The following is a 54979-nucleotide window of genomic DNA, read 5'->3' on the forward strand; positions in this document are numbered from 1 at the left end:
GGTCCCGTCCGACAGGAACAGGATCAGCGACGGGGGCAGATCGATCCCCTCACTGTTGGGGCCGGCGGGCACCCACGCGAGCAGCGCCTTCACCGACGGGTCGGCGCGGTCGAAGGTCACGACCCTGCCTCGAGCGTCCGTGCACTCGATCGCCCGGTCCGAGATCCGGAGGGACGCGGTGGCGAGGAAGCGCCGGTTGCGGAGCGCCAGCACTCCGACGATCACCAGAGCCACCACGGTGGCGAAGCCGAACAACCCGAGGTAGACGGCCAGCGCTGCCCCGCGGTCGTCGGCGATCACGACGCCCCAGACGCTCCCCGCCAGCAGGACCAGCGCGGGAAGGACGGCGACGGGCCTCAGCCGTCGTGACTCGTTCCTCTGCCGGGCCCTCGAGGGCCGGAACTCGCGAACCGGCTCCGAGCCGTCCGTCCGTCGCCGCTCCATCAGACGGACGCGACGGACGGAGAGCCGGTGCGGACGCGGTTCCGAAGAGGGTCGTCGAGGCTGCGGCGCATGGCGTCAGGGTAGCGGTGGCGTTTGGTCGGGCCGCGCAGGACGTCACTTGACGACAGGTCGACCTCTCCCGGGGTGCCGCTGCCGGGCACGATCATCCGAGCGAGGGCGCGTCCGGGTCGACAGACTGGGCTGGTGTCCTCACCGATGACGATCCGAGCAGTGCCGACCTCGGCCCGCCGTGAAGAGACGCGCCTCAGGTTCCGTCGCGCGGAGATCAGGGGAGCGCGAGTCCTGGCGGCCGTCCCCGGCGATCGGCCTCCTCAGGACGTCGCGTGCAGGACAGCGCACTCGACGCACGCGCGACGCCGGGCGCGGCGGCAGCCCGCCGGGGGCCGAGCGCCCTGACGCGACTCCCGCGCCGCCGGCGACACGACGCCCCCACTCGACGCCCCACGTACCCACTCCAGACAGGACCCGCCATGACCTCCTCCCTCTCCCACCCGGCGAGCCGCTGGGCTCTCGACCACATGCCCCTCACCGCGCAGGCGGTCCGGGAGCTCGCTCCGGCGCTCTCCGGGAAGAAGCTGGCGATCTGCCTCCACGTCGAGCCCAAGACCGCCGCCCTCGTCTCGCTACTCGTCGAGGCCGGGATGGACATCGCTCTGACGGGCTCGCCCGGAACCACGAAGGACGACGTCGCCGACGACCTCCGCGCCCTCGGCGTGCACGTGCACACGAAGCAGAGCGACGGCGAAGCGGAGCACCTCCGCAACATCGAGAAGGTGCTCGAGCACGATCCCGATCTCACCCTCGACAACGGCGCCGACCTGACTCTCCGCCTCATCGACTCGGGCGTCCCGGACCACTACCTCGGCGGCACCGAGGAGACCACCACCGGCGGCCTCCGCCTGCGGGAGAACAGCGCGACTCTCCCGCGACCGGTCGTCGTCATCAACGACTCGCCCCTCAAGCTGATCGTCGAGAACGAGTACGGGGTCGGCCAGAGCGTCGTCCAGGGCTTCATGAACGCCACGAACCTCATGATCCCAGGCACCCGCGCCGCGGTCATCGGCTACGGCCCGTGCGGGCGCGGGGTCGCCGACACCCTCTCGCAGCTCGGAGCGCGGGTCTCCGTCGCGGACGTCGACCCGATCCGCTCGCTGCAGGCGATCCTCCGCGGCCACCGCGTCGGACCCGTCGCCGACGTCCTCTCGGACGCGCAGTTCGTCTTCACCGCTACCGGAGCACCCGGCGTCATCGGCGCGGCGGAGATCGACGCGTTCGCCGACGGCGCCGTGATCGCGGGCGTCGGCCACTTCCCGTGGGAGATCGACGAGGACGCCCTCGCGGCCGCCACGGAGTCGACCACCGAGTTCGCCGACGGCCAGCGCCGGCAGGGCATCCGCCTGAAGAACGGCAAGCGGATCATCCGCCTCGAGAACGGCCGGATGATCAACCTCACCGCGGCCGGCGGCAACCCGATCCAGGCGATGGACCTCGGCCTGACCCTGCAGGCCCGGAGCCTCGCCGCCGTCGTCACCGCGGACCTCGACGCCGCCGTGCAGCCCGTCCCGGCCGACGTCGAGCACCGCATCGCGACCGACCTCGTCGCCCTCCTCAGCCGCTGAGCGGCGAGCGGCGGGTCCTCGGCGGCGATCCGCGGGGCGGCGGCGGCGCACCTCAGAAGACGGCGATCGGATTGACCGGAACGCCGGTGAGCCCGAGCAGGCGCGGTGGGGCCACGCTGAGCAGGAACGACCAGCGGGACAGCTCGGCGCAGACCACGGCGAGCTGCTCCACGTCCGCACTGTCGATGAGGGGCATGCCCAGCCGTGCGAGCGCGACCATGTGCATCGGCATCGGCATCTCGGGATCGTGAGGGGGGAAGCTGTCGCCGACGTCCCCCGCGTAGAGCGCTACGCCCCGCTCGTGCATCCAGGTCACGGCGTCGACGGTCATGCCGGGGGCCTGCTCCTCCGAGTCCCAGGAGAAGCCCCACCCGCTGCGGACGACGAGCGCGTCGCCGGACTGCAGGGGGACGCCTCCCCGGCGCTCGGCCGCGTCGAGGTCGGCGGCGAGGATCGCGTGCGCCGCCGGCAGCCTCCCCTGCGGCGCGAGGTCGAGGAGGACTCCGCGCGTGACGATGCCCTCGGCGAACGAGGAGGTGGATCCGTGCATCACTCCGCCGGCGGTGACGGCTTCGGCGAGAGGCCGGCCCGGGTAGACGACTCCGTCATCGACGGGCAGGTGCGCGAACGCGTCCAGGTGGGTCATCGCCGGGTGGTGCGGAGTCACGATCAGCACCTCGGACATGCCCATCGGAGGGGTACCGGTGTAGAGGAGCGCCTGCTGCACCGGGGGCGACGGCGGAGCGGCGGGCGCGAAGGGGCCGCCCAGCATCGACGCGGGAGCCACGGGGAGGGCGAGCGAGACCCAGCGGCCGGTCCTCACCTCCTCCGCGGCACGTCGCCGTGCGGCGTCGTCGATGAGGGTGAGCGTGCCGAGCTCGTCCTCCGCGCCCCATCGGCCTCGGTCGTCGGGGAGCTGCGTGCCGGTCATGGGATGTCCTGTCGGATCGATGTGGTCCGGGGTGTGGTGCACACTCCAGGGAGGGGACTGCAGAAGCAGGACCCTGCAGGCTAGCTCGTGAAGCAGGTTCCTGTTTCTTTGAATCACCCGGGAGGGATGTCGGCGTGGACGACGACGAGGGACTCGAGGCCGTCCTCGGCTGGAACGCGGTCAAGGTCGCGCGGATCATCGGCGCGCGCATCACCGCCGGGCTCGCGGAGCACGACGTGAGCCTGATGCAGTTCGGCGTCCTCTCCTGCCTCACCGGCGGAGCGCAGCTGACCTCGGCCGAGATCGCCCGCGCGGTCTTCGTCCGCCCGCAGACGATGTCCGAGGTCCTCGACGGCATGGAGCGGCGAGGGCTGATCGAGCGTGTCGGAGTCCGCGGGAAGGGCCGACGCACACCCATCCGTACGACCGCCGACGGGGAGCGCGTCCTCACCGCGGCGCGCGCGGTCGCGCTCGCGACCAACGACCTCAGCGACGTCGGCCTGAGCGCCCCCGCCGCCCAGCAGCTGAACGACCTCCTGCTCACCGTCATCCGGAACGCCGAGGAGCCGACGGGAGCCGGGTTCGGGTCCTGACGAGGTCGAAGCCGGGCTTCGGAGCATCGCCGACGCAGGACCTCGTCCAGACGGTGTTCACAACGAAGGATGGATCTGCTCCAGGACCCCGCGATCCGCGCGGAACGGGCGCCGGAGCCTCATCCCTCCTCCGTCGTGAACAGGATCAGCCGAGCGGGGCCGACGAAGGACGTCCGCCCGGGCGCCCTCTTCCGGACATGGCCGGAAGAGGGCGTTGCCCACGGCGCTCGCAGCTGTCACGGTCGCAGGGCGGCCGACGACGGCCGACCCGACCGGAAGACCCCATGCATCTCCGAAGCATTGTCCGCCCGCTCGCGCTCCTCACCGGCGCCCTCCTCCTCGGGACCGGCCTCGCCGCCCTCGACGGGCCGCTCACCGGCACCGCGGCCGCGGCTCACGCGGCCGACGCTCCCGTCGCGGGCGGGCGCGTCGTGGGCTGGGGATACGACGAGGACGGTCGGACGAGCGCCCCCGAGGATCTGACCGACGCCGTCTCCATCGCGGCCGGCCAGTACTACGGCGTCGCGGCGAGGAGCGACGGCACAGTGGCCGTCTGGGGTGACAATCTCGAGGGCGGCCCCATCCCGGCGGACGACCTCCGCGGCGTCGCGGCCGTCTCCCCCGATCTGGCGCTTCTCGAGGACGGCACCGTCGCGCCGCTCTTCCCCCCGGAGGACCGGTACACCGAGCCGCCGGCGGGGCTGAGCGGCGTCACCGCGATCGACTCGAGCGGCACCCACAGCGTCGCGCTCCGCGACGACGGGACAGTGGCGATCTGGGGATACGACCAAGGGCGAGTGCTGGAGGCGCCTCCCGGTCTGGACGACGTCGTGGCGATCTCCGCCGCGTCCTTCCACACCCTCGCCGTCACGAGCGACGGCAGCGTCGTGAGCTGGGGCTACGACGGCCCCGACGACATCTTCGCGGGCTACTCCGACATCGTCGCGGTCGCGGCGGGACGGACCCACGACCTCGCCGTCCGCGCCGACGGCAGCGTCGTCGCCGAGGGGAGCGACAGGGACGGAGAGAGCGACGTCCCCGCCGGGCTGACCGGTGTCGTCGCGGTCGCCGCCGGGTACGGGCACAGCGTGGCGCTCCGCGAGGACGGCACCGTCGCCGCCTGGGGCGACGACGGTGCCGGCCAGTCCACGGTTCCCGCAGGACTGAAGGGGGTCACCTCGATCGACGCCGGCTACGGCTTCACCCTCGCCACCGGGACCCGTCCCGTCCTCACGGCTGCCGCGCCTCCCACGGCGACGGTCGGCACTCCGTTCTCCTTCGCCTTCGGAGGAGATGCGCGCCTCGCGGACCACACCCTCGCCAGCGGGACGCTCCCGCCCGGACTGACCCTGACTCCCGAGGGGTTCGTGACGGGCACGCCCGCAGAACCCGGAACCTCCGACTTCACCGTCACCGCGACCAACTCCTTCGGAACGACCACCACCGCCTCCCGGCGGATCACCGTCGAGGCCGCCCCGCCTGCACCCGTCGCGCCGACGATCAGCGGAACCGTCGCAGCCGGCGTCGTCGGCTCGGCCTACGACTTCACCTACGCGGTCGCGGGAACTCCGGCGCCCGTCGTGACCGTGTCGTCGGGCGCCCTGCCCCCGGGTCTCACCCTCGATCCGACGGGGCGCCTCACCGGCACTCCGACCAGGACCGGCGCCTACGTCTTCACCGTGCAGGCCGCCAGCACCGCCGGAACCGCGACCGCGCAGAGCACTCTCACCGTGTCCCCTGCGTCCGCGACCGCGAAGGCCGACCTTCGCGTCGACGTCTCCGCTCCGACCACCGCGGTGAAGGGGAGGACGTTCACGTACACGCTCATCACGAGGAACGCCGGACCCTCCACGTCGACGTCCGTCTACTCGAAGGTGATCCTCCCGCCGGGGGTGCGGTTCGTCTCCGCGACGGGGAAGTACACCCGTATCGGCAGCGTCGTGGTCTTCCAGCGCTCCAGCCTCGGCAACGGGCGGACATCCACCGAGAAGATCACCGTCACGGCCGTGAGCGCAGGCACGGGCACAGCGCTCGCAACCACCTTCTCCGTGAGGACTCCGGATCCGTCGATCCGCAGCAACGCCGACACCGCTGCCACCACCGTCCGCTGAGGAGGGTCGGGCGGGCGACGAGACCCTCCCGCCCGTCCTCGGGCATCACGCCGGGCGCAGCCAGTCCGTGATCGCGCCGACGACCTGGTCGAGGTGGGACTCGAGCAGGAAGTGCCCGCCGTCGACGAGCTCGATGCGCGCGTGAGGCGCGTCGCGGAGGAACGCCTGGGCGCCGGCGGGGGCGAAGATCTCGTCGTTCCGGCCCCAGACGGCGAGGACGGGGACTCCGGACTCGCGGATCCACGCCTGCACGGCGGGGTAGAGCTCGCGGTTGGTGGCGTAGTCGCGGAAGAGGGCCAGCTGCACGTCGTCCTGGCCGGGGCGGGCGAGGAGCGCGAGGTCGTGCTCCCAGGCGTCCGGGTCGACGGTGCTGGGATCGGGGACACCGTGGGTGTACTGCCACTCGACGGCCTCCCGGCCGAGAGCCGGCCGGAGTGCGTCGCGCGCCTCGTCGGTCCGCTCGGCGGCGTCGGCCCAGATCGGGTCCCAGAAGCCGGGCACGAAGCCCTCCTCGTAGGCGTTGCCGTTCTGCGAGATCACGGCGACGACCGCGGACGGATCGGCGAGGGCGAGGCGCCAGCCGACGGGGGCGCCGTAGTCCTGGACGTAGATCGTGTACCGGGTCACCCCGATGGTCTCGAGGAAGCGGCCGGTCACCGCGGTCAGGGCCGCGAACGTGTAGTCGAAGTCGTCGACGGAGGGCGCGGACGAGCGTCCGAAGCCGATGTGGTCGGGGGCGATGACGCGGTAGTGGCCGGCGAGGGCGGGGAGGAGGTGGCGGAACATGTGCGAGCTGCTCGGGTACCCGTGCAGCAGCAGGAGGACGGGCGCGTCGACGGGACCGGCCTCCCGCCAGAAGACGTCGAGTCCGTCGACGGACACGGTGCGGTGATGGACGACGACCATGGCTAACCCCTACAAGTAGATTTACTGGTTAGTCGGACGCTAGCATGGATCGAACGGGCCGCACGGCGCGGGAGGACGGGGAACGATGGATCGGGACGAGGAGCTGCTCCTGGCGGTGCTGAACAGCGCGCCGGTGGTGGACGGACGGCCGACGGACGACCTCGGCGACGCGGCCGGTCGCGAGCTCGCCCGGCGGTGGGGCGGAGCCGGCACCGAGGACGAGCTCGAGCGGCTGCGCCGCGCCCGCGACGCGCTCCAGGCGGTCGTGCGCGCGCCCGCGCCCGCGGCCGCCGCGGAGCTCGCGGACCTGGTCGCGCACGCCGTGCGCACCCCGCGCGTCACAGGTGAGGGCGTCGTGTGGGAGCTGAGCGCTCCCGAGCCGGATCGCCTCGCGGTGGAGTCGGTCCTCGCCTGGTCCGCCGTGAACGCCCGCTTCCCCGGGCGGCTCCGCGCCTGCGCGAACGACGAGTGCAACCTCTTCCTCCTCGACCGCAGCCGCCCCGGCACCGCCAAGTGGTGCTCGATGGCGACGTGCGGCAACCGGATGAAGGCCCGCGCGCACGCGAGCCGGTCGCGGGGCTGACGGCGGCCGGGAGTCGCAGCGGCGAACGCTAGGCGCCGCGCAGCCGGGCCGTCGATGCGGACGCCTGCGCTCGAGCCCGTTGCAGGGCCTCCTCGCGTCCGGCCGCGTCGAGGCGGGCGGGACCGTAGGTGACCACCGGGGGCAGGACGTCGTACCCGACGAACTCGAGCATCCCGCGATGGATGTGGAAGAGGAACGACTGCAGGTCGCCGTAGCCGTCGGCGGCGCCGGGCGCGAAGGCCGCCTCGCCGCCGCCCGTCGTCAGCAGGAGCATCGCGCTCCTGCCGCGCAGGCCGCCCTCGGCGAAGACGCCGTGCTCGCCTCCGAACGTCGCGCCCATCACGAAGACCCGGTCGATCCAGCCCTTCATGATCGCCGGCATCGAGAACCACCACTGGGGGAACGAGAGCACCAGGAGATCCGCCTGCAGCAGCTCGTCGAGATCGCTCGTGACGGGCTCCCCGAGCGTCTTCTCGAGGACCGCGGTCATCTGCTGCGCCTGCGGCTTGAAGTAGCCGGAGCCGGCCGCGAACTGGTCGCGGTGCAGCACCGGGTCCCGGCCCTCGGCGTACAGGTCGAGCCGGCGCACCTCCATGCCGTCGGCCCTCAGCTGCTCGAGGACCGCGTCCGCCTGCGCCGAGGAGAAGGACCGCTCCTCGGGATGGGCGTGGACGAGCAGAGCGCGGCGAGCGGGAGAGGCCTCGGAAGCATCGGTCATGCCGCCGATCATATCGACGATTCGCGATACGTCGCTAGATCGAGGCTCCGAGCCGCTTCAGGAGCCCGTCGACGTCGGCGTCGCTCCTCCGGTAGTGGGTGTACTTCCCCACGCGCGTCGAGCGGACGAGGCCCGCGCGCTCCAGGGATCCCATGTACGACGAGATGGTCGACTGCGCGAGACCGCTCTTCGCGGCGAGATGGGTGACGCAGACCCCGAACTCGGCGCGGTCGGCGATCGGCTCGAACTCGCTGAACGACGCCTCGGGAGAGCGGAGCCACTCCATGATCTGCAGTCGCGTGGGATTGCCCAGCGCCTTCAGCACCTCGACCAGTCCCGTGTCCACCGCGCCATTCTCCCCTGCTCGCCGCCCGGGCGCCTCCGAGCCGGAATCACCCTCTGCCCCTACGCACCCCGCTCATGGCAGCAGGATCACCTTGCCGTCGAGCGTCCGGGACTCGGCGAGCTCCATCGCCTCGACGATCCCCGTGAGCGGGAAGCGGGCGGCGATGTTGGCCGTCAGCGAGCCGTCGGCGAGGAGTCCGAGCACGCGGCCGAGGTCCTCCTCGAGCCGCGCACGGAAGCGCGCGGGCCGCATCGAGTGGCCCGCCCAGAGGTCGTAGAAGACCGCGCGCCGGCCGTTGGGGGCCAGCTGGTAGGCCTGGATCCGCGCGAGCTGGCGGAGGAACGGGGGCCAGATGCTCCCGGTGCTCGCGCTGACGATCGCGTAGGCGACGAGGGTGCCGCCGGGCGCGAGCAGCGACCACGCCAGCCGGGTCGTCGCTCCGCCGACGTTGTCGAACACGGCCTGCACTCCGCCGGGAGCGAGCTCGCGCACGCGAGCGGCGAGGTCGGGATCGGCGTAGTCGACGGGCTCCACTCCGGCCGCTCGGAGGGCCTCGTGGTGGCGGGGCGAGGCGGCGCCGATCACGCGGATCCCCTCGAGGCGGGCGAGGCGGTGCACGAGGCCGCCGACTCCGCCGTTCGCGCCGAACAGGAGGATCGTGTCGCCGCGGGAGACCCGGGCCGAGCGGTGCAGCATCTGCCACGCCGTCACTCCGTTGACCACGACGGCCTCGGCGTCCTCCGACGCGACCGCGTCGGGGACGAGAACGCAGTCGCGGGCGGCGACACGGGCGTGCCCGGTCCAGCCGCCGGTCTTGCTGAGCGCGGCGACGCGGCGGCCCTCGAGCGACGCGTCGCCGCCGGGGCCGACCGCGAGGACCCGGCCGACGAGGTCGTAGCCGGGCGTGAAGGGGAACGGCGGCTGGGCGAAGTAGCGGCCGCGGCGCATCGACTGCTCGGCGAACGAGATGCCGGTGGCCTCGACGGCGACGAGCAGCTCGCCGGCCGCGGGCGGCTCGACCGGTGCTTGCTCGAGGAGCAGCCCGGACGGCTCGACGATCCCGGGGAGGACGACGCGGCTGGTGGTGCGGGGAATGGTGGTGGACATGAGGGGCTCCTGGAGGTTGTGGTGAGTGACTGGACAGTCACATCGGCGGGCATGAGGAAGAGGGTGGCGAAGAGGAGGAGGGGAGAAAGAAGAGGAGCAGACGGGAGGACCGCGGACTCAGTCGCGGTGCCGGATGCCGTCGGAGACGATGCGGGCCCACTCGGAGTCGACGCCGCCGAGGTCGGTCTGCACGATCAGGTGGCAGAGCTGCCCGTAGGCGACGAAGCGCTGCACGGCCGGGCCGTCGGCTCCGGAGACGACGGTGACCGTCCGGACGACCGCGGAGATCCCGCGGCGCACCGCCTCGCGGATCTCGGGGACGTCGCACGCGCTCTGCGCCTGCGACTGCAGCATGATCAGGTCGCGGTCGGCGATCAGGTCGATGTAGGCGACGGTCATCGCCTCGAGCCGGTCGGCCGGGTCCGAGGAGGGCGAGGCCTCCCCCGCCGCCGCGAGCGTGGACGCCACCTGCTCGTAGCAGCGGTCGACCGCGGCGACGAAGACGCCGAGCTTGCCCGGGAACAGGCGGAAGACGTAGGCGGGCGAGACGCCGGCCTCGGCCGCGACCTCGGTGATCGGAGTCGCGGCGTAGCCGGTGCGCGCGAACACGTGCAGCGCCGCCGCGGTGATCCGCTCGCGCTGCGCCTCGGCGGTGGAGCGGGTGGAGGGAGAAGGCATGTGACTGATCGAACACTTACTTCGTTCGGTTGTCAAGAGCGACTGCCGGACGGATCGACGCGCGGGCCGGATCCGGAGCCCCAACGACTCCTTCAGCAGTACCGCCGCAGGCCTGCCGGCCAGGAGGGGCGCGCGCCGCTCCGGAGCTCGAGCGCGCCTCCTCCGCCCTGCCGAAAATGGTTCGGCTACCGTCCGTGGCGGGCCGAGTTCCTCGGTCCGCCACCCGAGGAGGGATCGCCCATGCACGATTCGACCGAGGCTGCCGTCGTTAAGAGGGTCCTGGAGGACGAGATCCTCGAGAACTACGCCTCCGTGGTGGACGTGGTCCGGACCTGGATCGAGAGCCCGAACAGCGTCTGCATCGTCTACCGGCGCCGTCTCGACGGCGACCATCTGATCGGTCAGCGCTTCCGCTTCCCACCGCACGCCGCGAACGACGATCCCGTCTCGACGGGAGTCGATGCGGCGCTGAACACGGCCGAGCCCCTCGGCGCGCCCTTGGAACGCGCGCGGCTCGCGGACGGGGTCTTCTGGTTCGCGATACCGCCGACCGACGCACTGCCCGCCATCCCCGACGGGCCGTCAGCACCGAGCCGGGACTGAGCGACGGCGGCGAGCTCGACCGGGCACCCCCTACCCCGCACCCCCACCCCGCCCCTAGGTTGGGGGGACCCGCATCGCCGACCGCGCACCACAGAGTTCCGATGGAGGAACGCCATGGCCACGACACCCGTGCTCCGCAGGATCGCGATCGCGCTGGTCGCGGTCGTCGCAGTGGGAGTGGCGGGTGCCGCACCGGCGTCCGCTCTCGACAGGCCCGTCTCCGGATACCTGAAGGACAGCGGGCTCACGCCCGAGAAGATCCGCGACTTCCTCGGCGGACCCCTCATCTCGCCCTCGACGCAGGTGGGCTACGGCGGAGCGGTCTCGAGCGTCGACGCGAACGCGAGCCGCGTGGGCATGGAGGTGCTGAAGCGCGGCGGCAACGCAGCTGACGCCGCTGTCGCCACAGCCGCGGCCCTCGGCGTGAGCGAGCCCTACAGCGCCGGCATCGGCGGAGGCGGGTACTTCGTCTACTTCGACAAGGCGTCCGGCGAGGTCAGCACCATCGACGGACGCGAGACAGCGCCGGCCGGCATCACCTCGGACGCGTTCCTCGACCCCGCGACCGGAGCCCCGTACCCGTTCACCCCGGACCTCGTCTCCTCCGGCGTCGCGGTCGGCGTGCCCGGCACCGTGGCGACCTGGGACACCGCGGTCGACCGCTTCGGCACCCTGCCGCTCCCCGTCGTGCTGGCGCCCTCGATCGCGCTCGCGGCGAAGGGCTTCCGGGTGGACGAGACCTTCCGCAACCAGACGCTCGACAACCTCGAGCGGTTCCAGGCGTTCCCCGACACGGCCGAGCTCTTCCTCCCCGGTGGGGACGCGCCGAAGGTGGGCAGCACCTTCCGCAACCTCGACCTCGCGAAGACGCTGACCTCCATCGCCGTCCACGGGCCGGACGCGTTCTACGAGGGCGCGCTGGCCGCCGAGATCGCCGACACGGTCCAGAACCCGCGGATCGCCGAGGGGTCGGACCTCCCCGCCCCGGCCGGCACGATGACCGCCGCCGACCTCGCGGCCTACTCGGTCGCCGAGCAGGCGCCGACCCGCGTCTCCTACCGCGGACTCGACGTCTACGGGATGGCACCCTCCTCCTCCGGCGGGATCGCGGTCGGCGAGGCCCTCAACATCCTCGAGAACCACGACCTCGCGGCCGAGGACACGGGCAGCGCCCTGCACCTCTACCTCGAGGCGTCCGCCCGCGCCTTCGCCGACCGGGGCGCCTACGTCGGCGACCCGGCCTTCGTCGACGTGCCCACCGAGACGCTCCTCAGCCAGGAGTTCGCGGACTCGCGGGACTGCACGATCGACCCGGCGACCGCCTCCGTCCGCCCGGTCGCGCCCGGCGCTCTCGACGGCTCGGGATGCGCGACCGCCCCCGCCGCGGAGGAGTCGGACACCGAGAACATCTCCACCACCCACCTCTCGGTCGTCGACAAGTGGGGCAACGCCGCCTCCTACACGCTCACGATCGAGCAGACCGGTGGCTCGGCGATGACCGTCCCCGGCCGCGGCTTCCTCCTCAACAACGAGATGACCGACTTCTCCCCCACCTTCGTCGACGGGGACCCGAACCGGATCGAGCCGGGTAAGCGCCCGCGCTCGTCGATGTCGCCGACGATCGTGCTCGACGGCGGGGACGTGCGGTTCGTCGTCGGCTCGCCGGGCGGATCGACGATCATCACGACGGTCCTGCAGACCCTGGTCAACCGCATCGACCTCGGCATGACGCTCCCCGAGGCGGTGGCAGCGCCCCGCGCCTCCCAGCGCAACGGCGCGACGACCTCGGCCGAGCCCGAGTTCATCGAGGCGTACGCCGACGACCTCGCTCCCTTCGGCCAGCAGCTGGTCCCCTCGGGCGACACCTTCACCTCGGCCGCGCAGATCGGCGCGGTGGCCGCCATCGAGGTCGACCCCTCCGGCCGGATGACTGCGGTCGCCGAACCGGTGCGGCGCGGCGGCGGCGTCGGGCTGGTGGTCCGGCCCGAGAAGTGACGCCCCGGAGCCTCCGCGGCGCGCTGAGAGGGACCGCCGGCCGGCCGCTCCTCTCGCCCGGGAGCGGTCCTCCGCGGGAAGGGGGCGTCTGCGACACTGGGGAGATGTCGTCGTCGCGCCCGCTGCGCACCCTCCGGGGTGTCGTCGCGGCGACGGTGGCGACGCTCGTCGCGCTGTTCTCGCACGTGGCCGGCGGCGGCCAGATCCCGGGTCCGCTCGGTGTCGCGATGCCGCTCGTCCTGTCGGTCCTGGTGTGCGTGGCGCTCGCCGGGCGCAGGCTCTCCCTGGTCCGCCTGGCGGTCTCGGTGGGAGTCAGCCAGTTCCTGTTCCACACGCTCTTCACGATCGGGACCTTCACGGGGCCGGTCGATGCGCCGATGGTGCACGCGCACCACGGTGCCGTGATCGACGTCAGCGCGGCGATGATGCACAGCGGGATGACCGGCTCCTCGATGTGGGCGGCGCACCTCGTCGCCGCCGTCGCGACGACCGCGGCGCTCCACCGCGGCGAGTCCCTCCTCGTCCGAGTCGCCGCGACGACGAGCCACCTCGTCACCCGCCTGGTGCGGGTCCTGCCGACTCCGGTGGCCGCTCCTCGACCCGCGCGACGCTCCTCCTTCGAGCTGCGCGACGTGCTCCCCCTCGCCTCGGGCGTCTTCCCCCAGGCGGCGCTGCGGCGCGGCCCCCCTCTGCAGCCCGCCTCCTGATCATCGACGCGAGCCGCGGCGAGGACCTCCCCGGAGGTCCCCGCGGCGTCTGACCGACCCGTCTCCTCCCCCGCAGGGGTCTCCGAGGGACGCCGGCCGGTCGGCGTCTCGGCGACTCCTCCCGGACGGATCGTCCTGGCCCGGCGCTCCTGCGCGCCGGCGGAGGGGTCTGTGGAGCGTCCCCTCGGGGACGCCCGTGAAGGGAGCCACGCCTGTGGCACAACCACCGACACCGGTCGACGACGACCTCCTCCCGCCTCAGCGGCCGCTCGCCGCTCCTCTCCGCGAGGCGGAGGCGTCCCTCCTGCTCGCGATACCGGCGGCGGTCGCCGTCGCCCTGCTGGGCCTGTCGTACACCGGGGCGTTCTCAGTGGCGACGCGGCTGATCGACCCCGGCGACCTGGTGACGCGGGGCCTGCCGATCGCGCGGGTCCTGCACGACTCCGCCGCGTCGCTGACCATCGGCCTGCTCACCGCGGCCACCTTCCTGCTGCCCGGGCAGCGCATCGCGCCGGGCGTCGTCTCGTACTCGCAGAACCGCGCCCTGCGCTGGGCGACCTGGTCGGCCGCGGTCTGGGTGGCGTCCGCGATCGCTGTCCTCGTGTTCACGGCGGCGAACACCATCGGGCAGCCGCTGGACGCGCCGGGCTTCCGGACGCAGCTCGTCTTCTACGCCACGCGGATCGAGCTGGGGCAGACGCTCGTGGCCTCGACGGTGTGCGCGACGGCCGTCCTCCTCCTCACTCTGTTCTCGCGGCGGCTGGCCTGGGTGGCGGCGGCGACCGCGATCGCGGTGCTGGCCCTGCTCCCCCTCTCGCTCTCCGGGCACGCCGCCGGCGCCGACGAGCACGCGAACGCGGTGAACAGCCTGGCCGTGCACCTGATCGGAGTGACAGCCTGGGCCGGCGGGCTCGCCGCGGTGATCCTGCTGCGGCGGACCGTCGGCGCCCAGCTCGGCGTGGTCGTCGCGCGCTACTCCGTGCTGGCCGGCTGGGCGTTCGGGGCCGTCGCCTTCTCGGGTCTGGTGAACGCGTCGCTCCGGATCGAGGACCTCGGCGACCTGGGCGCGCCCTACGGGCAGCTGCTGATCGTCAAGGCCGTCGCGCTGCTCGCCCTCGGCGGCGCGGGCCTCGGGCACCGGCTGCGGCTGATTCCGCGGCTGCGCGCCGACCCGGCCGACCGCCGCGCGTTCGTCGCGGTCGCGGTCGGCGAGGTGGTGGTGATGGCGCTGACCATCGGCGTCTCGGTGGCGCTCTCGAACAGCGCGCCGCCGGTCTCGCAGGACCCGATCAGCGGAGACGTCCGGCGCAGTCTGCTCGGCTTCCGCTACCCGCCCGAGGTCACGCCCGAGCGGATGCTCGACCAGTGGCACCTCGACGCCGTCTGGCTCGGGATCGCGGTCGTCGGCGCCGCCCTCTACGTGTCGGCGGTCCTGAGGCTGCGGCGCCGCGGCGACGCCTGGCCGCTCGGGCGCACCGCCGCCTGGGTGGCCGGCTGCTTGGCCCTCGCCTACACGACCAGCGGCGGCCCGGCCGTGTACGGGCAGGTGCACTTCAGCACCCACATGATCCAGCACATGCTGCTGATGATGGTCGTGCCGCCGCTGCTCGTGCTCGGCGGACCGGTGCTGCTCGCTCTGCGGGTGCTGCCGGTGCGCCGCGACGGCGGGCGCGGGCTGCGCGAGTGGATCCTCGCCGTCGTGCACTCCCGCTACCTCGCCGTGCTGTCGCGGGCGCCCGTCGCCGCCGTGCTCTTCGCCGGCAGCCTGGTCGTCTTCTACTACACCGGCTGGTTCGAGTGGGCGATGTTCAGCCACCAGGGCCACGTCCTGATGACCCTGCACTTCCTCGCCACGGGCTATCTCTTCTTCTGGGTCCTGATCGGCGTCGACCCCGGCCCGAACCGGCCCGGCCACGTGCTGAGGCTGCTGGTGATGCTCGCGACGCTGGCGTTCCACGCCTTCTTCGGCCTGGCGATCATGTCGCAGACCACCGTGCTGGCCGCGTCCTGGTGGACCGCGCTCGGGTACACCGACACGGAGGCGCTGCTCGCCGACCAGGGCGTCGGCGGAGGGATCGCCTGGTCGGCGGGCGAGATCCCGATGGTGCTGATCGCCCTCGTCGTGGTCGCGCAGTGGGTGCGCTCGGAGGAGCGGACCGCGAAGCGCTACGACCGGCGCGCCGACCGCGACGGCGAGGCCGAGCTCACCGCCTACAACGACCGCCTGAACCGGCTCGACAGCCGGAGCACTCCCCGTCCGACCACCACGAAGGAGACCGACCGATGACCTCTCGACCCCTGCGACGGCTTCCCGCCGCGCTGGCAGCCCTCGCCCTGGCGGGCGTCCTGATCGGGACGGCCGGGCCCGTCCAGGCGCACGACCAGCTGATCAGCAGCACTCCCGGCTCCGGTGAGCACTTCACGAACTCGCCCGCGGAGGTGACGCTGACGTACTCCGAGGACGTCCTCACGATCGGCGCGCTGGTCCTCGTCACCGACATGGACGGCATAGACCACGTGTCCGGCCCGGTCGAGCTGACCGACTCGACGGTCACCGCTCCGCTCGAGGCGGCGCTTCCGGGCGGCTCCTACGACCTCAAGTGGCGGGTGGTCTCCGCCGACGGCCACCCGATCGCGGGCGTCGTCCCCTTCACCGTCGGCGACGGCGCCTCGGCGCAGGCCGCGGCCGTGGCGGAATCCACCCCGACCGTCGAGCCGACCGTCGTCGCAGCCGCCTCCTCGCAGGCCCCGCCGGACGTCCTCCGACCGGTCCTCATCGGTCTGACCGGCGCGGTCCTCGCCGTCGCGGCCTTCCTCCTGATCACCCGCCGCCGCGGGCGGCCCTCGACCACCACCGAAGACCGGACGTCGTCGTGACCGCCGACGTCCTCCACCCACCGCACCACTTCACAGGAAGGCGCCACACCATGCGCACTCGACACGTCACCACCCTCTCCGCCCTCTCGGCCGCAGCCCTGCTCGCCCTGACCGGCTGCAGTGCCGGAGCCTCCGGCAGCCCCTCCGCCGAGGTCGCGCCCGCTGCGACCGAGGTGAGCATCACCGACGGCTGGGTGAAGGCCGCCGACTCCGGCATGTCCGCCGCGTTCGGTGAGCTGGAGAACTCCGGCACCCAGGACGTCACCGTCGTGTCCGCCACCTCCGCCGCGTCCTCCGAGCTGGAGCTGCACGAGACCGTGGCGAACGAGTCGGGCGAGATGGTGATGCGCGCCAAGGAGAGCGGCTTCACGATCCCCGCCGGCGGCAGCCTCGAGCTCGCCCCCGGCGGGAACCACATCATGCTGATGGACCTCGCCGCGCCGATCGTCGCCGGAGACGAGGTCACCGTCACCCTCACCTTCTCGGACGACTCCACGACGGAGTTCACCGTCCCGGCGCGCGACTACGCCGGCGCGAACGAGGACTACGAGGGCGGCGACATGGACATGGACATGGGCGGAGAGGGCTGATGAGCGAGGACCGCGACACCGGCCACGGCGCCGACGAGCGCCCGCGCAGCGCCGTCAGCCGGCGACGGCTCCTCCTCGGCGGAGCAGTCGCCGGCATCGGCGCGGCAGGTGCGATCGGAGCGGACCAGCTGCTCGGCCGCGGCGGCGCTGCGCCGGCAGCGGCCGCAGCGCTGAACGGCGACGAGACGATCGCCTTCCACGGTGCGCACCAGGCGGGGATCGCCGCGACGCCGCAGGCGCACGCGACCTTCGTCGCCCTCGATCTGCGCGAGAGCACCGACCGGGACGGGCTGCGGCGGATGCTGCGCATCCTGTCCGACGACGCCGCGCGCCTCACCCAGGGGCAGCCGGCCCTGGCCGACTCCGAGCCCGAGCTCGGCGTGGTCCCCGCCCGCCTCACCGTGACCTTCGGGTTCGGGCCGAGGCTCGTGTCCCTCGCGGCCGGCGAGGCGGCGAAGCCGGCCTGGCTGGCACCGCTGCCCTCGTTCGGGATCGACCGGCTCGAGGAGCAGTGGAACGACGGGGACCTGCTGCTGCAGTTCCACGCCGACGACGCGTTCACGATCGCGCACGCGCTGCGGATGCTGCTGAAGAACACCCGCACCTTCGCGACCGTCCGCTGGGCCCAGACCGGGTTCCGCCGGGCGCACGGCTCCGAGAAGGCCGGCACCACGATGCGGAACCTGTTCGGCCAGGTCGACGGGACCGTCAATCCGCGCCCCGAGGACGTCGACTTCGACGAGCTGGTCTGGGTCCGCGACGGCTGGCTCGCCGGCGGCACCGGGCTGGTGCTGCGCCGGATCCGGATGGACCTCGACAAGTGGGACCGCCTGGACCGCAGCGGCCGCGAGCAGTCCGTCGGGCGGACCCTCGCGAACGGCGCGCCCCTCACCGGGACGGCGGAGGCCGACGAGCCCGACTTCGAGGCGACGACGACCATCGGCTTCCCGGTGATCCCCGAGTTCTCGCATATGAGGCGCGCCCGCTCGGAGAACACCGCCGAGCGCTTCCACCGCCGCGCCTACAACTACGACGACACCCCGACGGGCGAGGACATCTCGAACTCCGGGCTGATCTTCGCGGCGTACCAGGCCGACGTCACCGCGCAGTTCGTGCCGATCCAGAAGCGCCTGGACGAGCTGGACCTGCTCAACGAATGGACGACGCCGATCGGCTCCGCCGTCTTCGCGATCCCGCCGGGCTGCGTCGAGGGCGGCTACATCGGCGACACCCTCCTCTGACCCTCACCGGCACCCGCCACAGCACCGAAGGACCAGAAGCATGACCACCACCGCCACGAGACCCCGCGACTCCGCCGACACCCCGCCCCCGCCGCGCAGAAGCAGCGCAGGCTGGCTCGGACAGCTGCTGCTCCGCCTGCACTTCTCCGCCGCCCTGTTCGTCGGGCCGTTCATCCTCGTCGCCGCGACCAGCGGAGCGCTCTACGCACTCACCCCCCAGCTCGAGCAGGTCGTCTACGCGCAGGAGCTGCACGCCCCGGAAGCGGACACCTACCTGCCCCTGGCCGACCAGATCGACGCCGCCGACGCGTACACCGGAGGCGGGCAGAGCATCGTCGCCGTCCGCCCCGCCCCGAACCCCGGCGACACCACCCGGGTGATGTACGCGGACCCGGCGCTCGGCGCCAGCGAGACCCGCGCGGTCTTCATCGACCCGGCCACCGCCGACGTCCGCGGCGACCTCACCGCCTACGGCACCAGCGGCGGCCTGCCGTTGCGGACCTGGGTCAGCGACCTGCACCGGACGCTGCACCTCGGGGACGTGGGCCGCTCCTACAGCGAGCTCGCCGCCTCCTGGCTGGGGGTCGTCGCCCTCGCCGGCCTGGGCCTCTGGATCATCCGCCTCCGCCGAGCCCGCGTGAAGAGGGACCTGCTGCGCCCCGCGCCGAGGACCACCGGCTACAAGCGCCTGTTCTCCTGGCACGCCTCCACCGGCGTCTGGCTGCTCGTCGGCGCCCTGTTCCTCTCGACCACAGGCATCACCTGGTCGCTCTACGGAGGCGGGAACTTCGAGACCCTCCGCTCCGCAGTCGGCTGGACCACGCCCTCGCTGGGGACGACGCTCGGCGACCGGACCGGTGAGGTGGCCGACGAGCACGCCGGACACGCCGGACACGGCGCGGCCACCGGCGACGCCGTCGAGTCGACGGCGGGCTACTCGCCGGCCGCCTACGACTCGGTGCTCTCGGTCGCCCGCGAGGTCAACGTGAACACGGGACTGGTCGAGATCCGGCCGCCCGCGGCGGAGGGCTCGGCCTGGGTCGTGCAGGAGATCCAGCGCAGCTTCCCGACCGAGGTCGACGGCGTCGCGATCGACGGGAGCACGATGCAGGTCGTCGACCGGGTCGACTTCGCCGACTTCGGCCTCGTCGCCAAGCTCTCCCGCTGGGGCATCGACACGCACATGGGCTCGATGTTCGGGCTGCCCAACCAGCTGCTGCTGTTCGTCACCGCGGCCGGCATCGCCACGATGGTCGTGCTCGGGTACCTGATGTGGTGGAAGCGCCGTCCCACCCGCGGCCCCCGACGGCTCGTCGGCACCCCGCCGGCCCGGGGAGCTCTCCGGCGCGCGCCGTGGTGGGGAGTCGCGTCCGTCCTGGTGGTCGCCGCCGCGCTCGGGCTGTTCCTCCCGCTCCTGGGGGCGAGCCTCGCGGCCTTCGTGATCATCGACACGCTGCTGGGGCTCCGACCCGCGCACCGCTGAGCGCGCGGGCGCCGGCCCGGTGAGGTGCACCGGGCCGGCGTCACAGCCCCTTCGGGAAGCCGAGGGAGCGCAGCGCGGGGTCGAGGCCCTCCCACTGGTGACGCCGCTCCGCGTCCCGGTCGGCGTCGCTCCCCCGGAGCCCGACCGCCTTCGCGGCGTACACGGCGGCGTGCGAGCAGTGATCGACCATGTGCGCGACGGCTGCGGCCTGCCCGGCCGCCCGCGCGGCAGCGGTGGCGGCCCGCTCGCCCGCCTGCGTCGCGGCGCGGGCTGCGGCGTGCGCCGCGAAGGCCGCCGTGCGGCACTCGGTCATCGGAGCCTCGCCCCGCCCCCAGGCGAGGAGGACGTCGAGCGCGCGCCGGGGCCGGGGATCGTCCGGGTCCCACTCCTCGAACGCCGGGAGGGCGCGCTCCGCGCACTCCGCCGCCCACCACGCGAGCGCCCGGTGGACCTCCGGCTCCGGATCCGCCCAGGCCGGCTCCTCCGCTCCGCTCACGGGTCTTCCTCCGGCTCCAGTGCTCAGCTCAGGCGCTCGGTCAGGTGGACGGTGACGACGTCGCCGAGGTCCTTGCCGATCGTCTTCCGCAGTTTCGCGCTGATCGACAGCATGTGACCGCCGGCGCCGGTCGGCAGCAGGCCCGCGGTCACCGGCTCGCCGTCGACGGTGGCGACCACCTTCACCGACCTCCCTGTGCCGAGCAGCTCGACGGAGCCGGGCACCTCGACGCACGACCAGAGGTCGCCCTTCACGGCGACACCGATCGGGGCGGTGAAGGCGAGGTCCAGGGGGCCGGCGCTCATGCGCTCTCCTCCGCGGACGCCGCGCTCTCGCCGGAGGAGTCCTGCCCGCTGTACCGGTCGAGGATCTCGTCGTACATCGCGGCGTCGAGCAGACCATCGGACAGGGCCCGGCGGACCTCCTCGAACTCCCCCGGGTCGAGGGTCGTCCAGTCGAAGCCGTCACTCGGCGATCCGGGCCGGTAGCGCCGGCGGCCGAGCTCGTCGACGGCCTGCTCCCGCGTCAGCTCCCCCGCGGCGAAGCGCTGCGCGATCCCGTACGGTGTCGCGCCGGAGAAGCAGGAGCGCACGTGCGGCAGCGCGGCGGCGGCCTCGATCCCGTCGGACACCTCGTCGATCGACATGCGGACCCCTCCCGTCCGAGGGTCCACCGACCCTCCCGTCGACCCTACGACGAGACGTCGCATCCCGGTCGGGCCGGGCGACGAGCACTGCCCGCGACTTGCGGCTACCGTTCCTCCATGACCGGACGCGCCGCTACGTCCCGGCACGAGTTCCGCGTCGACTCGCGCACGCTCGTCGCCCACGACTTCCTCGGCACTCGAGCCCCCCGCGCTGTCGTCGTCTGGTGCGGAGGGACACCGCACACCGGCGCACTCCTCGCTCCCCACGTCGACGCCGCTGCGGCGCGCGGCATCCGGCTCGTCTCCGTCGCCCGTCCCGGCTTCGGCGGCTCGATGCGCGCTCCCGGACGGAGCATCGCGGATGCGGCCGCCGATGTGCTCCGCGTCGCCGACCTGCTCGGGATCGAGCGCTTCGTGGTGACGGGCTACTCCGGCGGCGGCCCGCACGCGCTGGCCGTCGGGGCTCTCGGAGGTGATCGCGTCGTGGGCGTCGCGACGTTCGGCAGCCCGGCGCCCTTCAGCGACGACGGAGCGTGGTTCGAGGGCATGCAGGATCCGGGCGCTCTCCGCAGCGCGCGCGACGGCCGGGCTGCGCGCGAGGAGTGGGAGGAGACGGCCCGCTTCGATCCGGAGCAGTTCACCGGTGACGACTACTCGGCCCTCGACGGCCCGCTGACGGCGCTCGGCGCAGAGGCCGGCCGCGCCTCGGAGCTCGAACAGGGTGGGAGCGTCGACGACGACCTCGCTCTCGTCATGCCCTGGGGAGTCGACCTCTCGCGCCTCGCGGCGCCGGTCCTCCTCCACCACGGCGCGGCGGACAGGGTGGTCCCGGTCGCCCACGCGGAGCGGATCCGCCGCCTCCACCCAACCGCGGAGCTCACGATCCGACCCGGTCGAGGCCACATCGGCGTCCTGCTCGACTGGCCGGACGTCCTCGACCGCCTCCTCGCGGACGGGTGCCCCGGGGACCGCCCCGGCAGCGGAGGCTGAGCGTCTCATCGCGGCCGGCAGCGGCTCGACGCGCAAGGTGGGCCTGGAAGGGCCACGCTTCGGGAGGGCTCCCTCCGCGAGGATCACGGCATGGCCCCCCACACGGATCCCCGCCGATGACTCTGCAGGACCTCGCCGACGAGCTCGCCCAGGCTCTCGACCGCCCGGTGACGATCGAGGACGCCTCGAGCCGGGTACTGGTGGCGACGCGCGCGCGCGAGGAGGCGCCCCGCGACGGGGTGTTCCCCGTCCAGGATCCGCGGGGCCGGCTCGCGACCCTCCTCCTCCCCCGGGAGCGGCCCGCGCCGCTCACTCCGGCCGAGTACTCGCTCATCGACGCGGCCGTCGGAGCGATCCGCCGCCTCCTCGGCCCCTCGACGCGGGCGGGCGGCAGCTGCCGGCGCGCGGACGTCCTCGCGGCGCTCCTGTCGGGCGACGGCGGCACCCGGCGCGCCTCCTTCGCCGAGGCGGTCGAGCGCCGCTGGCTGCGCCGGGACGCCCAGACCGTGGTCCGCGCGGTGCGGCTGACCGGCCCGACCGGCTCCCTGCAGCGGACGGCGCTGGCGAGGCGGATCGACGCGAGCGCCGCCTCCGGCCTGACGTTCCTCGGCGACCAGGAGGGCGTGCTGTTCTTCGTGAGCGTGGAGGCGCCCGAGGCCGCCGCGGAGGCGGACGACGTCCTGCGGGCGGAGGCGCGCGGCCGCGGCACGGCCGTCGACGCGATCGGCTCGGCGCGCTTCGACGTCCGCGACGACGACCTCCTGCCGACCGCCGAGCGGGCCGCTCTCGCGGCGACCATCGTCGGCTCCCTGCCCGACGGCCGTAGCCGGGCCGACATCGCCGAGCTCGGGGCCTGGGTGCTCCTCGCCTCGATCGGGGCGGACAGCTCGCAGCTCGCCATGCTCTCGCCGGCCGCGGCGACGCTGCTCGAGCGGGGCGACGAGGTGCAGCGGCGGACCGTGGAGGCCTACCTCGACGTGCGCGGCAGCGTGCGGGAGGCGTGCGGGCTCCTCCACATCCACCGCACCACGCTCTACTACCGTCTCGACAACCTGCCCGAGGCGGTCCGGGACGCGCTCGACGACGGCCTCGCCCGCAGCACGCTGCACCTCTGCCTCAAGCTGATGAAGTTCCGCGACGGGCTCGAGCGGCGGCGTGCCTCGTGATTGTGACCGGGGACCTCCCGCAGGTCCGCCTCTACGGGCGGCGCGAGAGCCGCGACGCGTGGGAGATCCGCGACCTCCTCTCGCGCAGCGTCGTCTCGTTCTCGTGGACGCCGATCGACACGGACGAGCAGTGCCTCGCCGTCGCGGGGCATCCGCTCGCCACCGCGTCGCTCCCCCTCGTGGTGTTCCCGGACGGCAGCCGCGCCTCCGATCCGACGCTCGCCGAGGTCGCGGCCCGGCTCGGCTGGGTGGGCTCGCCGCGGCTCGCGGAGTACGACCTCTCCATCTACGGAGCCGGCCCGGCCGGGCTCTCGGCCGCCGTGTACGCCGCCTCGGAGGGGCTGAAGGTCGTGGTCCTCGAGCGCTCGGCGATCGGCGGGCAGGCCGGCTCCAGCAGCCTGATCGAGAACTACCTCGGCTTCCCGCACGGGATCGCGGGAGCCGATCTGGCCGAGCGCGCGCGGCAGCAGGCCGTCTCGTTCGGCGCCGAGCTGCTGCGGATGCGCGAGGGGATCCGCGGGCGCTTCGCCGACGACCGGATCCACGCGCTGCTCGCCGACGGGACGACCGTCGTCGCCCGCACCAACATCTGCGCCACGGGCATCCAGTGGCGCCGGCTCGGCCTCGAGCGCGAGGACGAGCTGCTCGGCGTCGGCCTCTACTACGGTGCCGGCACGAGCGAGGCGCCGCTCTGCGAGGGCGAGGACGTCGTGGTCGTCGGAGGCGGCAACTCGGCCGGGCAGGCCGTGATGAACCTCTCGGCGCACGCGCGGCACGTGACCATGCTGGTCCGCGGCCCGGATCTGGCCGACAGCCTCTCCTCCTACCTCGCGGAGCGCGTCGTCCGGCAGCCGAACGTGACGATCCTGCTCGACTCCCGCGTCACCCGCCTGCACGGCGCCGACGCCCTCGAGTCGATCGAGGTCGAGAACTCGGCGACCGGCGCGCACGGGGCGCTGGCCACCTCCCACCTCTTCGTCTGCATCGGCGGCGAGCCGGACACCACGTGGGCGGCGGAGACCGCGATCGTCCGCGACTCCGGCGGCTACCTCGTGACGGGACCGGACCTCGCCGGCGAGCACGCCGCTCCCGACTGGCCGCTCGAGCGGGCGCCGTTCTACCTCGAGACCAGCGTCCCCGGCTCCTTCGCCGCGGGGGACGTGCGCCGCAGCTCGGTCAAGCGCGTCGCCTCCGCCGTCGGCGAGGGCGCGATGGCCGTCACCTTCGCCCACCGCCACCTGCAGGAGACCTCGTGAGCCGCCGACTGCCGACGGTGCGCCACGGCGTCGGCTTCTGGATCGTCGCCGCGACCTTCCTGCTCGTGATGGCGTACTCGACGGTGCCGACTCCGCTCTACCCGCTCTACCAGCAGCTCGACGGCTTCCCACCGTTCGTGATCACCGTCGTCTTCGCCGCCTACGCGGTCGGAGTGATCGTGAGCCTGTACCTCGCCGGTCACGTCAGCGACTGGCTCGGCCGCCGCCGAGTGCTGCTGATCGCGGTGCTCGTCTCGGCGGTCTCGGCCGTGCTCTTCTCGCTGACGACGGAGGTGCCGGGGCTGATCGTCGCCCGCTTCGTCAACGGCGTCAGCATCGGGATGCTCACCGCCACGGCGACCGCCCACCTCGGCGAGCTGCGTGCCCGCGCCCGGCCCGACGAGAACACGATCGTCGCCGCGTCGATCTCGGGCGCGGTGAACCTCGGCGGACTCTCGCTGGGCCCGCTGCTCGGAGGGGTCTTCGCCGAGTTCCTGCCCGATCCGCTCCTCCTGCCGCACCAGGTGTTCCTGGTCGCGCTGCTCGTGGCGGGCCTGGCGCTGCTCCTCGTGCCCGAGACGGTCGACGTGCCGGAGACGGCGCCCGCCTACCGGCCGCAGCGGCTCTCGGTGCCGGCGGATACGCGCCGGGCGTTCCTGCTCGCGGCGTTCGGAGCGTTCTCGGCCTTCTCCGTCCTCGGCCTCTTCACCTCGCTCGCACCGACGTTCCTGGTGCAGACCTTCCAGGTGCGCGACCACCTGCTGGCCGGCGCGACGTCCTTCGCCGTGTTCGCCTCCGCGGCCCTCGGCCAGCTGCTGCTCGTGAAGGTGGGGATGCGCCTGCAGCTCTCGATCGCGGTGGCGGGCTGCGCGGTCGGGCTGACGGCGGTCGCGGCCGGAGCGATCGCTCCGCAGCTGGGAGTGTTCCTCGCCGGGGCCGTCGTCTCGGGCTTCGGGGTGGGGCTGCTCTTCAAGGGCTCGGTCGGCACGGCGGTCGCCCTCGCGGATCCCGCCCGCCGGGGCGAGACCCTGGCGGTGGTGTTCCTGGTCGCGTACACGGGGCTCGCGGTGCCCGCGCTGGCGGCGGGAGCGGCGCTCGACCTCGTCACCGCGACGACGGTGCTGACGGTGTTCGCGGCGCTCGTGCTGGCGGCGACCGCGACGGCCGGCGTGCTGCTGCGCGCCCGCAGCGCGGCGGCCGGGCGATGAGCGGCGGAGCGGGGCGGCGCTGCGGCGTGCGGGCCGGCGGCCGTCCGGGTGCCGGCCGCGTGCACCCCGGACGGCCGCCCGCCGCATCAGAAGTCCTCGCGCCGCTCCTGCTCGGCCTCGGCGGCCGGCTCGAGCGCGGCGAGATCCCCGAGCGCGAGGCGCAGCTGGCGCAGCAGCCACTCCTCGGTCAGCGCACCCGCGTCGAGCGCGTCCAGCCGGCGGAGGCGCTCGGCGGCCGACCCGGTGAGGTCGGCGGGCGTCCCGGCGCTCATGCGCCGTACCCCGCTCCGCGGAGCAGGCGGCGCAGGTCGACGAGCTGCTGCTCGTCCACGTCCTTGCGGTGCGGCCGGTGGAGGGTCTCGGTCGTCGAGCCGACCGTCACCGAGAAGGCGCCGTCGTGCTTCTCGTGGACGGTGCCGACGGCCTCGAGCAGCGTCAGCACGTCCGCCCAGAGGACGTTGTGGCTCGGCGAGTCCTCGAGCAGCCGCTCGAGGGTGTCTCGCTGGTTCGAGTGGAGGTGGCGGGTGTCTGTCATGAACGGCCCTTCGGTGTCTGCGCACGCGCCCCGGTGGCGGTGCTCGGCGTCGCGTCCGACGGTAGGCGCGCGGGTGGAGCCGGTGCGCGAGTCGGATGACTCGAAGAGCGGACGCCGCGGGGCGGCCCCGCGAGAGGTGCGGTTCCCACGAGAGGTGCGGCCGTGAATCCGGAGCCGGGCGACCGCCTCGACGAGGAGGACCCTCCCCGCACGCCCGCGCTGCCCGAGGCCGCCGTCTCCGCCGCGTCGCTCCCCGACCGGCCGGCCGCGTTCCTCAACGCCCTGCTGACCGAGCACTTCGTGCTGGAGTCGGCGCGCGGCATCACCGTGACGGAGTCGAGCAGCCGCGCCTCGCTCTACCTGACGATGCTCTCCAGCTCGCTCGTGGCCTTCGGCTTCCTCGCCCCGACCCGGTATGCGATGGGGTTCCTCGCGGTGATCATCCCGGTCGTCGTGCTGCTTGGGGTGTTCACCTACGAGCGGCTGGTGCAGACCTCGATGGAGGACATCGCCGCGCTGACGGCCATCCAGCGCATCCGCCGCTACTACGGGACCCTGCTGCCGGGCGCGGGCGCCTACTTCGCGGTGCCGCGTGGCCGCCACGCGCCGAACGAGCTGCTCGAGATCGGCCGGCGGCAGAGCTGGCGGGGCATCTTCTTCACGATGTCCTCGGCGATCGCGGTGGTCAACTCGATCGTGGCGGGCGCCGGAGTCGCGCTCGCGCTGACGCAGAGCGGCGCGGACGAGGTCCCCGCGATCGCGTGCGGGATGGCGGCCGCCGTCGTCCTCGCGGTGCTGCACGGGGTGTACCAGTTCCACCGCTACCGGCAGATGCGGCTGCGGATCGCCGAGGCGGAAGCGCTGGACGGGGTCGAGAGGGGGTGACGGGGCGGGGCTCGGCCGGCGGGGTCCGGAGCTGACGAACGCCGATCAGGCGCGGCGTCGGCCGCCGGCTGGTCAGCTGGTTTCGACCTGCTCCCGCGCCTGCTCCCGCGACTGCTCAAGAGTTGTCGCACTCGACGCCCAGTGCGACAACTTCTGGACTCTCGTGGCGATCGCTCCTCGGCGGGCCGCCGCGACCATCCAGAAGTCGCCGTAGTCGGTCGCGAGTACGGCGACTCCTGGCTACTCGCCGCCTGTGGACAAGCGTTGGGCGTCGGCGGCTCCGACGGCCGCGACTGCTCGAGAGTTGTCGCAGTCGACGCCCAGTGCGACAACTTCTGGACTTTCGTGGCGATCGCTCCTGGGCGGGCCGCCGCGACCATCCAGAAGTCGCCGTGGTCGGTCGCGAGTACGGCGACTCCTGGCTACTCGCCGCCTGCGGACGTGCGCAGGGAGCCGGCGGCCACTGTCCAGGAGTTGTCGCAGTCGATGCCGAGTGCGACAACTCCTGGACTCTCTCGAAAGTCCTGCGCTGTCGCGAGGCGCGCGGCTCAGCCCCGCTCGGCGCGCTCGGCGAGGAGGTACTGCCAGTCGCGCGGCACGCGGTCCTTCGGCCCCGGGGTGGTCTGGCTCGCCGGGTGGCTCTGCGGGTCGGCCAGGGCGGGGCCGTCGGCGTAGTCGTCGGTCCGGTAGTCCCAGAACCAGTCCTCGCCGGGCTCGAAGCTGCGGATGACCGCGTGGCCCGTCGAGTGGTAGTGGGCCGTCGCGTGGCGGTTCAGCGAGTCGTCGCAGCAGCCGATGTGCCCGCAGAGCGCGCAGCGGCGCAGGTGCAGCCACCACGAGCCGGACTGCTCGCACTCGACGCAGCCGGGGCCGCTCGGCGGGACGGAGGGGTCGATCATCTGCTGCGACGTCATGCGCTCAGCATGCGCCTCCCGCGGCGGCAGGCACCAGGTCGGATGACTCGATCCTGCGGCTCCGTCACGCGCTCCGGGCGTCCTCGAGGCTGAGGAGCGCGTCGCGGAGCCCGGCCCGCGAGGTCACCCCGAGCTTGGGGAAGATCCGGTACAGGTGCCCGCTGACGGTGCGGGGCGAGACGAAGAGCTGCTGGGCGATCTGCTTGTTCGACAGGCCCGCGGCGGCCAGGGAGACCACGCGCCGCTCCTGCTCGCTGAGGTCGGCGGCGACCGGCGCCTCCCCCGCTCCGCCCGCCGCCCGCAGCTCGTGCTGGGCGCGGGCGAGCCAGAGCTCGGCCCCCACCGCGGCGAACCCCGCGGCAGCCTGGCGGAACCGGGTGCGCGCCTCCAGCGGGCGCATCCGGCGGCGCAGCCACTCGCCGTGGCAGAGCTGGACGCGCGCCCGCTCGAACGGCCACTCCTCGGAGGCCGGGTCGAGGGAGCGCTCGAAGAGGGCGCCCGCGCCGCCGGTCGGATCGAGGACCGCGGTCGCCGCGAGGGCGAGCATCCGCCCGCGGGCAGCGAGGGGCCGAGCGGCGAGGTCCGCCGCGGCCGCCGCCAGCTCGGCGCAGTGCTCGGGCAGGCGGAGGCGCGAGGCGGCCTCGGCGGCGTCGAGGAGCTCCAGCGGGTCGCCGCTGGCGCGGGAGGAGGAGCGGGCGTGCGCCTCCTCGAAACGGCCGCCGCCGAGGTCGAGCGAGCACAGGGCGTGATCGGCGGCGCGCGCGACCGACGCCGCTCCGTGCCGCAGCGCCCAGGCCGTCGCGCGCTCGGCGCACTCGAGGGTGCGAGTGCGGTCGCCCTGCACGGCGTGGCCCCGGGCTCGAGTCGCGTCGATCAGCGCGCGCACGGCGGGCAGGTCGTCGGCGCGGGCGGCGGCGCGGTGGAGGTCGGCCGAGGCGTCGTCGAGGCGACCGCCGTCGAGTGCGGTGGTGCCGCGGCGGAGGAGGGCGAGGGCGCCGCGTAGGCCGTCCGCCTCCTCCCCGCCGTCGAGGAGCCCGGCGAGGCGGTCGCGGCGCTCGTCCGAGACCTCGAGCAGCGACCAGGCGAGGTGCAGCGCGACCGTCTTCCACGGGTCGCCCGTGACCGCGGAGTCCTCGGCGAGCAGCAGGCGGCGCTCCCACTCCTCGTCCGGTACCGGCCGCACGCAGGCCTCCACGAGGCGCAGGACGGGATCGAGGGGGTGCTCCTCACCGACGGCGAGCGCCTCCTGCCACCACGCGGGATCGCCGCGGAGCATGCAGGCGAGGTGGAGAACGGTCGCCAGCAGGTCGGCGGCGGCGTCGTGAGGGGCTGCGTGGTCGGCGGGGAGGCTGCTGACGTCGTCGCGGGAGGCGCCGGTCTCGGCGGGAGAGACACCGCCGACGGGAGAGACACCACCGACAGGAGAGACACCACCGACAGGAGAGTCACCACCGACAGGAGAGTCACCGCCGGCGAGCGAGGCACCACCGACTCCCGAGCCCCCACGCCCCGCCCGAGCGCCGAGCCCCCGGAGGGCCGCGCGGCGGACCCCGCCCACGTCCCCCGTGCGGAGCAGCGCATCGGCCAGCCGCGCCGCCTCGACGCCGGCCCCGAGAACCCCGCCGTCCTCCCGCGAGCGATCGACCACCCGCTCGAGGGCCGCCGCGTCGCCGGTGAAGGCCGCGACGGCAGCCGCGCGCGCCTCGAGCTCCTCCCGCAGAGCAGCACAGCGCGCGCTCGAGCGCGCCTCGGTGAAAAGGAGCAGCGCCTCCTGCGGCCGACCCGCGCGGAGTCGCTCCTCCGCCGCGTCCCTCAGCAGCCGCGCCCGCTCCTCCGGCCCGGCCGCGTCGTCCGCCGCGAGCAGCAGGCGGAGGTGCGGGGCCGACTCCGGGCGCTCGGCTAGCCGCCTCCGTGCCGCCCGCAGCGCTCGGGGCATCGCCGTCGAGAGCACCACCGCGCGGACCACCGGGTCGCGGAACGCACGGCCGCCCGCCGTCAGGATCCCCGCCTGCACCAGGGCGCTGTCCCCGTCTCCGCGGGCCGACCCGATGCTCTCCGGGAACTCGGCGCCCGCCACCGCGGCGACCAGGAGCGCCTCCCGGCTCGGCTCCGACAGCGGAGCCAGCAGATCGAGCACCCTGGTCTCGGCCTGCTCGAGCCGCGGGTAGACCGGGAAGGGCGCGGGAGCGTCCCCGTCGGCCCAAGCCCGCCCGAGGACGTCGAGGAGCAGCGGATTCCCCTCCGCGACCCGCAGCAGGCGCGCCTCGACGGCGAGCGGCCGGCGGCCGCCGTGGGCGCGCAGGAAGCCGCGGGCCGCCTCCGCGTCGAGGGGCTCCGTGCGACGGTGCCGGAGGCCCTCCCAGCCGGCGAGGACGCGGCGGTCGCCGGTGGCGAGGAGGCAGGCGGCACCGACCTCGTCCACCAGCCGGGTCACCAGGGCCTGGAGGGTCTCGCGGGCGGCGACGTCGAACCGCTCCCAGTCGTCGACGACGATCAGGAAGCCGGGGTCGCAGGGCGAGGCGGAGGAGTCGCGCACCCGCTGCAGACGGCCGATCAGCGTGGCGAACAGTGCGAGCGAGGACGCGCCGATCACGGCGTCGCCCCGGTCCGGCCGCACCTCCACGACCTCGCAGCCGGCGGCGCGAGCGGTGGCCGCGGCGGAGCGCAGCATGTGCGTCCGGCCCGAGCCGATCCCGCCCTCGACCACCAGGAGCCGCTCCCGCGCGGGCGACGCCGAGCTCAGCATCCGGACCACCACGTCCTCGGGGGCGCTCGGGTGCGCGGGCGGCGAGGAGAGTGCACTGATCGTCATCGCGACTCCTGAGGGACGGGTTCCGAGGACCCCATGCTGACCGCCGGGCGCGGGCGCGCTCTCCTCCCTCTGTCGGAACCCTCCGGAGCGCTCCCTCTGCCGAACCGTCCCGAGCGCCCGGCCCCCGATCGGCGCCGGGCAGGGGGGCGCAGCAGGGCAGTGGGCCCCGCGAGCGCCCGACGGTACTCTGTGTCCCACCGGACGACCGGTACGGCCCCACCCCCGCACGACCGCCGCTCGACCCGGCGGGTGATCCGATGGAGTCGCACGATGAGCTCTCGCAGCCCCCTCGCGGAGTTCCTCCGCGCTCGCCGGGCGGCGCTGCGGCCGGAGCAGGTCGGCGTGCCGACCGCGGGCACCCGGCGGCGGGTGCCGGGCCTGCGCCGCGAGGAGGTCGCCGACCGCGCCCGGATCAGCCGCGACTACTACCTCCGCGTCGAGCAGGGGCACGCGGTCGCCCCGTCCGACCAGGTGCTGAACGCCCTCGCCGAGGCGCTCGCCTTCGACGAGTTCGAGCGCGCCTACCTCTTCCGGCTGGCCCGGCTGCGCCCCGGCCCGCACGGTCCCGACTCTCCTCCGCCGGGCCAGGGCGTGGAGTCGCTGCTCGCCCACTGGCCGAGGACCCCGGCGTACGCGTTCGACCGCAACCTCGACGTCCTCGGCGCGAACGACCTGATGAGCCGTCTCGCCCCCGACAAGGGCGTGCCCGGCGCCAACATGCTGCTCTCCACCTCCCGCGGCTACGCGCGCGCCGTGGCGAACGGCGACCCGCCGGACCAGCTGCGGGCGTGGGGCCAGGTCTTCCGCGAGCTGATCGCCGCGCTGCGGTTCTACAGCGACCCCGACGATCCGCGGCTGCACGAGATCGTCGGCGAGTGCTCGGTCGAGAATCCGCTGTTCCGGTCGATCTGGGCCGAGTACCAGGTCCGCCCCTTCACCCACCGGTGGATCCGCGTCCACGTCGAGCCGTTCGGCTGGCTCGACCTCGAGATGCAGACCCTGGAGCTCGCCGGCGCTCCGGGCCGGTACGTCGTGACCTACCTCGCGGCAGCGGGGACTCCGGCGGCCGCGGCCGTCGACGTCCTCGCCTCGCTGCGGCACGCTCCGGAGGCGGGCACCGCGGTGGCCGCCCCGGCCGGCGCCTGACGCGTGGCGGCGAGCCGGGCGAGCGCCTCGCGACCCGCCGCGTCACCCGCCTCGAACAGGAGCAGGAGGCGCGCGCCGTCCCGGACCAGCCGGTAGTCCATCGGAACGGAGCCGACCGCGGTGTCGAGGAACACGACCGACCCGCGTGCGTCGGCCTCCGCTCCGGCCGCCCACGAGTCCGCGAACCGGGGGCTCCTCGCCGAGAGCTCCCCGACGACCGTCAGGAACTCCCGGTCCCCCCGGTGCCGCTCGAGCGAGTCGCGGAGCATCGCCGCGACCTGGTCGGCGGCGGACCCCCAGCAGGGCAGGTCCTCGACCTCGGACGAGTCCAGGAAGGTGAAGCGGGCGATGCTCACTCCCGGGGCGAAGGCGGGCGAGAGCGCCCGCGCGAGCGGAGTCGCGGCCAGCACGCGCAGGTGCCGATCCAGCAGCACCGCCGCCCTCCCCGCCCACGGCAGGAGCGCCGCCTCGTGATCCTCCGCCATGTCCCCGTCCCCTCCGCGCGTCCCTCCCTCAGCGCAGCGGAGTGATCCCCTGCGTCCCGAGCGGGAAGGTCGCCAGCACCTCCTCCGGGATGTTCAGGTGCTGCGCGACCAGCGACGGCGGCAGGTGGCTCAGCCACTGGGCGAGCGACACCTCCTCGTAGCGGGAGCTCTTGAAGGTCTCGATGTAGACGAGCGTGTCGTCGCCGGTGTTCTCCACGTAGTGGCCGAAGTTGCGGCGCACGACGCCCACGTCTCCGGCGTGGAAGTCGGTCGTGTTGGCGTGCGGGCCGGTGTTGAAGACGGTCATCCGAGCGGATCCGCGGAGGTAGTACTGCCACTCGTCGGCGTTGGGGTGCCAGTGCAGCTCGCGCATCGAGCCGGGCTCGACGGTCGTCAGCGCGGCCGAGACCGTGCGCGAGGCCGGGAAGTTCGTGCTGTCGGCGATCTGGATCCGGCCGCCGCTGTTCTGGTGCACGGGCTCGGAGCGGGAGAGCCGGAAGATCACCGCCTCGTCGCCGTCCTGCACCCCGGCCGCGGCCCGGTCGGCCTGGAGGTCGCCGGGCACGTCGCCCGGGAAGATCCAGAGGTCGTGCAGCGGGATGTCGCGGAAGACCTCCTGCGCGACGCCGAAGTTCTTCGCCAGCACGTCCGGCGGCGTGTGCGCGAACCAGTCGGTGAGCAGGAGCGTGTTGCTCTCGGACTGCTCGCCGTCGTCGAACGCGAGCACGAACTCCGCCCCGTCCGGGCCGAGGCCCTGCAGGGAGTGCGGCAGGCCGGGCGGGAAGTACCAGAGGTCCCCCTCCTGCACGTCGTCGACGCTGGGCCGGCCGGTGCGGCTGAGCGTGGTGATGCGGCAGTTCCCCTTGGTCATCAGCGCCCACTCGGCGCTCTGGTGCCAGTGCAGCTCGCGGATCCCGCCGGCCTCGAGGTACATGTTCACGCCGGCGATCTCGTTCGAGATCGCGAAGTCGGCCTGCGTGAGCTCGCGCGCCCAGCCTCCCCGCTGCACCCGCCGCGGCGAGATGTTGAAGGAGGACCAGAAGAACGGCTGCGTGCTGATGTCCGTCGCGGGCGCGGCGATCTGGTTCGGGAACAGTCCCTCCAGGACGCGGTTCTGCGGGCCGGTCATCGTGTTCGCCGAGGGATCGCCCTCGGTGTTCACGATCCCCTCCTGGGGGAGGTCCGGGTCTCCGAAACCGGGGGTCTCGTGGTGCGGAGCGGTGCTGTCGTCGGGTTCCACGGCGTTCTCCCTGCTGATCGTCCTGCGCGCCTGCGCTGCTCCGATCCCACCGCTCCGGCCCGGGCGGCACCACGGTCATCCGACTCGATCCGCGCCCTGACGACCGGCCCGGGTCAGCCGCCCAGGCCCTCGAGCACGTCCCGCGAGGGCACGAAGTAGACCCCGCCGGTCGTCGCGGTCGAGAAGTCGAGGAGGCGGTCGTGCCGGCCTGCGGGCACGCCGACGAACATCCGCGTCAGCATCGTCTCGATCACCGACAGGTCGGCGGCCAGGCCGAGGAAGTACGTGCCGAACTCGCCCCTGCCGGGCCGGCCGAAGGGCATGTTGTCGCGGAGGATGTCGTGCTCGGTCCCGCCGGCGTCGACCACGGTCGCGAGCCCCTTGTGCGAGAGCTGCGCCGGATCGTCCTCGCGCTCGACGTTGTCGGCCTTGCTCCGGCCGATGACCCGCTCCTGCTGCTCGGTGGTGAGCGCGTGCCAGGACGTCAGGTCGTGCAGGTACTTCTGCACGACCAGGTAGCTGCCGCCCGCGAACGCCGCGTCCTCCGCGCCGATCAGCGCGACGCGGGGCAGCGCCTCCCCGGTCGGGTTCTCGGTGCCGTCGACGAAGCCCAGCAGGTCGCGGTTGTCGAAGTAGCGGAAGCCGACCACCTCGTCGCGGACGACGACGTCCTCGCCGAGCGCGTCGAGCAGGAGGCGCTCGAACTCGAAGCAGGCGTCGTCGCGCTCCGCCCGGATGTGGAACAAGAGGTCGGTCTGCGTCGAGACGGCCGTGTGCGCCGCGCCCACCACCTCCCTGAACGGGTGCAGCTGCGCGGGGCGCCCCTCCCCGCCGAAGCGGTCCCACGCGTCGCTCCCGATCCCGACCAGGCACGAGAGGCGCAGGCCCAGGTCGCGGAAGCCGACCGCGCGGAGGATCCCGCCCACGTCGGCGACGACGTCCCGCACGCGGTCCGCGGCGTCCTGCCCGCCGACGATGTCGAGCGAGAGGAAGACGGCGGACCGGCTGAGCGGAGCGACGACCGCCTGCGGCTCGATCGGGACGCGGTCCTCGACGGTCACCGGAGCACCGCCGGCCGGGGCGTCGTCGTCCTGGGCGTCGGCAGGGCCGTCGTCGTGGGCGTCGTCGTGGGCATCGCGACCTCCGATCCGCGCGCCGCGGGAGGGCGCGTCCGCCGCGATCCTGTCAGCGCCCGCGGTGCCGGTCACGAGTCATCCGACCCCACTCGGCGAGCGCGGCCGGCGGTCTCGGCACCGCCCGGGCGACCAGGTCTGGACGATCGTCGGAACATCTCCCCGCGCTCTTCAGGGAGCGCTCCCACGCCCCTATCGTGGAGCCGCTCCCCACCCTCATCCGGGGAGGCACCACCTTGGACACGACCCGGGCCGGGCTCGGGATCGACACGAGCACGGAGGTTCGAAGATGCCGTTTGTGACCACGGACGACGACGTCGAGATCTACTACAAGGACTGGGGCAGCACCGACGCGCAGCCCATCGTCTTCCACCACGGCTGGCCGCTGTCGTCCGACGACTGGGACGCGCAGATGCTGTTCTTCCACGCGCACGGCTACCGCGTCATCGCGACCGACCGCCGCGGGCACGGACGCTCGACCCAGGTCGGCACCGGACACGACATGGACCACTACGCCAGCGACGTGAACGCGGTCGTCGAGCACCTCGACCTGCGGAACGCGATCCACATCGGCCACTCCACCGGAGGCGGCCAGGTCGCGCGCTACGTCGCGAAGTACGGCGAGCCCCAGGGCCGCGTGGCCAAGGCCGTCCTCGTCTCGTCGGTCCCGCCGCTGATGGTGCAGACCGAGGCTAACCCCGAGGGCACGCCGATCTCGGTGTTCGACGGCTTCCGCGACGCTCTCGCGGCGAACCGCGCCGAGTTCTACCAGGCCGTGGCCTCCGGGCCCTTCTACGGCTTCAACCGCGAGGGCGTCGAGCTCTCGCAGCCCGTGGTCGACAACTGGTGGCGCCAGGGCATGACCGGATCCGCGCTCGCGCACTACGAGGGCATCAAGGCCTTCTCGGAAACGGACCAGACCGAGGACCTGAAGGCGATCACCGTCCCCGTCCTCGTCACCCAGGGCGACGACGACCAGGTCGTCCCCTACAAGGACGCCTCGCTCAAGCAGCACGAGCTGCTGCAGAACTCGACGCTCAAGATCTACGAGGGCTACCCGCACGGCATGCTGACCGTCCACGCCGACGTCATCAACCCCGACCTGCTGGCCTTCATCCAGGAGTAGCGCGGCACGCTCGCAGGCGCGTCCCGGCCGTTCCGGGGCGCGCCTGCGTGTCTGCGCTCGGAGTGGGGCCCGGCGCCCCTGCGAGCGGAGTCCCGCCTCAGGCGTCGGCGCCCGCGTCCCTGCCGAGCACCGCGGCGAGCTCGCCCCGCCCGCCGATCCCGAGCTTGCGGTACGCCGCGTACAGGTGCGCGCCGACCGTGCGCGGCGAGAGGAACAGGTTCTGCGCGATCGCGCGGTTCGACAGCCCCGTGCTCGCGAGAGCGCAGATGCGCAGCTCCTGCGGGGTCAGCGTGGCAGCGGCCGGCGACGGCGCGTCCGCGATCCTCCCTCCGGCGGCCCGGAGCGCGTCACGGGCCCGATCGGCCCAGGCGTGGATCGGCAGCTCCTCGAGCATCGCCAGTGCCTCGCGGAGGAGGGGCCGCGCCTCCGCCGCCCGACCGGCCCGGTGCAGCCCGTCGCCCACGAGCAGCAGCGCCCGCGCCCGTACGTACGGGAGCGGCGGCGGAGTCCGGCGGAGCAGCCCGGCCGCGACGTCCGGCGCTCCGTCGGCGAGCGCCACGGCGATCTGCGCGTACCGGAGGGCCGCCTCGATCATCGGCTGGTGCCAGCGCTCGAAGAGCGATTCCAGCCTCGCGGCGTGCAGGCGCACGACTCCGACGTCCCCGATCGCGAGAGCCGCGTCGACGAGATCGGGCGTGGTCAGGATCGCGAAGCCGGGGTTCAGGGAGTCGTCGTCCGTGTCGAGGAGGGGCAGGAGCTCCGGCACGGCGTCGCCCGGTCGAGACTCGAGGACCGCCACCGCCGCTCTCGATCCGCGGAGCGTCGCCCGCATCACGCTCGAGCAGAGGACGGCCGCGCCGATCGCGCTGCCCGCGCTGATCGCCTCGGGATCGGGCGCGACGCCCTCCATCGCGTCGAACCAGGCCAGGCAGGCCCGGGAGGCGGTCTCGAAGCCGACGTCCCCCAGGTCGCTCCCGAGGACGAGCGCCTCCTCGGCGAAGGAGCGGGCGCGCGAGATGCGGCCGGCGAGCGACGTGGTCATCGAGGCGGCGAGGAGCGCCTGCGGGAGGATCCGGATGTCGCCGCGCGCGCGCAGCCCCGTGATCGCCTCCTCCAGGAGCTCCCGGGCGACCTCGACCTCGCCCGCCGTGTTCAGCGCGTAGCCGAGCCACCACGCCTCCTCCGGACCGCTCGCCCCGCCGGCCGCCGCGAGCGCCCGGCGGACGACCTCGTCGCCGCGGGCGATCGGCTCGGTGACCGCCGCGAGCAGGACGGCGCGCGGGTCGGAGTCGTCGAGGGCGAGCGCGCGCACCGCCTGGATCATCGGCTCCCCCGGCGACGCCTCGCGGTTGTGGTCCCAGGCGATGGCGGCGAGGTGCAGGAGCGCGGCGGTCGCGGCGTCGACGGCTCCGTGGCTCTGCAGCGCCGTCACTGCGGCGAGCGCGGGCGAGAGGTCTCCCCGCGAGAGGGCCGTGCGCCCGGTCGGCAGCGTCTCGCGCGTCCAGGCGGCGCGGGCGGTGAGCACCGGATCGACGGTCTCGCCCGCCGCGCGGTGCACGAGCAGCGCCGCCTCCGCGGTCCGGCCGGCGAGCCCGGAGTACTCGGCCGCGTCGATCAGGCGCGAGACGCGCAGCGGCCCCGCGGGGGTCAGCTCCGCCGCCCGCTCCATCGCCTGAGCCGCCAGGACCACGTCGCCCGTCGCGAGGCCTGACGCCGCGAGACCGGCGAGCTCCTCGCCGACCGGCCCGTCAGAGCCGGTCGCGAGCTCGGACCGCCACCAGAGCGTCCGGCTCGGGTCGTCGCGGTGCTCCTGGACGAGCGTGCGGAGCACGGCCGCGCGCTCGGAGGGGCGGCTCACGCTCGTCACCGCGGACTGCACGAGAGGGTGCCGGAAGCGGAGTCCGCTCCCCGGCGTCCAGCTGAGCAGCGACGCGGCGACGGCCCGGTCGATCCAGGAGGGGTCGGGGTGGCGGCCGATCGCCAGGTTCGCCAGCCGGCTCGCCTCCTCCGCCGTCGCGACGTCGCCCAGCGCCACGGCCAGCACGGCGAGCCGCGAGGGCTGGTCGAGCTCCGCGAAGCGCTCGGCGAAGGCCGACTCGAGGCGTCCGGTCACCGCGCGGTCCTCCGCCTCGTCGGCCGACGGGTCGCGCCCGGTCAGCTCCACCAGGGCGAGCGGATTCCCGCGGGCGAGGTCGAGCAGAGCGCGCCGGGCGGCGCCGCGAGGAGGATGCGGGAGCGTGTCGAGGAGAGCGGCCGAGTCGGCGGCCGACAGCGGCCCGAGGTGGAGGTGCTCGAGGCCGGAGTCCTCCTCGGGCCGGTCCCTCGTGGTCATCACGACGACGACGCGGTCCTCGCCGATGCGCCGGGCGAGCATCCGCAGCGCCCACGCCGACTCCGGGTCGATCCGGTGCAGGTCCTCCACGACGACCAGCAGGGGCCGATCGGCGGCGGCGTCGCTCAGGAGGGTCAGGGCCGAGAGGCCGGCCAGGAGCGGCGTCGGCTGCACTCCGTCCGCCAGGTGGAAGGCCACGCGGAGCGCGTCCTGCTGCGGCAGGGGCAGGCCGTCGAGGCCCGGGCGGAGCGGGTGCAGGAGGAGCTGCAGCGCCGCGTACTGGTCGCCCGACTCCGCTGCGGAGCCCGCGGTCCGCAGCACCCGCACATCGCGTGCGCGGGCGTAGGCGACGACCTCCTCGACCAGGGTGGTCTTGCCGACCCCGGCGTCCCCGTCGATGACGAGCGCCGACCCCTGGGCGGCGATGCCGTCGACCATCAGACGGAGCCGCGCGAGCTCCGATCCCCGACCGACGACGAGCGCGTCCCGCTTCACGCGTCGAGTATCGCACCCTCGCGCAGACACTCCTCGACCCGGTGGCGGGCCCGGATGAAATCGATCGCGGCGGCCGCGGCGCTGCCGGGGGCGCCGAAGAAGGAGGTCAGGAAGTGGTCGCCTCCGTGCACCTCCAGGGTCTGCCAGCGGAAGGCGATGAAGCCGAAGGGGTCGACGCGCACCGGCGACGAGCCCTCGCGGAGCGGATACGCCTCCTGGCTCGCCCAGACGCGGCGGAAGACCCGCGAGCGGCCTCCGAGCGAGGCGACCAGGACCCGCAGACGCGGGTCCGCCGGGTCGGAGTGGAAGCGGAGGGCGGCCGTCATCACGGCGATCGTGCGGTCCCAGTCCTCGTGCCGCTCGGCGTCGGTCTCGAGCGCCGCGGCGTCGACGACGGCCTCGATCATGTTGGTCCCCTGCTCGCAGGCCAGGGGGAGGAACAGGCGGCCGAGCTCGTTCACGGCGACGAGGTCCAGGTAGCGGTCGACCACGTAGGCGGGCGTCGTGGTCCAGGACGAGACCATGCTCGTCAGGCTGCCGACCTGCGCCGGGGTCGGCCCGGCCTGCGCCCAGCCCGGTGAGCGGCGCGGCGCGGCGTGCCCGCCGAGCCGGAAGAGGTAGTCCCGCCCGTCCGCGTCGAGACGGAACGCGCGGGCCAGAGCGTCCAGGACCTGCGCCGAGGGGCGGCGGTCCTTGCCCTGCTCGAGCCGCAGGTAGTAGTCCGGGCTGATCCCCGCGAGCACGGCGACCTCCTGGCGGCGCAGCCCGCTGACGCGGCGCCTGCCGTCGGCGCCCAGGCCGACCTCGTCGGGGCGCAGCCGGTCGCGGTGCCCCCGGAGGTAGGCGCCGAGCCGCGCGGTGTCCGTGTCCACGATCCCGCCCTTCTCTCCCTTCGAGGCTAGGGAGGAGGCGGGCCCGACTCCACGCGACGCCGACCTAGATCCGCGGAGGGAGTACCTAGATCGGCGGGGCGTGCTTCAGGGTGGGGGCGGTGCGCGGCGGGGTGCGGAGGAGCGCACCGGCACTCGGCGCACCCCTCCGCGGTCAGGCGACTCCGCGGTCAGCTCAGCTCCGCCGCGGCGTCGGCGATGACCCGCGCGACCTCCTCCGGGTGCGAGCGCATCACCAGGTGCGGCGCGTCGAGCTCGACGACCGAGCGCACGCCCGCCCGCCGGTAGCCGAACCGCTCGACGTCCGGGTTGATCGTCCGGTCCGCCGCCGCGACGACGCCCCAGCTCGGCCGGGTCCGCCAGGCGGCGACCGGAGCGGCCTCGCCGAACGCCAGAGCGGCGAGCGGGCGCTGGCCGACCGCGAGCACGGCCGCCTCGGCCGGATCGATCCCGGCCGCGAACACCTCCGGGAACGCCGACACCGCGACCGACACGTCCGTGCCCGGCTCCGCTCCGTCGATCGGGAACGGGGTGTAGACGAGGTTCGCCGGGAGGTCGGAGTCGGGGAAGGCGCCCTGCAGCTGCCCGAGGCTCTCCCCCTCCTCGAGCGCGTAGGCCGCGAGGTAGACGAGGCCGACCACGTTCTCGGCGACCCCCGCCACCGTGATCACGGCGCCGCCGTAGGAGTGGCCCGCCAGCAGGACCGGCCGGTCGAGCTGCTCCACGAAGGAGCGGAGGTACTCCGCGTCGCCCAGCAGGCTGCGGTTCGGCACTGCAGGGACGCGCACGGCGTGGCCGGCGTCGAGCAGGATCCGCGTGACCGGGGCGAAGCTCGCGGCGTCGGCGAACGCTCCGTGGACGAGGACGATGGTGGGTGCGGGCATGGGCTGTCCTTCCGGTCGGGCTGCGGTCCGGCAGCCGGCTGCGCAGCCGATCCGGACCCGGGCCGAACCTAGGACGGCGGACGGCGCGCGTCGTGACCCCGCGACTCCCCTGCCGACCGGGCGGCCGCCTGTCGCCCGCCCGAGGACACGCTCCAGCGCTCGTCCCGCCCGCTCACGGCGGGCCCCGACCGCTGCAGCGTCCGCGTCCTGGTCCCGGCGGGGTCACCCTTCGACGGCTGGACCGCCCGGGATCGCGGCGAGGCGGGTCCGCTCGCGGCCTCTCCGGCCGGATCGCCGGCGACAGCGGCGGATCGGCACGCGGACTCCTGTGGCCCGAAGCCCGGGCCGCGGCGCGTCAGCTCGCGAACTCCTCCGGCCAGCCCAGCGCGGCCAGCGACCGGCGCACGCGCTCGATGTCCTCCTCCGAGGGCAGCTCCGAGGTCACTCCGGCGATCGCGGTGCCGACGTCCGCGCGGGAGGCGGGCGCGTCAGCGGCGAGACCGGCGGCCACCTCGGCCACCTCCTCGTCGCTCAGACGGCGGCGGAGGAGCGCCAGCAGCGGCACGAAGTCCTGCTCGGGCAGCCCGGCCGGATAGCCGGCGCGCAGCCAGCGGACGATGCGCGCGACCAGGCCCTCGCGGGTGTCCGGCTCGGCCAGCGACTCCGGGCCCGCCAGCGGCCAGCCCGCGCTCGCGAGCCGCGAGGAGACGCGGGCGACGTCCTCGGGCATCGCCGGTCCGAGCAGCAGCTGCTCGATCCGCTCGCGGACCACGGCCCGTGAGACGACCGTCTCGGCCCGCTCCGACTCCGACAGGAGCCGCGCGACGACCTGCTCGACCTCGTCCGTCGTGAGGCTGCGGCGCAGCAGGCCCAGCAGCGGCAGGTAGTCCTGCTCCGGCACGCCCGACGGGTAGCCCGCGCGCAGCCAGCCGACCACGCGGGCGACGATCCCCTCCCGCGCCGCGATCGGATCGGTCGAGGCCATGCTCAGCCCTTGGGCACGAAGGTCGGGATCACGTGCTCGAAGCTCACCGACTGGCCGAGGCCCGTCGCGATGATGACGCTCAGGCCGATCACGACGGAGCCGACGACGAGGGCGAAGCAGAGCACGCCGATCCCGCGCAGCACCGGGGCGGGCAGACCGCTCCGGACCGCGGGGGCGTCCGACCCGCCCGAGGCGGGAGCACCGGCGGCGACGGCGAAGGAGCGGACGCCGACGGCGAAGAGCACGGGCAGGCCCGCTCCGAGGAGCACGGCGACGAGGGCCACCTGGCCGGCGGCGGAGAGGAAGAGGGAGAGCACGGTGCGGATCCTTTCGCTCAGACGCCGGCGGTCTCGGGCGCGGGGCGTGCCGCCGCGTCCTGCCACTCGTCGTTGACGTTGTGCGCGCCGATGCTGTCGCGGCGCGAGCGGATGTAGATGAGGGAGGCGACGGCGACGAGGATCGCGGCCATCAGGAGGCCGCCGGCCGCGCCTCCGACGAGGTGGCCGATCCACCACATCACGGCGCCGACGAGAGCGGCGGCCGGGAGCGTGATGACCCAGGCGATCACCATGCGCAGCGCCACGCGCCAGCGCACCTGCGCGCCGGGGCGGCCGACTCCGGAGCCGAGGATCGAGCCGGTCGCGACGTGGGTGGTCGAGAGGGCGAAGCCGAGGTGGCTGGAGGCGAGGATGACCGCGGCGGAGGCGCTCTCGGCGGCCATGCCCTGCGGGGTGTCGATCTCGACGAGGCCCTTGCCGACGGTGCGGATGATCCGCCAGCCGCCGATGTAGGTGCCGAGCGAGATGGCCAGCGCGCAGCTGAGCTTGACCCAGAAGGGGACCGACTCGGTGTCGCTCCAGCCGCCGGCCGCGATCAGCGCGAGCGTGATCACTCCCATGGTCTTCTGCGCGTCGTTGGTGCCGTGCGCGAGCGAGACGAGGGAGGCGCTGCCGATCTGGCCGAAGCGGAAGCCGCGGTGGAGGCTCTTCTCGGCGAGGTTGCCGATCACGCGGAAGACGAGCCAGGTGCCGATCGCCGCGACCGCGCCGGCGAGCACGGGCGACATCAGCGCCGGGAGGATCACCTTGCCGACGACGCCGTCGAGCTTCGTGCCGTCGCCGGCCCAGTTCACGCCGTTGAGGCCGAGGCCCGCGAGAGCGGAGCCGATCAGGCCGCCGAAGAGGGCGTGCGACGAGCTCGAGGGAAGGCCGAGCAGCCAGGTCAGCAGGTTCCAGACGATGCCGCCGATGAGGCCGGCCAGCACGATCAGCAGCAGAGCGGATCCGCCGTCCTCGAGCAGCGCCGGATCGGGTGCGCCCGAGGAATCCTGGATCTTCACGACCGCGTTGGTGACGGTCAGCGCCACCTCGATGCTGAGGAACGCACCGACGAGGTTCAGCGACGCCGAGAGGGCGACGGCGGTGCGGGGCTTCAGGGCACCGGTCGCGATGGACGTGGCCATCGCGTTCGCCGTGTCATGGAAGCCGTTGGTGAAGTCGAAGGCGAGGGCCGTGACGACGACGAGCGCGAGCAGGATGAAGGGATCCACGCAGACATGATGCTCCCGCGGCGGGAGGCGTTTCGGCGTGGTCGCGAGGCTTCACCTGCTGTTCACCTCGCGGGGCACGCCAGCCCGAGTACCCTGTGCGGATTCTCAGGCGGGCGGCGCATCGGCGGGTGCGATTCTCCTGAGCCCGCACCGGCATGCGGCGCTCAGACGGGTGCGCTCAGGAGGCCGAGCGCGGCATCGGCGGGGTGAGGTCCGGGGTGTGCGCGGGGTCGGAGTCGGGGGCCGGCTCCTGCTGGGCGGCGGACCCGGCCGCGGCACCGGCGTCCTCGGCGGACTCCTGATCCTCGGCGGGCTCCTGCGAGCCGGGAAGCGGCGGGGTGAGGTCGAGGGCGCCGACCGCCGGCTCGGCGGCGTGCTTCGGCGTGGTCGGGCGGTTCTCGGCCGCGGCCGCCTTCTTCGCCGCCTTCTCCTGGGTCCGCTTGAGCTTCTCGGTCTGCTCGGCCAGCTTGCGGGCCTTCTTGCGCAGCTTCTTGCTGGAGTCGCGGACCGCCTCGTGCGCCGCGCGCACCGACTTCTCGGCCTTCTTCAGCGCCTTCTTCGCGCGCTTCTGCGCCGCCTTGTCGCGTGCGTCCTTGTCCTTGCCGGTCCCGGCCATGTCCGCTCCTCCGCTCGTCGACCGCTCCGGCCGACTCCCCCACGCTACCGAGCGGCACCCGCCCCGCGAACCCGCTGGCGAGCGCGCCCGGGCCGCGCTAGGCGCGCAGGCGGCGGCCGTTCTGCGCCCGTGCCGTCCCGCCTCCCCTTCCCCCTGGTCGCCGCCTCTCCTCCTTTCTCCTCGGCTCTCGCTTCAGCCCTGCGGTGCCGTTCGCGGCTGGGAGTCGCGGGCGAGTGACCCCGCGACGGGCGCGGGTTCGGCAGGCTGGGGGCATGGTCTTCCAGCACGATCCCGGCGGCTACCAGGGCCGCGCCGGCCTCCGGCGTCCCGTGCGCGGGCCCAGGCGCGACAAGTGGATGTGGTGGCGCCTGGGCTCCGGAGTCGCGGCGACGGTCGCCGGTGTGATCGCCCTGCTCGTCTTCACCGCCGACCGCTGAGCACGCCCACCGGCGACCCGGCGCACCCCCGCCACTCCGGATCGAGAGCCGATCGATGCGCTCAACCGCTTGACTCCGGAGGTTTCTCTCAGGTCGGATCCGGCGGAACGCGGGTAGTTTGGAGGGTCGCATCGGCTCAGCCGTGCGATCAGCCCCACTGCCCCACCCGGCGCTCGCCTCCCCCCTCGAGCGTCGGCAGACCTGGAACCCCCTCTGCATGCACCGTTCGTCACGCGCCTCGACTCCCACCCCCGCAGGAGCCGAGACCGGCAGTCCGTCCGCCCTCCCGACCCGTCGCTCGCTCCGTGAGCAGGAGTCCCGCGGCCGCCGCCCCTCCCGCGGCCCGTCGCGACCCCGCGTCTCCGCCGTCGCCGCGATGACCCTCGTGGCCGGCATCGCGATCACGTCGACGATGCCCGCGTTCGCCGTGGGCGGCACCGCCGACTCCGAGCTGACCCGCGACACGGCCACCGCCGTCGCCGCGGCCCGCCCGCAGAGCTTCGTGGCGGCCGGAGTCGTGCAGCAGAGCGTCACCCGCGACGCCTTCGCCGCCGAGGCCAAGCCCGAGGTCCTCGTGCCCACCGCGTCCCTCGACGCGATCACCGCCACCTCCGGCGAGTCGACCGCGGCCGCCGCCGGAGCGTCCGGAGCGTGGGTCGTCCCGATCTCCGGTCACATCAGCAGCAGCTACGGCCCCCGCCCCGACGCGCCGGTCGCCGGCGTGAACCTGTTCCACAAGGGCACCGATCTCGCCGGCGCCTGCGGCACGCCCGTCCTCGCGGCCTCCAGCGGCACCGTCGAGGAGGCGTCGTACCAGGGCAGCTACGGCAACTGGATCCTGCTCGACAACGGCGGCGGCATCGAGACCGGCTACGCCCACAACAGCGAGCTGATGGTGTCGGTCGGCGAGACCGTCACCGTCGGCCAGGTCATCGCGCTGCGCGGCTCGACCGGCGCCTCCACCGGCTGCCACCTGCACTTCGAGACAAGGGTCGACGGCGAGGCGGTCGACGCCGTGCCGTTCATGGCCGAGCTCGGCGTCCCGATCGGCTGACGCCCCGGGCGACTCGAGAACCCGGACGTCGCGGTGGGCGCTCTCGACCACCGCGACTTCTGCGTTCTCGGAGGGCGCGGACCGGCGTCAGGGCCCGGGGACCGTTCGCGCCCCGGTCGAGACGGCGGCCGACCAGTGCGCGTCGTCCGGCACCGTCGTCACCCTGATCTCGGCGTCCTGCTCGACGGCGATCTGCATGGTGCCCGTGTTGCCGCCTCCGGTGCCGGTGCGGGTCGTGCTCGGGCTGTAGACGCACGACGATCCGCTCGTCATCAGGCCGACGACCTCGATCGTCACCTCGGCGTCCGCGGTGTCGCAGGCGACCGAGACGGTGATGTGCAGCGGATCGCCGCTGAGGTACACGGTCTGGGGATCGACGGGGCCGACCTGGTCGGTCCACCGCACGGCGGCGGTCGCGCCCTCGGGCAGCGTCACGGGCCCGAGCGGAGCCTCGGTGGGCGTCGCGGTCGGAGCGGCGGTCGTCGGAGCAGCGGTGCCGGGAACGGCGGGTGTCGCCTCCTCCGCCTGGTCGGCGCCGCTCGTGCAGCCGCTCAGAGCGAGCGCCGCGAGCAGTGCCGAGGCGCCCAGCACGGTCGCGCGCCGTCCCGCCCGGAGCCCCGTCGCCCGGCGCGGAGCGGTCGTTCTCGTGGTGTCCATGGTGGTTCCCCCTGTCCACTGGCGTCCCTCCGGTCTACCCGAGCCCGCGCGGCCGCGGACCGCACTCTGCGGCGGTTGCCAGGGTCGGGGGCCGTGCTGCGGATCGATGGGGAGCTCCTCCGTACCGGCGCGGCGGCCCGTCGATCCGCTCGGGTGCCGCGGATGATCGGCACCGGGCGGATCCGACGCCCGCCGCACCCGGCGCACCCCGCCGAGCCGCCCCTCTGCACCCGGAAGGCACCGCCATGATCGCCTCGAACACCTACCCCTTCTCCGGACGCACCGTCCTGATCACCGGAGCCGGCTCCGGCATCGGCCGCTCCATCGCACGCGCTTTCCTCGAGCAGGGCGCAAGCGTCGCGGTCGCCGGGCGCACCCCCGCCACGCTCGAGGAGACCGTCGCCGGCTTCCCGGCCGAGCGCGTCCTGGTCGTGCCCACCGACGTCTCGGTCCGAGCCGAGGTCGACGCGCTCGTCGAGGGCACCGTCGCGAGGTTCGGCGGGATCGACGTCCTCGTGAACAACGCGGCCGGCCACCTCGGCGGCCCGATCGAGGAGGTGGAGGACGACGCCTGGCGCTCGCTCTTCGCGACGAACGTCGACGCCCTCTTCTACGCGGTGAAGGCGGCGCTCCCCCACCTCAAGGCGAGCCGCGGCAACATCGTCGTCGTCTCCTCCGTGTCGGGCATCCGCGGCGACTGGGGTCAGGCCGCCTACAACGCGACCAAGGGCGCGATCACGACGTTCGTGCAGTCGCTGGCCCTCGACTTCGGCGCGCACGGGGTGCGGGTCAACGCCGTCGCCCCCGCCTTCACGCAGACGCCGCTGACCGAGTCGATGGCCTCGACCCCCGAGGAGCTCGCGCCCTTCATCGACCGCATCGCCCTCGGACGCCCCGGGCAGCCGGACGACATCGCCCCGCCGGTGCTGTTCCTCGCCAGCGCGGACGCGGCGTACATCACCGGCGCGATCCTCGCCGTGGACGGCGGGACGAGCGCCTCGACGGGGCAGCCGCACCTGTAGGCGGGCGAGCGGCGGATCGGCCGCGGCCAGGCGACTCGCCTGCTCGGCCGGGGCGGCTCGGCGATTCGCCTGCTCGGCCGGTGCGGCTCGGTCGCCCGGAAGCGGCGGCCAGGCGGATCGGGGTCGGGGGCGGCTCTGCCCAGAACCCGAGTGCTCGCATCGGATCCTGCGGCCCCGCTCGCGAGGGTCCACCGGGCTCGACTGCGGGCGCCCACAGCCCGGATCACTCCATCCCTGACCGCGCACTCAGACTCAACCGACACCTGTGGCGTATCGTGGAGTCGATTGCATGCAGACGCATGGATACGGACTCGCCGACCGCACGGCCTCCGAGCCCATCCCTCTTCGAGCAGGAGTCGTCATGACCACCACCAGCACCCGCTTCACCGACCGCGTCGTCCTCATCACCGGAGGTGGATCCGGCCTGGGCCGCGCCGCAGCCGTCCGCCTCGCCCAGGAGGGCGCGAAGCTCGCCCTCGTCGACATCTCGGAGCAGGGCCTCGCCGCCACGGTCGACGTCCTGCCCGAGGGCACCGAGTCGATCACCGTCCTCGCCGACGTGTCGAAGGAGGCGGACGTCGACGCCTACGTCGCGCGCACCCTCGAGGCGTTCGGCCGCATCGACGGCTTCTTCAACAACGCCGGCATCGAGGGCCGCCAGAACCTCACCGAGGACTTCACGGCCGACGAGTTCGACAAGGTCGTCGCGATCAACCTCCGCGGCGTGTTCCTCGGCCTCGAGAAGGTGCTGAAGGTGATGCGCGAGCAGGGCTCGGGCATGGTCGTCAACACCGCGAGCGTCGGCGGCATCACCGCGATCGGCAACCAGTCCGGCTACGCGGCCGCGAAGCACGGCGTCGTCGGCCTCACCCGCAACTCCGCGATCGAGTACGGCGAGTTCGGCATCCGCGTCAACGCGATCGCGCCCGGGGCCATCTGGACCCCGATGGTCGAGAACTCGATGAAGCAGCTCGACCCGCAGAACCCGCGCAAGGCGGCCGAGGAGTTCATCCAGGTCAACCCGACCAAGCGCTACGGCGAGGCCGACGAGATCGCCTCGGTCGTCGCCTTCCTCCTCTCGGACGACGCCTCGTACGTGAACGCGACCGTCCTCCCGATCGACGGCGGTCAGTCCATCAAGTACTGAGGTCCCGCGGAGGGAGCGGAGGGAGCGCCTGCTGCGGCGGCGAGCCCTCCGCCCTCCCGCTGACGCCGTGTCGTTCGTGGGACGGACTCGGCCGCTCCTCCACAGGTGCTCCCTCCTACGCGCGTCCCCACCGGGCATCCGTCGCGCAGCACCCGGCACCGCGGCGGGAGCAGAATGGGGTCGGTCCCGCCAGCGGCCGGACCTCGACCGCTACGGAGACATGCATGAACCCCACCGGGAGCTTCCGCGCCGCCCGCGACACCCTCCTGCAGCACCGCACCGATGCGGTCGCCGCGAACGAGGCCTTCCAGTGGCCGGACGTCGGGCCCCGCTTCAACTGGGCGGTGGACTGGTTCGACGCGATCGCCATCGGCAACGAGCGCCCCGCCCTCTGGATCGTGGAGGAGGACGGCTCCGAGGAGAAGTACTCCTTCGACCGGATGCGCTGGCGCTCCGACGAGGTCGCCGCCTGGCTCCACTCGGTCGGCGTCGAGCAGGGCGATCACGTGATGCTCATGCTCGGCAACCGCCTCGAGCTGTGGGAGTCGATGCTCGCGATCATGAAGCTCGGCGCGGTCATCCTCCCCACGACGACCCTGCTCTCACCCGCCGATCTGGCCGACCGCCTCGAGCGCGGCGAGGTCGCGCACGTCATCGCGGACGCCTCCGAGACAGCCAAGTTCGACGAGATGGAGGGCGGCTTCGGCCGCATCGCGGTCGGCGGCGCCGTCGAGGGCTGGCTCGACTACGCCGACTCGCTCGAGCCCTTCGGCATCAGCCCGACCGTGGTCGTCCGGAGCTCCGATCCGTGCCTGATCTACTTCACCTCCGGCACCACCTCGAAGCCCAAGATGGTCGTGCACACGCACGAGTCGTACCCCGTGGGGCACCTCAGCACGATGTACTGGCTCGGCGTCCAGCCGGGCGACGTGCACATGGCGATCAGCTCGCCGGGCTGGGGCAAGCACGCGTGGAGCTGCTTCTTCGCGCCGTGGAACGCCGAGGCGACGGTGTTCGTCTACAACTACAGCCGCTTCTCCCCCACCGCTCTGCACCAGCAGCTCGACCGGGCCGAGGTCACCACGTTCTGCGCACCGCCGACCGTGTGGCGGATGCTGATCCAGTCGGCGCTCGGAGCGAAGCCGCGCGCGCTGACCGAGATCCTCTCGGCGGGCGAGCCGCTCAACCCCGAGGTCATCGCGACCGTCGAGCGGGAGTGGGGACTCACCATCCGCGACGGCTACGGCCAGACCGAGACCACCGCGATCATCGCGAACCCGCCCGGCGCCCCCGTGGTCCCCGGAGCGATGGGCCGCGCGCTGCCCGGCGTCGCCATCGCCCTCGTCGATCCGCTGACCGGCGAGCCCGCCTCCACCGGTGAGATCTGCCTCGACCTCTCCGTCGAGCCCGTCAACCTGATGTCCGGCTACCTCGGCGACGAGGACCGCACCGAGCGCGCCCGCGCCGACGGCTACTTCCACACCGGCGACGTGGCGGTCCGCGCGGTCGACGGCACGATCACCTTCGTGGGCCGCACCGACGACATCTTCAAGTCCTCCGACTTCAAGATCTCGCCGTTCGAGGTCGAGAGCGTGCTGCTGCAGCACCCCGCCGTCGCCGAGTCCGCGGTGGTGCCGGCTCCGGACGAGGTGCGCCACAGCGTGGTGAAGGCGTACGTCACCCTCGCCGAGGGCTGGGAGCCGACCGCCGAGACGGCGAGCGCGATCTTCGCCCACACCCGCGAGCTGCTCTCCTCCTTCGAGCGGGTGCGGCGCCTCGAGTTCCACCCCCTGCCCAAGACGATCTCGGGCAAGATCCGCCGCGTCGAGCTGCGCGAGCGCGAGGAGGAGGCGTTCCGCCGCGGCGAGGAGATCCCCACGGAGTGGCGCGCCGACCGCCTCTAGGCGCGGGGGCCCTCGTCCGCCGGGACACCGCCGGGACCGCCGCGGCACCGCTGAGACGGCGGCGTCCCGGCGGGGCGGTGGTGTCTCGAGGGGATGCGGTGGGCCGGGACGTCGGCCGCCGATGACCAGCGGGAGCGGGTGCCGTCAGCACGGAACCAGCGCGGCGTCGGCGGCGTCCGGATCACAGGCCGGCGATCAGCTCGGCGTCAGCGGGGGCGGACAGCGATCAGCTCGCCGTGGTCGCGGACGCCGGGGGCGCTGCGGCGGAGGGAGTGGGTCACCTCGAGGCCGGCCTGCTCGGCGAGCGCGCGCATCTCGGCGAGCGGATGGAACCACGCCGGTGCGACGGCGTGCGCGAACGCCTCCGAGCGCGGCCCTTCGAAGAAGCCGATCAGCAGGCTTCCGCCCGGTCGGAGGTGCGCGGCGAGCGCCGCGACCGCGCCGGGCAGCTCCGCCGGCGGCAGGTGGATGAGCGAGTACCACGCGAGAACACCCCCGAGGCCGTCGACGTCGAGCTCGAGCGCCGAGCCGAGCCGGAACGGGACGTCCGGGAACCGCGCTCGAGCCAGCGCGACGAACTCCGGCACCGGGTCGACGCCGACCGCGGCGGCTCCGCGGCGCTGGAGGAACTCCGTCCAGTGCCCGGGCCCGCAGCCCACGTCGGCGACCGTGCCCTCCAGCCCGTCGGCCCACGACCCGATCAGCTCGCGATCGGCCGCGGGCCCCGCGTCGACCGATCCGAGCAGCGCCGCGTACTCCTCCGCCCGCGCGCCGTACGCGTCCCGCACCTCGTCCATCCGGTGAGCGTAGGCCGTCTCGAAACGGCGCGCAGCGGGCACTCGGAGGCGCGTGGCACGTTCCGCGGTGCCGTTGGCACAGCTCGGCGGCACGGTCCACTGGCGCGTTCTGACGTTCTGGCGCGCCTGCCTCGTGAGCGTTCGCGCCCGGCCTCCCGAGGCGCTCCGCGAGGACGGATCATCGAGGTGCCGCGCCCCGTCCCCGCCCCGAAGGAGACCCGATGACCCCTGCCGACGCCGACGAGCAGGGGGAAGACGAGGGCGGCGTCGCGCTGCTCGCCTCGGGCGCGACCGCCCTGCTCCGCGCCGCTGGTCCTCATGGCGTCCGGAGGCGCCTCGAGGAGTCCCGCGCCCGCGCCGCGGCCCTCGGCGGAGGCCCGGGCGCGCGCGGATGCAGCGCTCCCGGCGTCCTCCCGGCCTGCCTGCGGGTCGTCGTCGGCGCCCTCCTCCTGCTGGCCGCCGGCCCCGCCTACACCGCGGCCGCCCTCGTCGCCGCAGCCCTCTGCGCACTCGCCCTCGCGCACGCCGTCCGCCGCTTCGCCCAGGACTCGGAGGGCGACCCGCCCGCTCCGGCCGCGGTCGCCGCCACGGCCGCGCTGCTCGCCTTCGCCACCGTCGCCGCGGCCCAGGGGATCCTCGGATTCGCGGGCGTCCCGGCGCACGTCCGGGAGTTCGACCAGCAGGACCTGAGCTGGGCGGCCGCCCTCGTCGGAGTGGTCGCCGCGTGCGGCCTCCTGCAGCTGGCGGGAAGCGCAGCGGAACCGGCGGCCGCACCGGCGGCGGGCGTCAGGCGGCGCGGCTGATGCTCGGAGCTCCGACGCTCGATGCGCCTCCGCACCTCGTCCTCGACGGCAGCGCGGTGCGGCTCGCGCCCGCGTGCGGCTCCGTCGCCGTGATCACCTTCTGGATGCAGTTCCACAACTCCGGCACCGCCGCCCTGCACGACCTCGCCCTGTTCTGCGGCTCCTTCACCGACGGCTCGGGCGTCGAGCTCGACTACGACGAGGCCCCGGTCACCGTCGTCGGCCGGCCCGAGCGGGTCGCCCCGGGAGCGGGATTCGTGGCCGTCGCGCACTACACGATCGCGCCCCTGCGGGCACCGCGGACGCTCCGCCACTCCATCGTGCTGCGGGGCCGCACGAGCGACGACCGGCCCTTCACCGACGTCGCCGCGCTCGAGATCCACGTCGATCCGAGGCGCACCCCGGAGGTCAGGTTCCGCCCCCCGATGGCGGGATCCGACACCTTGCGGTGGAGATGAGCGACGATGCGATCGCATGAAGACTTCTCACCACCGGCCCGGATCGGCCAGGGTAGAGGGATCGCGTCGTACGGAGGACGCGCCAGAGGAAAGGACTCCGCCGTGAGGGGAATCGCAGAAGGCAGCCGACCGATCGTCGATCGCGGAGTGTCCCGCCGGGACACCGCGGCGGCCGCGTGGCTGGCCCAGAGCGGCGTCGACGTCCGCGCGAACGGCGCGTTCCGCATCGTGGCCGACACCCTCTGCAGCGACGGCGTCGACGTGCTCCGGATCTGGCACTCGCCGGCCCGCCTGCACCGCACCTCCGCCATCGGACCGGGCGTCCGCCTGATCATCCCGCTCGAGGGCGCGATCGTGATCCAGCCGGACGATCCGGCGGCACTCGAGGTCCGCGTCGCGCCGGGCGACATCGCCTTCCTCCACTGCGACTCCCCGTTCACAATCGTGACCGACACCCCGAGCGCCCGCACCGAGATCGCCCTCGACCGCCCGCTGCTGGGCCTGGTCGACTCGGCCGACCGCGGAGCCGTCGTCACCGAGGCCGACGCGGCCAGCCGCGGCATCCTGCTCTCGACCGTCAACGCGACCTTCGGCTCCACCCTCGACGCCGACTCCCCCGCCTTCCCCCTGGTGCGGGCCGCCGTCGAGCAGCTGGCGGGCGCTGTGCTGGCGACCTCGCTGCCGCGCGAGAGCAGCGAGGACGTCTACACGCGCGCCCTCGCCCTGATCGCCGCGATGTCCACCGACCCCCGCCTCTCGGTCCAGGAGATCTGCGAGCGCCTCGGCGTCCCGAAGCGGACGCTGCAGCGCACCTTCGCGCGGAACGGCACCACCGTGTTCGACGAGATCCGCCGCGCACGCCTCACGACCGCGCGCGCCCTCCTCGGCGGGAGCGACTCCCCGCCCTCGCCCGAGCACGTGCTGAGCAGCTACGTCCGCTCGCAGCGCCTGCGCCGCGACCTGCTCCACCTCGAGACGGTGCCCGCCTCGAAGCTGGGCTGACCCCGGGGCCGCAGCGCTCTCCGCGTCGACAGCCCCGTGGGCGAGGGAGGTCACCGCGCGGGCGCACGCCTCCCATCCGGACGCTCCAGCTCGGTCGCACCGTCTCCGCAGTCGCCCCGCGCTCAGCCCGGGTACGGCACCGACGCCGCCGGCCACCCCGAGGCCGCGAGCTCCGCGCGCAGACGGTGGTGGTGCTGCACTGCGCCGAGCGAGTCGGTGCGGAAGGCGATGGCGAGGGCCGCGTCGGCCCAGTAGGCGTCCCAGCCGGAGTAGCGCTCGAAGACGCGGTCGCCGACCGCGGCCAGCAGCTCCCAGGCCCGCGCCGCCGGGAGGTAGCCGGCGACGTAGGCGTAGCGGATCGCGCCGATCGTGCGCTCGGCGTCGCCCGCGAGCAGGAGCAGCGGCGGCCGCCCGTCGACCGCCTGAGCGAGCTCGAGGAGGTGGAACTCGCTGCCGCCCGTGAGCGCGGCGACCCGGGAGCGCATCCGCTCGGCGTCGCCGGAGGCCGAGACCTCGGCGAAGCGGGTCGAGAGCGGCCCGCGGGTGAGCACGTCGGCGACCAGCAGCTCGACGTCGTCGGCCGAGGCGATGCGGAAGTCGCGGTCGAGCGCGACCCGGTGCTCGACGAGCGGATGCAGCGACAGCTGCTGCCAGGGCGCTCCTTTCGCTCCGTCGGCGTATCGGCGCCGCAGCTCCTCCGGGAGCTCGGCCCAGGAGGGCTGGAACGCGAGGGAGGAGTTCCAGCCGGCGAACGAGAAGTCGCTGACCGCGTCGAGCGCGAGCAGCTGCTGCTGGCGGAGGGACGGGGTCGGCGAGCCGGCCGCGCCGAGGTACGCGAGCTGCTCGCGGCGCGGCGCGCGCGCATCCCACTGCTGGAAGCCGACCGTGGCGGCGAGCAGCCCGAAGGCCAGAGCGAACGCGAACGCCGTGAACGCGACGCTCTCGCCGCCGCCGAGCGCGAGCCCCCACGCGAAGCCGACCAGGCCCACCGGAGCCGCGAAGGCGGTCACCAGGAGCGCGCGGCGTCCGGCGCCCTGACCGCGCCGGTGCGCATCGGCCGCCCGCGCGTAGCGCAGCCGGGGTCGGACGGGGAACTCGACGTCTCCGGGATGGTTCTGCAGCGGCACGGTCGCAGCCTAGGGGCGCGGGTCGCGTCGATGTGTGCTTGCCTGGTCGCATGACTCTCGCCGAAGCACTCCTCGAGCGGGCCGACCTGCAGAAGCGGATCGAGGCCCTCCAGTCGCGGATCGTCGCGAACGCCTCCTACCAGGAGGGAGAGGAGCCGACCGAGGACCCGGCCGAGCTGCTCGCCGATTGCACGCGCGCACTGGGCGAGCTCGAGCGGCTGGTCACGGCGATCAACCTCACCAACGCGACGGCGACCACTCCCACCGGAGAGGTGCTGACCGCGGCGCTCGCCCGGCGCGAGGCCCTGCGCGCCCGGCACAGCCTCCTGACCCGCGCGGCCGACGCGGCCGCCGGCGAGCGCGGCTACCGCCAGCTCCGGAGCGAGCTGCGCCGCCTGCCCGCGCTGCCGGTGCGGGAGCTGCGCGAGCAGGCGGACGCCGTGGCGCGCGAGCTGCGCGGGCTCGACGCCGACGTCCAGAGGACGAACTGGGGGGTCGAGCTGCAGAGCTGACACGAGACGCGGTGAGTCGGTAGGCGCACCGGAGCGAGCACGCACCGTCGGGCCGGCGGTTCATCCGGCCCTCTGTCACGCGGTGGGCAGCGTCCCGGCTCCGGCCGTCACTCACAGCCCAGCACCGAGGACCGGTGACCGCGCAGACAGGACACCTCATCACCATGTGCTGGCCGGTGCGCCGAGGGCGGGTTCGGGGACCTCACCGCGTCTCTGGCGTGCGCGGACGCTCGCCGGGTCGGGCCGGGACCTTCCCGATCGGGCGCGTGGGCGCACGCCGGGCTCGGGGCTGCGGCTCCTCGAACGGACACGTGGACGCCCGCCGGGTCCGGGCCGGCGTCCGGCCACCTCCGCCCGGCCGCGCCCGCCCGCCCCACCGCTCAGTACTCGATGCGCCCGCGCCGGTCGTGGAACTCGCCCGTCGGCCCGTCGGAGCCGAGCAGGGCGAGCGCGACGGTCGCGTCCGTGCCCTCGGTGACGGTCTGGTGCCCGCCGTGTCCGTTGAAGTCGGTCGCGGTGTAGCCGGGGTCGCTCGCGTTGATCCGCATCGCCGGCAGGTTCTTCGCGTACTGCACGGTGAGCGCGACGACCGCCGCCTTCGATGCCGCGTAGGGGATCGCGGTGACGGGGAACTCGTCGTGGCCCTCGGTGCTCAGCCAGCGCGGCCAGCCGACTCCGGACGCCACGTTCACGACGACCGGGGCCGCGGAGGCCCGC

56 protein-coding genes (2 of these 56 only partly in view) are annotated in these 54979 nt (G+C 73.9%); 28 read left to right on the forward strand and 28 right to left on the reverse strand.

Annotation, left to right across the window (positions count from 1 at the left end; translation table 11 throughout):
• A protein-coding gene (locus C5C25_RS09360) for a hypothetical protein (RefSeq protein WP_181133676.1) crosses the window boundary here: on the reverse strand, positions 1–444 show its 5' portion. Its footprint begins 339 nt before the window's first position; 444 of the gene's 783 nt are visible here — the first part of the coding sequence; it begins with the start codon at positions 442–444; its stop codon lies off the left edge, out of view.
• Positions 445–935: 491 nt separating this feature from the next.
• On the opposite strand from C5C25_RS09360, the gene C5C25_RS09365 reads away from it, so the two are divergent.
• Positions 936–2084 carry an adenosylhomocysteinase gene (locus C5C25_RS09365; protein WP_104250430.1) on the forward strand — a complete coding sequence of 383 codons (1149 nt, stop codon included), beginning with the start codon at positions 936–938 and terminating at the stop codon, positions 2082–2084.
• A 52-nt stretch (positions 2085–2136) separates the two neighbouring features.
• Here C5C25_RS09365 and C5C25_RS09370 read toward each other — a convergent pair whose 3' ends face one another.
• On the reverse strand, positions 2137–3015 hold the full coding sequence (locus C5C25_RS09370; protein ID WP_104250431.1) for a cyclase family protein: 879 nt from the start codon (positions 3013–3015) through the stop codon (positions 2137–2139).
• A 134-nt stretch (positions 3016–3149) separates the two neighbouring features.
• Between C5C25_RS09370 and C5C25_RS09375 the strand changes: the two genes are divergently transcribed.
• Both C5C25_RS09375 and C5C25_RS09380 read left to right on the forward strand, forming a co-directional pair.
• Positions 3150–3608 carry a MarR family winged helix-turn-helix transcriptional regulator gene (locus C5C25_RS09375; protein ID WP_219814398.1) on the forward strand — a complete coding sequence of 153 codons (459 nt, stop codon included), beginning with the start codon at positions 3150–3152 and terminating at the stop codon, positions 3606–3608.
• A 284-nt stretch (positions 3609–3892) separates the two neighbouring features.
• A complete protein-coding gene (locus C5C25_RS09380) occupies positions 3893–5719 on the forward strand; it encodes a putative Ig domain-containing protein (protein ID WP_104250432.1) in 1827 nt (608 codons plus the stop codon).
• Between the two features lie 45 nt (positions 5720–5764).
• Here the strand turns inward: C5C25_RS09380 and C5C25_RS09385 are convergent, their stop codons facing one another.
• Positions 5765–6625 (reverse strand): alpha/beta fold hydrolase, encoded by an 861-nt coding sequence (locus C5C25_RS09385; protein ID WP_104250433.1) that lies wholly within the window; start codon positions 6623–6625, stop codon positions 5765–5767.
• Between the two features lie 85 nt (positions 6626–6710).
• Here C5C25_RS09385 and C5C25_RS09390 point away from each other — a divergent pair, with 85 nt between their 5' ends.
• Positions 6711–7208, forward strand: coding sequence for a CGNR zinc finger domain-containing protein (locus C5C25_RS09390; RefSeq protein ID WP_104250434.1), 498 nt, complete (start codon positions 6711–6713; stop codon positions 7206–7208).
• A 28-nt stretch (positions 7209–7236) separates the two neighbouring features.
• Here C5C25_RS09390 and C5C25_RS09395 read toward each other — a convergent pair whose 3' ends face one another.
• From C5C25_RS09395 to C5C25_RS09410, 4 genes are all read right to left on the reverse strand, one after another.
• A complete protein-coding gene (locus tag C5C25_RS09395) occupies positions 7237–7926 on the reverse strand; it encodes an NAD(P)H-dependent oxidoreductase (RefSeq protein ID WP_104250509.1) in 690 nt (229 codons plus the stop codon).
• A 34-nt stretch (positions 7927–7960) separates the two neighbouring features.
• Positions 7961–8272 (reverse strand): helix-turn-helix transcriptional regulator, encoded by a 312-nt coding sequence (locus C5C25_RS09400; RefSeq protein WP_244230566.1) that lies wholly within the window; start codon positions 8270–8272, stop codon positions 7961–7963.
• 72 nt (positions 8273–8344) lie between these two features.
• On the reverse strand, positions 8345–9379 hold the full coding sequence (locus tag C5C25_RS09405) for a medium chain dehydrogenase/reductase family protein (protein WP_104250435.1): 1035 nt from the start codon (positions 9377–9379) through the stop codon (positions 8345–8347).
• A gap of 117 nt (positions 9380–9496) precedes the next feature.
• Positions 9497–10057 (reverse strand): TetR/AcrR family transcriptional regulator, encoded by a 561-nt coding sequence (locus C5C25_RS09410; RefSeq protein ID WP_104250436.1) that lies wholly within the window; start codon positions 10055–10057, stop codon positions 9497–9499.
• Between the two features lie 240 nt (positions 10058–10297).
• Here C5C25_RS09410 and C5C25_RS09415 point away from each other — a divergent pair, with 240 nt between their 5' ends.
• The 8 genes from C5C25_RS09415 to C5C25_RS09450 all read left to right on the forward strand — a co-directional run bounded on the left by C5C25_RS09415 (position 10298) and on the right by C5C25_RS09450 (position 19553).
• Positions 10298–10660, forward strand: coding sequence for a hypothetical protein (locus C5C25_RS09415; protein WP_104224922.1), 363 nt, complete (start codon positions 10298–10300; stop codon positions 10658–10660).
• A gap of 114 nt (positions 10661–10774) precedes the next feature.
• Entirely contained in the window at positions 10775–12655 is a 1881-nt protein-coding gene (ggt, locus tag C5C25_RS09420; protein WP_104250437.1) for a gamma-glutamyltransferase, read from the forward strand.
• Between the two features lie 104 nt (positions 12656–12759).
• Complete coding sequence (locus C5C25_RS09425; protein ID WP_104250438.1) at positions 12760–13362, forward strand: hypothetical protein; 603 nt, start codon at positions 12760–12762, stop codon at positions 13360–13362.
• 214 nt (positions 13363–13576) lie between these two features.
• The gene (locus C5C25_RS09430; RefSeq protein ID WP_258069379.1) at positions 13577–15649 is read left to right on the forward strand and encodes a cytochrome c oxidase assembly protein; all 2073 of its coding nucleotides are present in this window, start codon (positions 13577–13579) and stop codon (positions 15647–15649) included.
• Positions 15646–16239 (forward strand): copper resistance protein CopC, encoded by a 594-nt coding sequence (locus tag C5C25_RS09435; protein ID WP_104250440.1) that lies wholly within the window; start codon positions 15646–15648, stop codon positions 16237–16239. Before C5C25_RS09430 ends, C5C25_RS09435 begins: the two co-directional genes overlap by 4 nt.
• A gap of 50 nt (positions 16240–16289) precedes the next feature.
• Entirely contained in the window at positions 16290–16829 is a 540-nt protein-coding gene (locus tag C5C25_RS09440; RefSeq protein WP_104250441.1) for a copper chaperone PCu(A)C, read from the forward strand.
• On the forward strand, positions 16829–18070 hold the full coding sequence (locus C5C25_RS09445) for a Dyp-type peroxidase (RefSeq protein WP_104250442.1): 1242 nt from the start codon (positions 16829–16831) through the stop codon (positions 18068–18070). The genes C5C25_RS09440 and C5C25_RS09445 overlap by 1 nt, the downstream gene beginning before the upstream one ends.
• 40 nt (positions 18071–18110) lie before the next feature.
• Positions 18111–19553: a PepSY domain-containing protein gene (locus C5C25_RS09450; RefSeq protein ID WP_104250443.1), complete on the forward strand. Its 1443-nt coding sequence runs from the start codon at positions 18111–18113 to the stop codon at positions 19551–19553.
• A gap of 40 nt (positions 19554–19593) precedes the next feature.
• Here the strand turns inward: C5C25_RS09450 and C5C25_RS09455 are convergent, their stop codons facing one another.
• Genes C5C25_RS09455 through C5C25_RS09465 form a run of 3 tightly spaced genes read right to left on the reverse strand, consistent with a single transcriptional unit; the run spans position 19594 to position 20695 of the window.
• Positions 19594–20049, reverse strand: a complete 456-nt coding sequence (locus C5C25_RS09455; RefSeq protein WP_104250444.1) for a putative immunity protein — start codon at positions 20047–20049, stop codon at positions 19594–19596.
• Positions 20050–20072: 23 nt separating this feature from the next.
• The gene (locus tag C5C25_RS09460) at positions 20073–20354 is read right to left on the reverse strand and encodes a DUF1905 domain-containing protein (protein ID WP_104250445.1); all 282 of its coding nucleotides are present in this window, start codon (positions 20352–20354) and stop codon (positions 20073–20075) included.
• Positions 20351–20695, reverse strand: a complete 345-nt coding sequence (locus tag C5C25_RS09465; RefSeq protein ID WP_104250446.1) for a hypothetical protein — start codon at positions 20693–20695, stop codon at positions 20351–20353. Before C5C25_RS09465 ends, C5C25_RS09460 begins: the two co-directional genes overlap by 4 nt.
• Before the next feature lie 117 nt (positions 20696–20812).
• Here C5C25_RS09465 and C5C25_RS09470 point away from each other — a divergent pair, with 117 nt between their 5' ends.
• The 4 genes from C5C25_RS09470 to C5C25_RS09485 all read left to right on the forward strand — a co-directional run bounded on the left by C5C25_RS09470 (position 20813) and on the right by C5C25_RS09485 (position 25315).
• Entirely contained in the window at positions 20813–21685 is an 873-nt protein-coding gene (locus tag C5C25_RS09470; protein ID WP_104250447.1) for an alpha/beta fold hydrolase, read from the forward strand.
• A gap of 116 nt (positions 21686–21801) precedes the next feature.
• Positions 21802–22851, forward strand: a complete 1050-nt coding sequence (locus C5C25_RS09475) for a helix-turn-helix domain-containing protein (RefSeq protein WP_104250448.1) — start codon at positions 21802–21804, stop codon at positions 22849–22851.
• A gap of 2 nt (positions 22852–22853) precedes the next feature.
• Positions 22854–24107 carry an NAD(P)/FAD-dependent oxidoreductase gene (locus C5C25_RS09480; protein WP_104250449.1) on the forward strand — a complete coding sequence of 418 codons (1254 nt, stop codon included), beginning with the start codon at positions 22854–22856 and terminating at the stop codon, positions 24105–24107.
• Positions 24104–25315, forward strand: coding sequence for an MFS transporter (locus C5C25_RS09485; RefSeq protein ID WP_258069380.1), 1212 nt, complete (start codon positions 24104–24106; stop codon positions 25313–25315). Before C5C25_RS09480 ends, C5C25_RS09485 begins: the two co-directional genes overlap by 4 nt.
• An 86-nt stretch (positions 25316–25401) precedes the next feature.
• On the opposite strand, the gene C5C25_RS09490 is transcribed toward C5C25_RS09485, so the two are convergent.
• Together C5C25_RS09490 and C5C25_RS09495 are read right to left on the reverse strand one after the other, a co-directional pair.
• Positions 25402–25587, reverse strand: coding sequence for a hypothetical protein (locus C5C25_RS09490; protein WP_104224778.1), 186 nt, complete (start codon positions 25585–25587; stop codon positions 25402–25404).
• On the reverse strand, positions 25584–25850 hold the full coding sequence (locus tag C5C25_RS09495) for a hypothetical protein (protein WP_104234134.1): 267 nt from the start codon (positions 25848–25850) through the stop codon (positions 25584–25586). Before C5C25_RS09495 ends, C5C25_RS09490 begins: the two co-directional genes overlap by 4 nt.
• A gap of 162 nt (positions 25851–26012) precedes the next feature.
• Between C5C25_RS09495 and C5C25_RS09500 the strand changes: the two genes are divergently transcribed.
• Positions 26013–26735 carry a hypothetical protein gene (locus C5C25_RS09500; protein WP_104250450.1) on the forward strand — a complete coding sequence of 241 codons (723 nt, stop codon included), beginning with the start codon at positions 26013–26015 and terminating at the stop codon, positions 26733–26735.
• A 548-nt stretch (positions 26736–27283) separates the two neighbouring features.
• Here the strand turns inward: C5C25_RS09500 and C5C25_RS09505 are convergent.
• Positions 27284–27649 (reverse strand): UBP-type zinc finger domain-containing protein, encoded by a 366-nt coding sequence (locus C5C25_RS09505; protein ID WP_104227372.1) that lies wholly within the window; start codon positions 27647–27649, stop codon positions 27284–27286.
• 64 nt (positions 27650–27713) lie between these two features.
• Positions 27714–30461: a LuxR C-terminal-related transcriptional regulator gene (locus tag C5C25_RS09510; protein WP_104250451.1), complete on the reverse strand. Its 2748-nt coding sequence runs from the start codon at positions 30459–30461 to the stop codon at positions 27714–27716.
• Between the two features lie 270 nt (positions 30462–30731).
• Here C5C25_RS09510 and C5C25_RS09515 point away from each other — a divergent pair, with 270 nt between their 5' ends.
• Entirely contained in the window at positions 30732–31607 is an 876-nt protein-coding gene (locus C5C25_RS09515) for a helix-turn-helix transcriptional regulator (RefSeq protein WP_181133678.1), read from the forward strand.
• On the opposite strand, the gene C5C25_RS16295 is transcribed toward C5C25_RS09515, so the two are convergent.
• The 3 genes from C5C25_RS16295 to C5C25_RS09530 form a co-directional block, all read right to left on the reverse strand.
• Positions 31499–32092 carry a hypothetical protein gene (locus tag C5C25_RS16295; RefSeq protein WP_146079463.1) on the reverse strand — a complete coding sequence of 198 codons (594 nt, stop codon included), beginning with the start codon at positions 32090–32092 and terminating at the stop codon, positions 31499–31501. The genes C5C25_RS09515 and C5C25_RS16295 overlap by 109 nt on opposite strands.
• Positions 32093–32120: 28 nt before the next feature.
• Positions 32121–33332 carry a cupin domain-containing protein gene (locus tag C5C25_RS09525; protein WP_258060596.1) on the reverse strand — a complete coding sequence of 404 codons (1212 nt, stop codon included), beginning with the start codon at positions 33330–33332 and terminating at the stop codon, positions 32121–32123.
• A gap of 113 nt (positions 33333–33445) precedes the next feature.
• On the reverse strand, positions 33446–34540 hold the full coding sequence (locus C5C25_RS09530) for a Dyp-type peroxidase (protein WP_308470797.1): 1095 nt from the start codon (positions 34538–34540) through the stop codon (positions 33446–33448).
• A gap of 214 nt (positions 34541–34754) precedes the next feature.
• Between C5C25_RS09530 and C5C25_RS09535 the strand changes: the two genes are divergently transcribed.
• Positions 34755–35591, forward strand: coding sequence for an alpha/beta fold hydrolase (locus tag C5C25_RS09535; RefSeq protein WP_104227375.1), 837 nt, complete (start codon positions 34755–34757; stop codon positions 35589–35591).
• Positions 35592–35688: 97 nt separating this feature from the next.
• Here the strand turns inward: C5C25_RS09535 and C5C25_RS09540 are convergent, their stop codons facing one another.
• From C5C25_RS09540 to C5C25_RS09570, 7 genes are all read right to left on the reverse strand, one after another.
• Complete coding sequence (locus C5C25_RS09540; protein WP_104250453.1) at positions 35689–38418, reverse strand: AAA family ATPase; 2730 nt, start codon at positions 38416–38418, stop codon at positions 35689–35691.
• Complete coding sequence (locus C5C25_RS09545) at positions 38415–39290, reverse strand: helix-turn-helix domain-containing protein (RefSeq protein WP_104224008.1); 876 nt, start codon at positions 39288–39290, stop codon at positions 38415–38417. Before C5C25_RS09545 ends, C5C25_RS09540 begins: the two co-directional genes overlap by 4 nt.
• A gap of 188 nt (positions 39291–39478) precedes the next feature.
• Complete coding sequence (locus C5C25_RS09550) at positions 39479–40192, reverse strand: alpha/beta fold hydrolase (protein WP_104250454.1); 714 nt, start codon at positions 40190–40192, stop codon at positions 39479–39481.
• Positions 40193–40547: 355 nt separating this feature from the next.
• Positions 40548–41177, reverse strand: coding sequence for a DUF3349 domain-containing protein (locus C5C25_RS09555; protein ID WP_104224010.1), 630 nt, complete (start codon positions 41175–41177; stop codon positions 40548–40550).
• 2 nt (positions 41178–41179) lie between these two features.
• Entirely contained in the window at positions 41180–41494 is a 315-nt protein-coding gene (locus tag C5C25_RS09560; protein WP_104227380.1) for a hypothetical protein, read from the reverse strand.
• 17 nt (positions 41495–41511) lie between these two features.
• The gene (locus C5C25_RS09565; protein WP_104224012.1) at positions 41512–42726 is read right to left on the reverse strand and encodes an inorganic phosphate transporter; all 1215 of its coding nucleotides are present in this window, start codon (positions 42724–42726) and stop codon (positions 41512–41514) included.
• A 178-nt stretch (positions 42727–42904) separates the two neighbouring features.
• A complete protein-coding gene (locus tag C5C25_RS09570; RefSeq protein WP_104250455.1) occupies positions 42905–43342 on the reverse strand; it encodes a hypothetical protein in 438 nt (145 codons plus the stop codon).
• A gap of 272 nt (positions 43343–43614) precedes the next feature.
• On the opposite strand from C5C25_RS09570, the gene C5C25_RS16530 reads away from it, so the two are divergent.
• Both C5C25_RS16530 and C5C25_RS09575 read left to right on the forward strand, forming a co-directional pair.
• Complete coding sequence (locus tag C5C25_RS16530; protein ID WP_159940529.1) at positions 43615–43779, forward strand: hypothetical protein; 165 nt, start codon at positions 43615–43617, stop codon at positions 43777–43779.
• Between the two features lie 217 nt (positions 43780–43996).
• Positions 43997–44833 carry a M23 family metallopeptidase gene (locus tag C5C25_RS09575; protein WP_104250456.1) on the forward strand — a complete coding sequence of 279 codons (837 nt, stop codon included), beginning with the start codon at positions 43997–43999 and terminating at the stop codon, positions 44831–44833.
• Between the two features lie 87 nt (positions 44834–44920).
• Here the strand turns inward: C5C25_RS09575 and C5C25_RS09580 are convergent, their stop codons facing one another.
• Positions 44921–45490 (reverse strand): hypothetical protein, encoded by a 570-nt coding sequence (locus C5C25_RS09580; RefSeq protein ID WP_104250457.1) that lies wholly within the window; start codon positions 45488–45490, stop codon positions 44921–44923.
• A gap of 245 nt (positions 45491–45735) precedes the next feature.
• Between C5C25_RS09580 and C5C25_RS09585 the strand changes: the two genes are divergently transcribed.
• From C5C25_RS09585 to C5C25_RS09595, 3 genes are all read left to right on the forward strand, one after another.
• Positions 45736–46512 (forward strand): SDR family NAD(P)-dependent oxidoreductase, encoded by a 777-nt coding sequence (locus C5C25_RS09585; RefSeq protein ID WP_258069381.1) that lies wholly within the window; start codon positions 45736–45738, stop codon positions 46510–46512.
• A gap of 361 nt (positions 46513–46873) precedes the next feature.
• Positions 46874–47659 carry a glucose 1-dehydrogenase gene (locus C5C25_RS09590; protein WP_258069382.1) on the forward strand — a complete coding sequence of 262 codons (786 nt, stop codon included), beginning with the start codon at positions 46874–46876 and terminating at the stop codon, positions 47657–47659.
• Between the two features lie 224 nt (positions 47660–47883).
• On the forward strand, positions 47884–49563 hold the full coding sequence (locus C5C25_RS09595; RefSeq protein WP_104250459.1) for an AMP-binding protein: 1680 nt from the start codon (positions 47884–47886) through the stop codon (positions 49561–49563).
• Between the two features lie 206 nt (positions 49564–49769).
• Here C5C25_RS09595 and C5C25_RS09600 read toward each other — a convergent pair whose 3' ends face one another.
• The gene (locus C5C25_RS09600) at positions 49770–50360 is read right to left on the reverse strand and encodes a trans-aconitate 2-methyltransferase (RefSeq protein WP_104250460.1); all 591 of its coding nucleotides are present in this window, start codon (positions 50358–50360) and stop codon (positions 49770–49772) included.
• 221 nt (positions 50361–50581) lie between these two features.
• On the opposite strand from C5C25_RS09600, the gene C5C25_RS09605 reads away from it, so the two are divergent.
• From C5C25_RS09605 to C5C25_RS09615, 3 genes are all read left to right on the forward strand, one after another.
• On the forward strand, positions 50582–51163 hold the full coding sequence (locus C5C25_RS09605) for a hypothetical protein (RefSeq protein ID WP_104250461.1): 582 nt from the start codon (positions 50582–50584) through the stop codon (positions 51161–51163).
• Positions 51163–51621, forward strand: coding sequence for a hypothetical protein (locus C5C25_RS09610; RefSeq protein ID WP_104250462.1), 459 nt, complete (start codon positions 51163–51165; stop codon positions 51619–51621). The genes C5C25_RS09605 and C5C25_RS09610 overlap by 1 nt, the downstream gene beginning before the upstream one ends.
• A 147-nt stretch (positions 51622–51768) precedes the next feature.
• On the forward strand, positions 51769–52623 hold the full coding sequence (locus C5C25_RS09615) for a helix-turn-helix domain-containing protein (protein WP_146085188.1): 855 nt from the start codon (positions 51769–51771) through the stop codon (positions 52621–52623).
• A 122-nt stretch (positions 52624–52745) separates the two neighbouring features.
• Here the strand turns inward: C5C25_RS09615 and C5C25_RS09620 are convergent, their stop codons facing one another.
• Positions 52746–53750 (reverse strand): DUF1266 domain-containing protein, encoded by a 1005-nt coding sequence (locus tag C5C25_RS09620; protein WP_104250464.1) that lies wholly within the window; start codon positions 53748–53750, stop codon positions 52746–52748.
• Positions 53751–53800: 50 nt separating this feature from the next.
• On the opposite strand from C5C25_RS09620, the gene C5C25_RS09625 reads away from it, so the two are divergent.
• Positions 53801–54262, forward strand: a complete 462-nt coding sequence (locus C5C25_RS09625) for a DIP1984 family protein (RefSeq protein ID WP_104224023.1) — start codon at positions 53801–53803, stop codon at positions 54260–54262.
• Positions 54263–54642: 380 nt separating this feature from the next.
• Here C5C25_RS09625 and C5C25_RS09630 read toward each other — a convergent pair whose 3' ends face one another.
• A protein-coding gene (locus C5C25_RS09630) for an SDR family NAD(P)-dependent oxidoreductase (protein WP_104227483.1) crosses the window boundary here: on the reverse strand, positions 54643–54979 show its final stretch. The gene runs 344 nt beyond the window's last position; 337 of the gene's 681 nt are visible here — the last part of the coding sequence; the start codon falls outside the window, past its right edge; its stop codon occupies positions 54643–54645.

The sequence above is a fragment of the Rathayibacter sp. AY2B9 genome (assembly GCF_002931595.1).
Taxonomy (GTDB): domain Bacteria; phylum Actinomycetota; class Actinomycetes; order Actinomycetales; family Microbacteriaceae; genus Rathayibacter.

What these genes read in the sequence shown, in the direction of transcription:
- C5C25_RS09365 (WP_104250430.1), top strand. Translation starts at nt 936, where the DNA reads ATGACCTCCTCCCTCTCCCACCCGGCGAGCCGCTGGGCTCTCGACCAC.
- C5C25_RS09370 (WP_104250431.1), bottom strand. Translation starts at nt 3,015, where the DNA reads ATGACCGGCACGCAGCTCCCCGACGACCGAGGCCGATGGGGCGCGGAG.
- C5C25_RS09380 (WP_104250432.1), top strand. Translation starts at nt 3,893, where the DNA reads ATGCATCTCCGAAGCATTGTCCGCCCGCTCGCGCTCCTCACCGGCGCC.
- C5C25_RS09385 (WP_104250433.1), bottom strand. Translation starts at nt 6,625, where the DNA reads ATGGTCGTCGTCCATCACCGCACCGTGTCCGTCGACGGACTCGACGTC.
- C5C25_RS09390 (WP_104250434.1), top strand. Translation starts at nt 6,711, where the DNA reads ATGGATCGGGACGAGGAGCTGCTCCTGGCGGTGCTGAACAGCGCGCCG.
- C5C25_RS09395 (WP_104250509.1), bottom strand. Translation starts at nt 7,926, where the DNA reads ATGACCGATGCTTCCGAGGCCTCTCCCGCTCGCCGCGCTCTGCTCGTC.
- C5C25_RS09405 (WP_104250435.1), bottom strand. Translation starts at nt 9,379, where the DNA reads ATGTCCACCACCATTCCCCGCACCACCAGCCGCGTCGTCCTCCCCGGG.
- C5C25_RS09410 (WP_104250436.1), bottom strand. Translation starts at nt 10,057, where the DNA reads ATGCCTTCTCCCTCCACCCGCTCCACCGCCGAGGCGCAGCGCGAGCGG.
- C5C25_RS09415 (WP_104224922.1), top strand. Translation starts at nt 10,298, where the DNA reads ATGCACGATTCGACCGAGGCTGCCGTCGTTAAGAGGGTCCTGGAGGAC.
- ggt (WP_104250437.1), top strand. Translation starts at nt 10,775, where the DNA reads ATGGCCACGACACCCGTGCTCCGCAGGATCGCGATCGCGCTGGTCGCG.
- C5C25_RS09425 (WP_104250438.1), top strand. Translation starts at nt 12,760, where the DNA reads ATGTCGTCGTCGCGCCCGCTGCGCACCCTCCGGGGTGTCGTCGCGGCG.
- C5C25_RS09435 (WP_104250440.1), top strand. Translation starts at nt 15,646, where the DNA reads ATGACCTCTCGACCCCTGCGACGGCTTCCCGCCGCGCTGGCAGCCCTC.
- C5C25_RS09440 (WP_104250441.1), top strand. Translation starts at nt 16,290, where the DNA reads ATGCGCACTCGACACGTCACCACCCTCTCCGCCCTCTCGGCCGCAGCC.
- C5C25_RS09445 (WP_104250442.1), top strand. Translation starts at nt 16,829, where the DNA reads ATGAGCGAGGACCGCGACACCGGCCACGGCGCCGACGAGCGCCCGCGC.
- C5C25_RS09450 (WP_104250443.1), top strand. Translation starts at nt 18,111, where the DNA reads ATGACCACCACCGCCACGAGACCCCGCGACTCCGCCGACACCCCGCCC.
- C5C25_RS09460 (WP_104250445.1), bottom strand. Translation starts at nt 20,354, where the DNA reads ATGAGCGCCGGCCCCCTGGACCTCGCCTTCACCGCCCCGATCGGTGTC.
- C5C25_RS09465 (WP_104250446.1), bottom strand. Translation starts at nt 20,695, where the DNA reads ATGTCGATCGACGAGGTGTCCGACGGGATCGAGGCCGCCGCCGCGCTG.
- C5C25_RS09470 (WP_104250447.1), top strand. Translation starts at nt 20,813, where the DNA reads ATGACCGGACGCGCCGCTACGTCCCGGCACGAGTTCCGCGTCGACTCG.
- C5C25_RS09475 (WP_104250448.1), top strand. Translation starts at nt 21,802, where the DNA reads ATGACTCTGCAGGACCTCGCCGACGAGCTCGCCCAGGCTCTCGACCGC.
- C5C25_RS09490 (WP_104224778.1), bottom strand. Translation starts at nt 25,587, where the DNA reads ATGAGCGCCGGGACGCCCGCCGACCTCACCGGGTCGGCCGCCGAGCGC.
- C5C25_RS09495 (WP_104234134.1), bottom strand. Translation starts at nt 25,850, where the DNA reads ATGACAGACACCCGCCACCTCCACTCGAACCAGCGAGACACCCTCGAG.
- C5C25_RS09505 (WP_104227372.1), bottom strand. Translation starts at nt 27,649, where the DNA reads ATGACGTCGCAGCAGATGATCGACCCCTCCGTCCCGCCGAGCGGCCCC.
- C5C25_RS09510 (WP_104250451.1), bottom strand. Translation starts at nt 30,461, where the DNA reads ATGACGATCAGTGCACTCTCCTCGCCGCCCGCGCACCCGAGCGCCCCC.
- C5C25_RS09515 (WP_181133678.1), top strand. Translation starts at nt 30,732, where the DNA reads ATGAGCTCTCGCAGCCCCCTCGCGGAGTTCCTCCGCGCTCGCCGGGCG.
- C5C25_RS16295 (WP_146079463.1), bottom strand. Translation starts at nt 32,092, where the DNA reads ATGGCGGAGGATCACGAGGCGGCGCTCCTGCCGTGGGCGGGGAGGGCG.
- C5C25_RS09535 (WP_104227375.1), top strand. Translation starts at nt 34,755, where the DNA reads ATGCCGTTTGTGACCACGGACGACGACGTCGAGATCTACTACAAGGAC.
- C5C25_RS09550 (WP_104250454.1), bottom strand. Translation starts at nt 40,192, where the DNA reads ATGCCCGCACCCACCATCGTCCTCGTCCACGGAGCGTTCGCCGACGCC.
- C5C25_RS09555 (WP_104224010.1), bottom strand. Translation starts at nt 41,177, where the DNA reads ATGGCCTCGACCGATCCGATCGCGGCGCGGGAGGGGATCGTCGCCCGC.
- C5C25_RS09570 (WP_104250455.1), bottom strand. Translation starts at nt 43,342, where the DNA reads ATGGCCGGGACCGGCAAGGACAAGGACGCACGCGACAAGGCGGCGCAG.
- C5C25_RS16530 (WP_159940529.1), top strand. Translation starts at nt 43,615, where the DNA reads ATGGTCTTCCAGCACGATCCCGGCGGCTACCAGGGCCGCGCCGGCCTC.
- C5C25_RS09575 (WP_104250456.1), top strand. Translation starts at nt 43,997, where the DNA reads ATGCACCGTTCGTCACGCGCCTCGACTCCCACCCCCGCAGGAGCCGAG.
- C5C25_RS09580 (WP_104250457.1), bottom strand. Translation starts at nt 45,490, where the DNA reads ATGGACACCACGAGAACGACCGCTCCGCGCCGGGCGACGGGGCTCCGG.
- C5C25_RS09585 (WP_258069381.1), top strand. Translation starts at nt 45,736, where the DNA reads ATGATCGCCTCGAACACCTACCCCTTCTCCGGACGCACCGTCCTGATC.
- C5C25_RS09590 (WP_258069382.1), top strand. Translation starts at nt 46,874, where the DNA reads ATGACCACCACCAGCACCCGCTTCACCGACCGCGTCGTCCTCATCACC.
- C5C25_RS09595 (WP_104250459.1), top strand. Translation starts at nt 47,884, where the DNA reads ATGAACCCCACCGGGAGCTTCCGCGCCGCCCGCGACACCCTCCTGCAG.
- C5C25_RS09600 (WP_104250460.1), bottom strand. Translation starts at nt 50,360, where the DNA reads ATGGACGAGGTGCGGGACGCGTACGGCGCGCGGGCGGAGGAGTACGCG.
- C5C25_RS09605 (WP_104250461.1), top strand. Translation starts at nt 50,582, where the DNA reads ATGACCCCTGCCGACGCCGACGAGCAGGGGGAAGACGAGGGCGGCGTC.
- C5C25_RS09610 (WP_104250462.1), top strand. Translation starts at nt 51,163, where the DNA reads ATGCTCGGAGCTCCGACGCTCGATGCGCCTCCGCACCTCGTCCTCGAC.
- C5C25_RS09625 (WP_104224023.1), top strand. Translation starts at nt 53,801, where the DNA reads ATGACTCTCGCCGAAGCACTCCTCGAGCGGGCCGACCTGCAGAAGCGG.